Annotated in this window: 53 protein-coding genes, 2 pseudogenes, 1 riboswitch and 1 other annotated feature (1 of these 57 running past the window's edge); of the genes and pseudogenes, 19 read left to right on the forward strand and 36 right to left on the reverse strand. The window is 47.5% G+C overall.

What is annotated here, in order from left to right; genetic code table 11:
* Positions 1 to 284 precede the first annotated feature (284 nt).
* The 5 genes from MZO40_RS14120 to MZO40_RS14140 form a co-directional block, all read right to left on the reverse strand.
* Positions 285 to 800 (reverse strand): ECF transporter S component, encoded by a 516-nt coding sequence (locus MZO40_RS14120; protein ID WP_088770855.1) that lies wholly within the window; start codon positions 798 to 800, stop codon positions 285 to 287.
* A 138-nt stretch (positions 801 to 938) separates the two neighbouring features.
* On the reverse strand, positions 939 to 2,195 hold the full coding sequence (tyrS, locus tag MZO40_RS14125; protein ID WP_088770854.1) for a tyrosine--tRNA ligase: 1,257 nt from the start codon (positions 2,193 to 2,195) through the stop codon (positions 939 to 941).
* A 57-nt stretch (positions 2,196 to 2,252) separates the two neighbouring features.
* Positions 2,253 to 2,447, reverse strand: a binding site (T-box leader).
* 352 nt (positions 2,448 to 2,799) lie between these two features.
* Positions 2,800 to 3,468 carry a hypothetical protein gene (locus MZO40_RS14130; protein WP_101873007.1) on the reverse strand — a complete coding sequence of 223 codons (669 nt, stop codon included), beginning with the start codon at positions 3,466 to 3,468 and terminating at the stop codon, positions 2,800 to 2,802.
* A 97-nt stretch (positions 3,469 to 3,565) separates the two neighbouring features.
* The gene (locus MZO40_RS14135) at positions 3,566 to 4,831 is read right to left on the reverse strand and encodes a GH25 family lysozyme (RefSeq protein ID WP_105961635.1); all 1,266 of its coding nucleotides are present in this window, start codon (positions 4,829 to 4,831) and stop codon (positions 3,566 to 3,568) included.
* Positions 4,832 to 5,364: 533 nt separating this feature from the next.
* Positions 5,365 to 6,138, reverse strand: a complete 774-nt coding sequence (locus MZO40_RS14140) for a C39 family peptidase (RefSeq protein ID WP_050340336.1) — start codon at positions 6,136 to 6,138, stop codon at positions 5,365 to 5,367.
* A 466-nt stretch (positions 6,139 to 6,604) separates the two neighbouring features.
* Here MZO40_RS14140 and MZO40_RS14145 point away from each other — a divergent pair, with 466 nt between their 5' ends.
* Positions 6,605 to 7,108, forward strand: coding sequence for a YueI family protein (locus tag MZO40_RS14145; RefSeq protein WP_050340335.1), 504 nt, complete (start codon positions 6,605 to 6,607; stop codon positions 7,106 to 7,108).
* A gap of 940 nt (positions 7,109 to 8,048) precedes the next feature.
* Here the strand turns inward: MZO40_RS14145 and MZO40_RS14150 are convergent.
* From MZO40_RS14150 to MZO40_RS14160, 3 genes are all read right to left on the reverse strand, one after another.
* Entirely contained in the window at positions 8,049 to 8,729 is a 681-nt protein-coding gene (locus MZO40_RS14150; protein WP_050340334.1) for a DUF554 domain-containing protein, read from the reverse strand.
* A gap of 305 nt (positions 8,730 to 9,034) precedes the next feature.
* The gene (locus tag MZO40_RS14155; protein WP_050340341.1) at positions 9,035 to 10,333 is read right to left on the reverse strand and encodes a cation:dicarboxylate symporter family transporter; all 1,299 of its coding nucleotides are present in this window, start codon (positions 10,331 to 10,333) and stop codon (positions 9,035 to 9,037) included.
* A 565-nt stretch (positions 10,334 to 10,898) separates the two neighbouring features.
* On the reverse strand, positions 10,899 to 11,402 hold the full coding sequence (locus tag MZO40_RS14160) for a DUF1440 domain-containing protein (protein WP_050340333.1): 504 nt from the start codon (positions 11,400 to 11,402) through the stop codon (positions 10,899 to 10,901).
* 171 nt (positions 11,403 to 11,573) lie between these two features.
* Between MZO40_RS14160 and MZO40_RS14165 the strand changes: the two genes are divergently transcribed.
* Together MZO40_RS14165 and MZO40_RS14170 are read left to right on the forward strand one after the other, a co-directional pair.
* Positions 11,574 to 12,641, forward strand: coding sequence for an ABC transporter permease (locus MZO40_RS14165; RefSeq protein ID WP_101873004.1), 1,068 nt, complete (start codon positions 11,574 to 11,576; stop codon positions 12,639 to 12,641).
* A 15-nt stretch (positions 12,642 to 12,656) separates the two neighbouring features.
* The gene (locus MZO40_RS14170) at positions 12,657 to 13,334 is read left to right on the forward strand and encodes an ABC transporter ATP-binding protein (protein ID WP_105961633.1); all 678 of its coding nucleotides are present in this window, start codon (positions 12,657 to 12,659) and stop codon (positions 13,332 to 13,334) included.
* A gap of 1,386 nt (positions 13,335 to 14,720) precedes the next feature.
* Here MZO40_RS14170 and MZO40_RS14175 read toward each other — a convergent pair.
* Together MZO40_RS14175 and MZO40_RS14180 are read right to left on the reverse strand one after the other, a co-directional pair.
* Positions 14,721 to 15,272, reverse strand: coding sequence for an ECF transporter S component (locus MZO40_RS14175; RefSeq protein WP_050340330.1), 552 nt, complete (start codon positions 15,270 to 15,272; stop codon positions 14,721 to 14,723).
* Positions 15,260 to 16,249 (reverse strand): nucleoside hydrolase, encoded by a 990-nt coding sequence (locus MZO40_RS14180; protein WP_101873002.1) that lies wholly within the window; start codon positions 16,247 to 16,249, stop codon positions 15,260 to 15,262. The genes MZO40_RS14175 and MZO40_RS14180 overlap by 13 nt, the downstream gene beginning before the upstream one ends.
* 20 nt (positions 16,250 to 16,269) lie before the next feature.
* A riboswitch (PreQ1 riboswitch) is annotated at positions 16,270 to 16,314 on the reverse strand.
* A gap of 255 nt (positions 16,315 to 16,569) precedes the next feature.
* Here MZO40_RS14180 and MZO40_RS14185 point away from each other — a divergent pair.
* On the forward strand, positions 16,570 to 17,109 hold the full coding sequence (locus MZO40_RS14185) for a dihydrofolate reductase family protein (RefSeq protein ID WP_065674846.1): 540 nt from the start codon (positions 16,570 to 16,572) through the stop codon (positions 17,107 to 17,109).
* A 99-nt stretch (positions 17,110 to 17,208) separates the two neighbouring features.
* Here MZO40_RS14185 and MZO40_RS14190 read toward each other — a convergent pair whose 3' ends face one another.
* Positions 17,209 to 18,375, reverse strand: a complete 1,167-nt coding sequence (locus MZO40_RS14190; protein WP_088770848.1) for a cation:proton antiporter — start codon at positions 18,373 to 18,375, stop codon at positions 17,209 to 17,211.
* A gap of 202 nt (positions 18,376 to 18,577) precedes the next feature.
* Between MZO40_RS14190 and MZO40_RS14195 the strand changes: the two genes are divergently transcribed.
* Together MZO40_RS14195 and MZO40_RS14200 are read left to right on the forward strand one after the other, a co-directional pair.
* Entirely contained in the window at positions 18,578 to 19,255 is a 678-nt protein-coding gene (locus tag MZO40_RS14195) for a YitT family protein (RefSeq protein ID WP_021337755.1), read from the forward strand.
* 68 nt (positions 19,256 to 19,323) lie between these two features.
* Positions 19,324 to 20,250: an AEC family transporter gene (locus MZO40_RS14200; protein ID WP_105961632.1), complete on the forward strand. Its 927-nt coding sequence runs from the start codon at positions 19,324 to 19,326 to the stop codon at positions 20,248 to 20,250.
* Between the two features lie 165 nt (positions 20,251 to 20,415).
* Here MZO40_RS14200 and MZO40_RS14205 read toward each other — a convergent pair.
* Positions 20,416 to 21,817, reverse strand: a pseudogene (locus tag MZO40_RS14205) (aspartate ammonia-lyase).
* Positions 21,818 to 23,244: 1,427 nt separating this feature from the next.
* Positions 23,245 to 24,432 (reverse strand): MFS transporter, encoded by a 1,188-nt coding sequence (locus MZO40_RS14210; protein WP_101873000.1) that lies wholly within the window; start codon positions 24,430 to 24,432, stop codon positions 23,245 to 23,247.
* 283 nt (positions 24,433 to 24,715) lie between these two features.
* On the opposite strand from MZO40_RS14210, the pseudogene MZO40_RS14215 reads away from it, so the two are divergent.
* Together MZO40_RS14215 and MZO40_RS14220 are read left to right on the forward strand one after the other, a co-directional pair.
* Positions 24,716 to 26,200: pseudogene (locus tag MZO40_RS14215) on the forward strand (MDR family MFS transporter).
* Complete coding sequence (locus tag MZO40_RS14220) at positions 26,197 to 26,682, forward strand: DUF4811 domain-containing protein (protein WP_252133362.1); 486 nt, start codon at positions 26,197 to 26,199, stop codon at positions 26,680 to 26,682. Before MZO40_RS14215 ends, MZO40_RS14220 begins: the two are co-directional and overlap by 4 nt.
* Before the next feature lie 1,029 nt (positions 26,683 to 27,711).
* Here MZO40_RS14220 and MZO40_RS14225 read toward each other — a convergent pair.
* Together MZO40_RS14225 and MZO40_RS14230 are read right to left on the reverse strand one after the other, a co-directional pair.
* Positions 27,712 to 28,275 (reverse strand): GNAT family N-acetyltransferase, encoded by a 564-nt coding sequence (locus MZO40_RS14225; protein ID WP_309487047.1) that lies wholly within the window; start codon positions 28,273 to 28,275, stop codon positions 27,712 to 27,714.
* Between the two features lie 80 nt (positions 28,276 to 28,355).
* Positions 28,356 to 29,366, reverse strand: coding sequence for a YeiH family protein (locus tag MZO40_RS14230; protein WP_101872997.1), 1,011 nt, complete (start codon positions 29,364 to 29,366; stop codon positions 28,356 to 28,358).
* Between the two features lie 116 nt (positions 29,367 to 29,482).
* Here MZO40_RS14230 and MZO40_RS14235 point away from each other — a divergent pair, with 116 nt between their 5' ends.
* The gene (locus MZO40_RS14235; RefSeq protein WP_105961628.1) at positions 29,483 to 30,313 is read left to right on the forward strand and encodes a LysR family transcriptional regulator; all 831 of its coding nucleotides are present in this window, start codon (positions 29,483 to 29,485) and stop codon (positions 30,311 to 30,313) included.
* 150 nt (positions 30,314 to 30,463) lie between these two features.
* Here the strand turns inward: MZO40_RS14235 and MZO40_RS14240 are convergent, their stop codons facing one another.
* From MZO40_RS14240 to MZO40_RS14250, 3 genes are all read right to left on the reverse strand, one after another.
* The gene (locus MZO40_RS14240; RefSeq protein ID WP_105961627.1) at positions 30,464 to 31,081 is read right to left on the reverse strand and encodes a hypothetical protein; all 618 of its coding nucleotides are present in this window, start codon (positions 31,079 to 31,081) and stop codon (positions 30,464 to 30,466) included.
* 309 nt (positions 31,082 to 31,390) lie between these two features.
* Positions 31,391 to 32,899 carry an accessory Sec system glycosyltransferase Asp1 gene (gene asp1, locus MZO40_RS14245; protein ID WP_105961626.1) on the reverse strand — a complete coding sequence of 503 codons (1,509 nt, stop codon included), beginning with the start codon at positions 32,897 to 32,899 and terminating at the stop codon, positions 31,391 to 31,393.
* Positions 32,896 to 34,440, reverse strand: coding sequence for a glycosyltransferase (locus MZO40_RS14250; RefSeq protein WP_252133364.1), 1,545 nt, complete (start codon positions 34,438 to 34,440; stop codon positions 32,896 to 32,898). Before MZO40_RS14250 ends, asp1 begins: the two co-directional genes overlap by 4 nt.
* 306 nt (positions 34,441 to 34,746) lie before the next feature.
* Here MZO40_RS14250 and MZO40_RS14255 point away from each other — a divergent pair, with 306 nt between their 5' ends.
* The 5 genes from MZO40_RS14255 (at position 34,747) to MZO40_RS14275 (ending at position 39,860) form a co-directional block, all read left to right on the forward strand.
* Entirely contained in the window at positions 34,747 to 35,541 is a 795-nt protein-coding gene (locus tag MZO40_RS14255; RefSeq protein ID WP_252133365.1) for a LysM domain-containing protein, read from the forward strand.
* A 363-nt stretch (positions 35,542 to 35,904) separates the two neighbouring features.
* Positions 35,905 to 36,945, forward strand: coding sequence for a LysM domain-containing protein (locus MZO40_RS14260; protein ID WP_122217807.1), 1,041 nt, complete (start codon positions 35,905 to 35,907; stop codon positions 36,943 to 36,945).
* A gap of 249 nt (positions 36,946 to 37,194) precedes the next feature.
* Complete coding sequence (locus MZO40_RS14265) at positions 37,195 to 37,701, forward strand: methylated-DNA--[protein]-cysteine S-methyltransferase (RefSeq protein WP_122217808.1); 507 nt, start codon at positions 37,195 to 37,197, stop codon at positions 37,699 to 37,701.
* A 49-nt stretch (positions 37,702 to 37,750) separates the two neighbouring features.
* Complete coding sequence (locus tag MZO40_RS14270) at positions 37,751 to 38,650, forward strand: ABC transporter ATP-binding protein (protein WP_105961622.1); 900 nt, start codon at positions 37,751 to 37,753, stop codon at positions 38,648 to 38,650.
* Positions 38,643 to 39,860 carry an ABC transporter permease gene (locus MZO40_RS14275; RefSeq protein ID WP_105961621.1) on the forward strand — a complete coding sequence of 406 codons (1,218 nt, stop codon included), beginning with the start codon at positions 38,643 to 38,645 and terminating at the stop codon, positions 39,858 to 39,860. The genes MZO40_RS14270 and MZO40_RS14275 overlap by 8 nt, the downstream gene beginning before the upstream one ends.
* 260 nt (positions 39,861 to 40,120) lie before the next feature.
* Here the strand turns inward: MZO40_RS14275 and MZO40_RS14280 are convergent, their stop codons facing one another.
* The 3 genes from MZO40_RS14280 to MZO40_RS14290 form a co-directional block, all read right to left on the reverse strand.
* Positions 40,121 to 40,864 carry an SDR family oxidoreductase gene (locus MZO40_RS14280; protein ID WP_050340307.1) on the reverse strand — a complete coding sequence of 248 codons (744 nt, stop codon included), beginning with the start codon at positions 40,862 to 40,864 and terminating at the stop codon, positions 40,121 to 40,123.
* Between the two features lie 12 nt (positions 40,865 to 40,876).
* Positions 40,877 to 41,197, reverse strand: a complete 321-nt coding sequence (locus tag MZO40_RS14285; protein ID WP_003639547.1) for a carboxymuconolactone decarboxylase family protein — start codon at positions 41,195 to 41,197, stop codon at positions 40,877 to 40,879.
* 64 nt (positions 41,198 to 41,261) lie between these two features.
* Positions 41,262 to 41,663: a cupin domain-containing protein gene (locus tag MZO40_RS14290; RefSeq protein WP_088770830.1), complete on the reverse strand. Its 402-nt coding sequence runs from the start codon at positions 41,661 to 41,663 to the stop codon at positions 41,262 to 41,264.
* Between the two features lie 181 nt (positions 41,664 to 41,844).
* On the opposite strand from MZO40_RS14290, the gene MZO40_RS14295 reads away from it, so the two are divergent.
* Positions 41,845 to 42,279, forward strand: coding sequence for a MerR family transcriptional regulator (locus tag MZO40_RS14295; protein WP_021337521.1), 435 nt, complete (start codon positions 41,845 to 41,847; stop codon positions 42,277 to 42,279).
* A 232-nt stretch (positions 42,280 to 42,511) separates the two neighbouring features.
* Here MZO40_RS14295 and MZO40_RS14300 read toward each other — a convergent pair whose 3' ends face one another.
* From MZO40_RS14300 to MZO40_RS14315, 4 genes are all read right to left on the reverse strand, one after another.
* Positions 42,512 to 42,700 carry a hypothetical protein gene (locus tag MZO40_RS14300; RefSeq protein ID WP_105961619.1) on the reverse strand — a complete coding sequence of 63 codons (189 nt, stop codon included), beginning with the start codon at positions 42,698 to 42,700 and terminating at the stop codon, positions 42,512 to 42,514.
* Positions 42,701 to 42,899: 199 nt separating this feature from the next.
* The gene (locus MZO40_RS14305) at positions 42,900 to 44,162 is read right to left on the reverse strand and encodes an ArgE/DapE family deacylase (protein WP_105921813.1); all 1,263 of its coding nucleotides are present in this window, start codon (positions 44,160 to 44,162) and stop codon (positions 42,900 to 42,902) included.
* A gap of 81 nt (positions 44,163 to 44,243) precedes the next feature.
* On the reverse strand, positions 44,244 to 46,820 hold the full coding sequence (locus MZO40_RS14310; RefSeq protein WP_105961618.1) for an ABC transporter permease: 2,577 nt from the start codon (positions 46,818 to 46,820) through the stop codon (positions 44,244 to 44,246).
* A 9-nt stretch (positions 46,821 to 46,829) separates the two neighbouring features.
* Positions 46,830 to 47,531, reverse strand: coding sequence for an ABC transporter ATP-binding protein (locus MZO40_RS14315; RefSeq protein ID WP_105921811.1), 702 nt, complete (start codon positions 47,529 to 47,531; stop codon positions 46,830 to 46,832).
* Between the two features lie 365 nt (positions 47,532 to 47,896).
* Here MZO40_RS14315 and MZO40_RS14320 point away from each other — a divergent pair, with 365 nt between their 5' ends.
* A complete protein-coding gene (locus MZO40_RS14320; protein WP_162937037.1) occupies positions 47,897 to 48,037 on the forward strand; it encodes a hypothetical protein in 141 nt (46 codons plus the stop codon).
* Positions 48,038 to 48,310: 273 nt separating this feature from the next.
* Here the strand turns inward: MZO40_RS14320 and nth are convergent, their stop codons facing one another.
* Positions 48,311 to 48,961, reverse strand: a complete 651-nt coding sequence (gene nth, locus MZO40_RS14325) for an endonuclease III (protein WP_050340301.1) — start codon at positions 48,959 to 48,961, stop codon at positions 48,311 to 48,313.
* Positions 48,962 to 49,277: 316 nt separating this feature from the next.
* Here nth and MZO40_RS14330 point away from each other — a divergent pair, with 316 nt between their 5' ends.
* Complete coding sequence (locus tag MZO40_RS14330; protein ID WP_105961617.1) at positions 49,278 to 49,571, forward strand: type II toxin-antitoxin system Phd/YefM family antitoxin; 294 nt, start codon at positions 49,278 to 49,280, stop codon at positions 49,569 to 49,571.
* 92 nt (positions 49,572 to 49,663) lie between these two features.
* On the opposite strand, the gene MZO40_RS14335 is transcribed toward MZO40_RS14330, so the two are convergent.
* Positions 49,664 to 50,287: a sugar O-acetyltransferase gene (locus MZO40_RS14335; protein WP_252133366.1), complete on the reverse strand. Its 624-nt coding sequence runs from the start codon at positions 50,285 to 50,287 to the stop codon at positions 49,664 to 49,666.
* Positions 50,288 to 50,486: 199 nt separating this feature from the next.
* Here MZO40_RS14335 and lepB (MZO40_RS14340) point away from each other — a divergent pair, with 199 nt between their 5' ends.
* Together lepB (MZO40_RS14340) and lepB (MZO40_RS14345) are read left to right on the forward strand one after the other, a co-directional pair.
* Positions 50,487 to 51,104 carry a signal peptidase I gene (gene lepB, locus MZO40_RS14340; RefSeq protein ID WP_003639557.1) on the forward strand — a complete coding sequence of 206 codons (618 nt, stop codon included), beginning with the start codon at positions 50,487 to 50,489 and terminating at the stop codon, positions 51,102 to 51,104.
* Between the two features lie 84 nt (positions 51,105 to 51,188).
* A complete protein-coding gene (gene lepB / locus MZO40_RS14345; RefSeq protein ID WP_105961616.1) occupies positions 51,189 to 51,812 on the forward strand; it encodes a signal peptidase I in 624 nt (207 codons plus the stop codon).
* Positions 51,813 to 52,040: 228 nt separating this feature from the next.
* On the opposite strand, the gene MZO40_RS14350 is transcribed toward lepB (MZO40_RS14345), so the two are convergent.
* The 9 genes from MZO40_RS14350 to MZO40_RS14390 form a co-directional block, all read right to left on the reverse strand.
* Positions 52,041 to 52,511, reverse strand: a complete 471-nt coding sequence (locus MZO40_RS14350; RefSeq protein ID WP_105961615.1) for a hypothetical protein — start codon at positions 52,509 to 52,511, stop codon at positions 52,041 to 52,043.
* Positions 52,495 to 52,980: a GNAT family N-acetyltransferase gene (locus tag MZO40_RS14355; RefSeq protein WP_105961614.1), complete on the reverse strand. Its 486-nt coding sequence runs from the start codon at positions 52,978 to 52,980 to the stop codon at positions 52,495 to 52,497. Before MZO40_RS14355 ends, MZO40_RS14350 begins: the two co-directional genes overlap by 17 nt.
* On the reverse strand, positions 52,977 to 53,231 hold the full coding sequence (locus MZO40_RS14360) for a hypothetical protein (protein ID WP_088770823.1): 255 nt from the start codon (positions 53,229 to 53,231) through the stop codon (positions 52,977 to 52,979). Before MZO40_RS14360 ends, MZO40_RS14355 begins: the two co-directional genes overlap by 4 nt.
* Before the next feature lie 22 nt (positions 53,232 to 53,253).
* Positions 53,254 to 53,562, reverse strand: a complete 309-nt coding sequence (locus tag MZO40_RS14365) for a hypothetical protein (protein ID WP_252133367.1) — start codon at positions 53,560 to 53,562, stop codon at positions 53,254 to 53,256.
* A 94-nt stretch (positions 53,563 to 53,656) separates the two neighbouring features.
* Positions 53,657 to 54,295 (reverse strand): histidine phosphatase family protein, encoded by a 639-nt coding sequence (locus MZO40_RS14370; protein WP_105961613.1) that lies wholly within the window; start codon positions 54,293 to 54,295, stop codon positions 53,657 to 53,659.
* A gap of 436 nt (positions 54,296 to 54,731) precedes the next feature.
* Entirely contained in the window at positions 54,732 to 55,583 is an 852-nt protein-coding gene (locus MZO40_RS14375) for an aldo/keto reductase (RefSeq protein WP_122217810.1), read from the reverse strand.
* Positions 55,584 to 55,701: 118 nt separating this feature from the next.
* Complete coding sequence (locus MZO40_RS14380; protein ID WP_122217811.1) at positions 55,702 to 56,487, reverse strand: glucose-1-dehydrogenase; 786 nt, start codon at positions 56,485 to 56,487, stop codon at positions 55,702 to 55,704.
* A gap of 209 nt (positions 56,488 to 56,696) precedes the next feature.
* Positions 56,697 to 57,551 (reverse strand): GRP family sugar transporter, encoded by an 855-nt coding sequence (locus MZO40_RS14385; RefSeq protein ID WP_252133368.1) that lies wholly within the window; start codon positions 57,549 to 57,551, stop codon positions 56,697 to 56,699.
* A gap of 61 nt (positions 57,552 to 57,612) precedes the next feature.
* On the reverse strand, positions 57,613 to 57,671 hold the 3' end of the coding sequence (locus tag MZO40_RS14390) for an aldo/keto reductase (protein ID WP_105961609.1). It continues 811 nt past the right edge of the window; the window shows 59 of its 870 coding nt (coding positions 812-870); its start codon lies off the right edge, out of view; the stop codon is at positions 57,613 to 57,615.

Genomic DNA, 57,671 nt, shown 5'->3' on the forward strand with positions numbered 1-57,671 from the left:
CGACAACAGAAACTATCTTACCAATTACCGAAGAAGTTGTCAACAACTAATTTCAATAATTATTTGGTGGTGATTAGCGCCTGCCGTAGCAGCAACGTTTACTAATATACCAACTGGCATTGAAACTGTCAACAATAAATCGAATCTTTTTTCAAAAAGTTGAAAATATCGCCTAACAAACGCCCCCACTTTCAATAATAGACCGCATCAAAAAAGTGTCGTCACCACCGATATGATGGGAACGACACTTCACGATTGCTCATTCAGACGAGCTATCCTTAAATCTACATTTTTAACCGTGCTTTGACGAATGGACTGATTCCAGCAACGATTGGGAATGCTAAGACCGCACCAGCAGCCCCCTGAATCAAATTAGTTGGGACGCCGACTAGGCCAGTTGCTAACGTATATAGTAGTGAATCGGTAATAAAGTAACCGAGTACCATCACCACTGCCCCAGTTGCCAAAGCAGCAATCTGGCGACCACGTGATTTGCCTGCACCTAAGTAACCAGCTAACCAGCCTTCTAAGCCATGCGCAATCAATGAGAAAAACATATATTGCGGATAACCTAATAAGAGGTCCAGTAATAGCCCACTGGCGCCACCAACAATGACGCCGCCACGACGCCCAAAGATCAATGCTGCAATAAAGATGCCCGCATCGCACAAATTAATATAGCCGTGCGTCATCGGAATCGGAATATGAAAGAAAATTGAAATAACGACGTTGAGGGCGATCAACATTCCTAGTGTTGCGACCGTCCGCGTATTGAATTTAGTCTCTACCAAATGACTCATCCTCCCAAATTATTATGCCTATACTTCGACTCCCCGCCAATCACAGATTAGACTTATAATTAGTGTACACCAATTGCAACTTACGATAATAAGAAAAAGACCAGGCCCAACTAGGTCTGGTCAGTCAACTAACTTAAATTACTTAACACGCGCCAAGAAATAACGCTTTTTCCCGCGACGAACAATCACAAACTTACCATTAAAGGCAGCCGATGGATCGATTTCGGCATCCACATCCGTCACTTTTTCACCGTTAATCCGAATTGCGCCATTCTTCACGTCTTCACGAGCTTGCCGGCGTGATGGTTCGAACTTTGTTGCGTCCACTAACCACAAGATGATGTTTTGCTTTTCAGCCGTCACATCCGCAGAAGGCACACCTTTGAAACCTTGTTCGATTTCGTCAGCGGTCAAGTTCTGAACGTCACCCGTAAATAAAGCTTTGGTGATGTTTTCAGCTTCAACGACCGCTTCCTTGCCATGGACGAATTCCGTGACTTCTTCTGCTAAGCGACGTTGGGCTTCCCGCTTTTCAGGTGCAGTCTTAACGGTCTCAGCTAAACGGTCGATTTCTTCATGGCTCAAGAATGTGAAGTACTTAAGATACTTGACCACATCTCGGTCGTCCTGATTGATCCAGAATTGGTAGAACTCGTATGGAGAGGTCCGTTCAGGGTTCAACCAGACAGCACCACCCGCGGTTTTACCAAACTTGGTCCCGTCAGCCTTCAATAGTAACGGAATCGTCAGTCCATAAGCCTTCGCGTCGTTACCTTCCAAACGATGAATCAAATCAGTTCCGGCAGTAATATTGCCCCACTGGTCAGCACCCCCAATTTGTAATTGGACGTGTTCTGCACGGTATAGGTGCAAGAAGTCGATTGATTGCAAGATTTGGTACGTAAATTCCGTGTATGAAATCCCGACTTCCAACCGACTCGCCACGACTTCCTTGTTCAGCATGGTGTTCACACTGAACAACTTCCCGTAATCACGTAAAAAGTCTAATAATGAAATCTTCGATAACCAATCATAGTTATTGACGATCGAAAAGTTTTCATCGGAACCGAACAGCTTATGCATCTGTGCGTTCAAGCCATCCTGATTATGCTTAACTTGGTCCATCGTCTGTAATTTACGTTCCGAATTTTTACCTGATGGGTCCCCGATAGCACCAGTCCCACCACCAACGACGACGTATGGGTGATGTCCAGCTAACTGGAATCGTTTTAAAATCATGAACGGAATCAAGTGCCCGATGTGCATACTATCACCAGTCGGGTCGATCCCACAGTATAACGAAACGGATTGGTTCTCAGTGAGTTCCTTCAAACCAGCTTCATCAGTCTGTTGGTTAATGGCGCCGCGCCATTTTAAATCATCAATAATATTCATGCTGTTCCTCCTTAGTCGTTGTCCCGGATAAAAAGAAAAAACTCGTCCCTGTCTAAAAACAGGGACGAGTTTTCCGCGTTACCACCCAAGTTATCACCAAATGTGATCGCTCATTGATTCGTAACGGAAATCATCCGGCCAATGGCAGTTCACGTTATGTAATTCATCCTCGACCACAGCTCGGTTCACACCAACCACCGAGTCGCTTAACTGTTGGGTCGACGACTACTAATTAACGATCACTACTTTTTAATTATTACCTGTCATCATAAGCCCTCGCTTGCCAAATGTCAATCACGTTTTGTCAGGTCCGTTCATTCAAGGCTTAACTGAACAGCACGGCTGTAATTAGATGCCAAACTAACAAAACATCACCACGATCCAGCAAGTCAGCAACACTTATCACCAGTATCCCCACAACGGCATCGTCACAACTCAATTTGAACAGACATTATTTCGTATCTTAATCGCTCGGCATTGCCTGACATGCTCGTCGGTCGGCATCAAAATCTTTAGTTCAGCCACTTTGGCTCGTTTTAGACCATCAAAAAACATCAGCTCGTCATCGTTCCCATCCCATGACTGACTGATGTCCATAATTGATTTAGTTGGTTTTAGCTTGTGCGGCAATCTTGATGACCGTGTTGGCCTGTTGTCCTTGAACCTTGGAAACTTGGGCCCCATTTTGCCATTCCACGGAATTAGCTTGCCCATTTTGAGCAGTGTCGTAAACCGTGACCGAACCACTGGTGACGTTTTTCGCCGTTAAGTCTTGCTTCTGTAATTGCGTGTTGACTTGGTTGGCAAACTTAGTCGGGTTCGTTGCAACGTCTTGGGTGTTCGCAATCGTTGTAACGGACCAACTACCCGTATTCCAGTGAACATAGACTTTGCCCATGGTGCCTTGAACCGTAGCTGAAGTGCCCGAGCTTAGCTTGACACTGTCACCCTGCGTATCAGCGACGGCACTGACTTGCTTGCTAGCATCGCTCGAGTTGTTATAGTCAGTTTGACGATAAGTGGCCGTGGTCGAACTCGTGCCGGCCTTGGTGTACTTCACGCTATAATTGCCTTTCGTCCCACTGGCAGCCGTCGCCTTCACCGTTTGATCGGTGCCTTTGACCGTCGTTGGTGCGGCAGTTTGGCTAACTGACGTGACTGTATCTGATGCCGCGTGCAACACATTCGTAACTGAAGGGGCTGCGAACAAGCCGACGACTAATATCCCAGTCGCGCTTGCAATGCCCAATTGAATCTTACGTTTAAAGTTCATACAAAAATACCCTCCTGATTTATCCAACAATTTAAATCTTGACTACTGTTCCACCTAATCTCAGTTCCACGGCCCAGTCAGCTACTTGAAGCAGCATTCAACGACGAGTGTTCCGCATCGGTTTATGTACAGCATGGTTCTGCTTGACAACTCGATGTTGACGATTGGTCCGAGCGCTGCTTGAACGCTTGGCACGGCTAACTCGCTTCAAGCTTACAGTGTGCCGCCGATTTTTAGACTTCGACCTTGAGCGACTTAAACGGGGCGCCCGTTTCGACTTAGCAACGCGGTGCACCCGTTTGGACTTAGTCACAGTTTTACGTTTAGCGACCGGCATCGTCTTATGACGAACCGGCGCCACCGATTTCACCACCGGCTTGGTAGTGGCGCTTTTTACCAATGGCTTCACTGAGTGCTGACTCGTTCGTGACTTGGTCGACCGCTGTTTTGATAACGACTTCAGACTGGTTCCTTTGGTCTGATGCAACCGTTTGATTGCACGTGTCGCCCGTACCACTGGCTTGACCCGCTGCTTGGCTGGCGTTGATTTAGTTGGCGATGACTGATTGCGCGTCGACGTAACTGCCAACTTAATCACGGGATGGCTTGGCCTTGTCGCCGGCCGTGGGTGATACACCGCAACCGCGGGCGTGGTGGCTCGCTGACTGGAAACGTGGTGCACAACTGCTTTAGTGGTTCCCAGCCACCATGAAACGGGGTGAACGCCTGTCATCACGCGACTGTTATCAACTGGTGCCGCTAATCCGGCCAGATGGTAACGGTCGGTATATTGCCACAACGCTGCCGGAACAATCGGTGGATTCCGCGTGATTGCGCCAATCCACTGCGCATCGAAACGCTGCCGCGCTTGATTGGCATACGTTAATGCAAAGGACGCGTACGAGTAAAAAATCAGTTTTTTCTTCGTCAACGACCGCATCTCGTGATACCAAGCGGCAACCGCCGCATTGGTCGATCCCGAACGGACCGTGTCGACCTCAAAATCCAACGCATAAAAACGGGCGGCTTTATTCGAACGCGCATAGAAGGCCTGGGCCTCACGCCGCGCACTCGCTGCATCCGTGAATTGCGAGAAATCATACTCACCAAATGGAATACCATAACGCACATACAGCGCCGTATTATTGACAGCGTCCCGATCCACGTAACCAATCCCATATTGGCGACGATTGATGACAAACAACACTTGCCCCTTCATCGCCTGAACCTGACTGGGCGTCAAACGGCCCTGCCACTCTGAGATATCAACGACGGCTTGCCCCTGCGCTTTTGCAGTGAGTCCCCCACTGAGACTAATTGCAACAGCAACAACAACGACCCAACCTAACTTGCTAATTTTCATGATGCGGCCCCTCTCCCCATGTCTGAATCCGCAATAAAACAATGAAAGTCGTCAACGGCCCACTTCCCCAAGTTCGGTCATTAACCTGCTAGCAACAGTTTATTATAATCAATATTAACATTCTTATCCTACCCAATCATAGGCCAATTTTAACGGAAAAGGACGTCAATTCGGTTTCATTTAAGTTACAGCTTGTTAACAACCGACCGCCCCTATATGGTTAATAATATGAACAAGTCTGGAAACCCGGAGATGCTTGTTACAATCAGGTTACAGCCGCCTATTTCCGTCACATGTCATTGACAATCAGCACCGATTTTGCCTGATTTGTAGTTATGTTTAGCCGCCAATTAATTGTCACTTTTATCCGCTAAGCTGGTGTTGATTTTGGTCCTTAACTTACCGCTTCGTTTGCACGGTGACCGACCATTAAATTCCGTAGTCCCCACCCAATTTTGTCAGGATACCCAAAAAGGCCGCCCCAAGAATTAACACTTCATTCTTGAGACGACCTTAACTGGTCAATGATTATTTTAATGTGGCAAGGTTAACACGATGGCTTGCTTACCCATCTGATTATATGCCGCTTCGAAATTCTTCCAACTGACCGCTTGTTGCTTATGGCCGTATGGATTGTTGATATAAATCACTTTCTTAGCGCGATTGAACCCGACGATCACAACGCTGTGCATATCATATGTAACCTTCACGGACCCTTGTGGCGTTTGCCAAGTCTGCATCGTGCTGACGGGCGCAAATGACGCCGTTGTAATCGTCCAAACTGGGCGACCCAATTCTAATTGCTTCAGAACCGTGCTAAAGCTGGACCCCGTTAAGTCCTTAACGTGACTGGTCTCGGTCTTCGCCAATTGATAGATTGGTTTGTGATAAACACCCAAACCTGGCTGATTACCGGTGATATCACCAACAAAGCCATAATTCGGATTCCCATGTTCCCCATCTGAATAAGTGAGTGGTACACTCGTAATCTTCGCCGCTAACTGATTCTTAGTCACGTTGATATGCGCGTAATTCATCAACATCGTCAGTGATGTGACCTCACAACCATTATATAAACGTGGTGTTGTCATCTGATTGACCAACGGCACATTCAATTTAACTTGATTGACCGTTTTCGGTTCCGATTGTGAACTAGATTCGGCTGCTTGGTTCGCTTGCCGATTCGTGAATGATGCGTCGATCCAGTCGGAAACCTGTGTACTAGTGAATCCAATGACCCCCAAAAGCACCATGGCAATTATGAGTAGCGTCCAATTACGGCGCCGCTTACGTAAATGTCTTGGCATCTGTTACCATCCGTTTCTCTAATTAATTTAATAAGCTCAGCTTACAAACAAGCTATGTAAGTATCATACCATGAAGTATTTCAGAAAACAGCTTTAATAACCGAAAGTTTTTCACGTGGCTATCTTGCCAACGGGGCAGGCTCGGTTAAGATAATATGGTCGTCAGTCATCGAAACCGCGTGGTGGTTCTTGTTAATTGCTGTCAACGCGACCCGATTACCTAGATTCCCGGAAAATTAGAAAAGAACGCAACTACTACTGAAAATTTACATAAACCCGTACTACTTCCAGCGGTTTCAACTGGACTGTCTCTAAATTTTAGCCCTGGCGCGTTTTAGTCATGGTTTATAACAATCGTTGTGAAATTTTAATCAAAGTTACTATTGATTAAAGCGCTTTCTTCATTACAATAGTAGTAAAAGCTAATTAATCATTTTGTTAATGACTGCGAAAGGATTTGACCGAAATGACACGCACTGATGACCAAATCGACAAACATTTACAATCCGCTCTGTTTGGGACCCCCGTCTTGCATCCTGATGAACAACACCGCAACCTCGGCACGTTTCATGAACGCATCGACCTCGGCATCACGTTCACACAGGCGCTGATGCGGGACTATTCTGCCGAACTGCAAACTGAGATGGACGCCCACCCCGACTACCAGTTGTTACTACACGGTCTCCTCGATGAGGACATATTGAATCGGTATATCAAACTCGCCAATCAACAACAAATCCGATTCGCGATTCGCAACGATTTAATGTACCAGCATACCCCGACTAGCCTTGCCGTGGCCCTGGTCGCCAATGACGCCATCAATCCGGCGACAATCGATATTGACGAGCGATTTCCGTTGCCACCCTTGAGCACGACCACCCCGCTGTCCCATGACCTTTTGCTGGACCATATCCATCAACACCTTGAACGCAACCGGCAACTGTTTAACGGCCGGCACCATTTAATTTGAGCGCAGTTGAAAAGTTTCAAAACACCATCCCAACTAAACAACGCACCCCTTGAGCGGTTCAATCAACAACCGCTCAAGGGGTGCGTTGTGCGCTGGCGACAAGTCACGTTACCCATACGCCAAATCATGAAAATACGTATTGTGCTAGTTATTTGTCATGATTCATGGTTAATACGTGCCAAATTGGCGTCCTGTTCGTCAGCCAATGGACGTCTTAGTCCGACTTCCGGGGCCGGCTGACAATTGCTGGAACGTGAGCCGACATCGATTTGAACTCACGCAGAAGACCACTGCGCAATTTTAAATACGAGTCTTATTCTAAGCCGGAAGCAGCCCACTTCCAGCTAAGAATAATTTGGCTACTGAGCATTGTCCGCCGCCCCCTCCAGTCGGGAAGCCGTTCGAATGGCGGATGAACGGCCACCTATCTGGGTGCAATTGACCACTAAATATTAGGAGACAGGTCCTTTGAGCAACCTTTTTTAATCGATATTGATGCTGCTTTATGGCATTTTGGTACTGACAAGATTACTGAATATGATTCGCCGGATATTAGTCTCGAATTTTGTCGATAGAATTACTTCCGTTTAGAATTAACGACATTGCTATCTCAAACGACTAGAGAAAATTCTGACAAGTTCAGTCAAGCTGCTTGTCAGAAGCCTTAAAGCTTAGGTAAAAAAGTTAACTATTGTTAGAACCAGTCCGACAGTTCAATATCAAAATTCCCCTGTACCAAGGAACCAACGATCAATCCATCAAAAATTGAGTCCACAATATTCGCCTTTCGAATACCTGGAAGCCGGTGTAGGACGAACAACACGACAGCTTTACGCTAACTCGCTTTGTTTCCAGCGGTTCTTAGCTGGCAGCACTTGAACCCCAAAAATAGCATGATTTAACCATCTTTAAAGCTAAAGAAAAACTAATGCAACATGTTTTAGAATATCAATTGCATTACACTAATCACAAGCGGTGGAATCAACAACGATGGCAACAAGTTGAGTGTACTAAACTGCTTGATTTTCAGCAGGCCAAGACCGGATGCTAAGATCAGAATCCCACCAACAATCGTGATTTCGTTGAGTATTACCGTACTCAGTGCGCCTTTTAACAGCAACGCCAGCACATAAATACTGCCTTGCCAACAAAATAACACCACGGCGGCCAATGCAATGCCAAAGCCAAAGGTCGACGCTAAAACGATCGACGTGATCCCATCCAGCATCCCATTGGTGAACAAAAAGGTGTAGTCGTGCTTCAAAGCAGCTTCGATGGGGCCTAAAATCGACAATGAACCAATGCAATACAACAAGATGGCCGTGGCCAGTCCTTCAGCTAAATTGCCACCAGCCAGCCGGCCCACCAACCGGTCAAAGCGGCCCTGAATATCTAGTGCTTGCCCAATCAGGCCACCAACTGCCAGGCTGACGATGAATAGCACCGGATACTTGCTTTGCGGCATCCGCTGAACAACCGCATTGATTCCAATCACACAAGCCGCTAATCCCAGCCCCTGAATCAAAATATCGTGATAGGCTGGTTTGATCCCTTTTTTAAAGAAATAGCCAACGATACATCCGGCCAAAATCATGCCAGTATTGAAAAACGTCCCAATCATGTCCTCACTCCTCCGTATCTCAATTATTATCCTCATTTATTTTTTCATAATTGCTAACAAAATTAAATCCAATCTGACAACCAGTAACACTCAATAATTGACCAATATGCGACCAATTAGACGGTCAAACTATTGGCTTGCATGGTGCCGTTGAGCTGATTAGGCTGCAGATCACAATAATCATCGCACTTAAGGTAACCACCGTATTTAAGGGAATCCAGATATTAAATGGCACGACAACGCCCAGTTCACCAGGCAATTGTCGTGCCATTTGAAATTACTGAATCAATCGGTCGCAATCGCCCTTATTTGGCTGTTGTCCGCGCCCGACCAGCTCGAATTTCTGCCAAATAGTGCTCACTTTGCGCACTGTCAAACTCGTTCTCGGACTTTCCGATGATGACCGCGGCCAATGAATTCCCGACCACGTTCACAACCGTCCGCCCCATATCAACAAGTCGGTCGATCCCGGCGATGAAGGCCAGTCCTTGCACGGGAACGCCAATCGTTGAAATCGTCGCCAGCAAAACCACGAACGAAGCGCCGGGCACCCCGGCGATCCCTTTGGACGTAATCATCAAAACGACCAGTAACGTAATTTGTTGACTCAGTGACAGGTGAATACCGTACGCTTGTGCCAAGAAAAGCGCCGCCAATGATTGGTAAATCGCCGAACCATCCAAGTTGAAGGTATAACCCGTTGGAATCACGAACGAGACGATGCCTTCACTAACGCCGTACTTACCCATTTTATCAATAATCCGTGGTAAGGCTGCTTCAGAACTCGCCGTTGAGAAACCGAGTACCATTTCATCGCGAATCACGCGTAATAAATGCCAGATGTTTAACCCGAACAATTTACCGACGATACCCATCACGACCACAATAAAGAGCGCCATCGTGATATAGGCCAGAATGATGAAATAACCCAGTGGTGCCAAGGCTTTTAATCCCATCTCTGCCACTGTGACGCCAATCAACGCACAGACCCCGATTGGCGCCGTGTGCATGACCCAATTAGTGACCTTGAACATCGCTTCTGCCACGGCATTCATGAAGTCCAAAATGATTTTGCCCTGTTCGCCGATCGCCGCGGTTCCTAAACCGAAGAAGACCGCAAAGAAAATGACCGGAATCATGTCACCAGCTGAAAGTGACTTGAACACGTTTGTCGGGATAATGCCCATCACTGTGGACCAGATGCCGTTGTGCGAGACGGTCTTGGCCGTCTGCACATACTGACTGATGCTCGAAGCGTGCAACTGGTGGATATCAATGTAATCGCCGGGATGGAAGACGTTACCCATCAATAACCCTAACGCGATTGCAATCGTGGTCATAACTTCAAAGTAAATAATCGTCTTTCCACCGATTCGACCAAGCTTCTTCAAATCGCCCATGTTCGCGATCCCCGTTATCAGACAGGCCACCACGATTGGTAGCACGATCATCTGGATCAGACTAATAAACATGGTCCCGATATTCTGCATCGCGGTGATGGCCGTCTTATTGCCATAAAAAACGACGCCCAAAATAATACCTAATACGAGTCCAATCAATATTTGCCAGCCCAAACTTAATCGAAACTGACGGTACCGCTTCATCTTTCCCTGCTTAGCCAAGCTATTCCGCCCCATTCTCATTTAGTGGATATTTAATTAATCTTTGACACACAATATTAATATTTTAGCACACCTAATCACAATATGAGAATTAAATTAAAAATTCCCGAAATTTTGTCATGGACGCCTGTCAGCTTGGTAGTTAGTATCCGCCTGGCACCTCATAATTCACCGGTCTGGCGGCTAAAGTGTCATTGGGATTGAGGCAAAAGCCGAACATTATTGATTACTCGAAATCCGAAGCAAGCACACTCCGGTAGTCTGCCGGTTTCAGAAGTTGTCACCCACCTGACCAGCATGCACCATCGACCGCATACTCAGCCGCAGTTCCCCTGACCGACAAGCATAAGCAGTCTGCCTAATCGTTTTTTATGACAGCCGGCCACTCCCTCAGACCAATCTTTTTGGACAATCGACCTCCCACAAATCAAAAAAATTAGCTTGAATCATCACCATCATCAGTGCCAATTCAAGCTAAAGCTTTCGTATTTTAAGTTAACGTTCAGTCACCACGCACGAAACGTCCTGACCTGGTTTGGCAGTGTCGCTATTTTGAGCGCGTCATCCGGTCGTAGACTGCTTCACTGACCCAGTCAGCTGTCCACATCCATAACACATGGCCGATACCTTCTGAGACGTGTTCCGCCATCGGTTGATCCTTGGCAGCCGGGACCGTTCCCAATGCTGGCAATAGGATATGATGGAAGGCCGTCCAGACGCCTAAGCCATAGAGGGCACTACTGCCACCCTTGGCTTGTGGATGCTTGCGAGCCCAGATGCTGTAAGCGACCGCAAAAGTCGTTGAAAAACCAAAGTGCATCACATAGCTGACGCCCGGTAGTTGTTGTCCCGAATAGGTATACGTCGCATGCGTTAAACTGGCAGGGACGCCGATTTGTTGCAATAATTGTTGTGGGGGATTGGTTTGGTCCCGTTCAGGCGTGCGTGGCGGTAACACATTCTCCCACCCTAACTTAACTAGACCAGAGATAATGCCACCAGTAACTCCTGCAATCACGGCGGCCCGGTGGTTAAACTGCTTCTTGACCATTAATAATTACCTGCCTCTCTATTCAATAAGTTAATCATACCAGCCTTTGGAACCATTTCGAAATGATTTATCTTCTGTTTTGAATAAAAAGTTTGCTTTTTAGGGAATCAGCGTGCTAAGATAAAACCATTCATTTATCACTCGATAAACGAAATTAAGGGAGGAATCGCAATGTATTTAGGATTAAAAGAAATGGGGCACGAAAAGCTGCGCTATGGCTTACTCAGTGGCGTTTTGTTACTGATTGCCCTCGTCGTCTTCATGCTGGCGGGACTGGCAAATGGCCTTTCCAACGGTAACCGTCAAGCGGTCGACCAGTGGCATGCTCAGACCGTGTACTTGAATAAAGACGCGAACCAGACCCTCTCTGCGTCCCAGCTTAAGTTGGCGGATCAAAAGCACCTGACCGGCGATGATATCGCGCCACTAGCCAGTTTGTCCGGAACACTTCGGACCACCAACAACCGACTCAAGACAACTGCCAGTGCCTTTGGAACGACCCGCGACAGTTTCCTGATGCCTAAGGTCCTGACCGGTCATAAAATCAATGGTAAAAACCAACTACTGATTTCTGCCGCACTCAAGGATAAGGGCTACCACCTCGGGCAAAAAGTCCGCATTGGGACGACCGACCATTACGTCACAATCGTAGGAACCTTTAAAGCCAGCACTTACAGTATTGCACCAACCGTTTATACCGATGTTGCGACGCTGAACCGGCTCAAAGGCAATCCCGTGATGAGTGGTGACCAACAACCCGTCAATGCGTTCGTCACCAAGAAGAGTCACTTCAAGAACTCAAAACACGGCGACATGCAACGACTGAGCATCGCGACCTTCATTGAAAAACTGCCTGGTTACAGTGCAGAACAACTGACGCTCAACACGATGATCTACTTCTTGTTCGTAATCGCCTTGGCCGTCATCGGGATTTTCATGTTCGTTTTGACCTTGCAAAAACAAGCCTTGTTCGGTGTCTTAAAGGTCCAAGGTATCGGAACCAAGCACATTTTAGCCGCCTTACTCACGCAAAGCGTTGCGATGGCCATCATTGGTATCGGGATTGGCTTATTGATAACGGTTGGTCTCGCCCAAATCATGCCGGCTGGTTTACCGTTCGCCATTGATTGGCCACAATTCGGTATCTACAGCATCGCGCTACTCTTAGCGGCCGTGGTCGGCGCCCTGCTTTCATGGCGGACCGTTGCTAAAATCGACCCAGTCGTCGCCATTGGATAAGGAGGAATCGTTAACATGACACAACCAGTCTTAGCTTTAAAAAATATCAATAAACAATTCGGTCACGGTCATACGGCAGTCAACGCCCTGACTGACGCCAATTTCGAAGTCAGTGCCGGTCAATTTGTGGCCATCATTGGGCCATCCGGTTCTGGTAAATCGACCTTCTTAACGATTGCGGCCGGCTTACAAACGCCAACTAGCGGGCAAGTCGTTTTAAACGGCCAACCATTGACCAATCAGACCGAGAAACAACGACTCGCCTACCGGTTTAACGAAATTGGCTTTATTCTGCAAAGCTCCAACCTGATTCCGTTTCTCACCGTCTGTGAGCAGTTCAAATTAGTCGACAAAATGGCGAAACGGAAGTTCAACCAATCAGGTACGGATGAATTACTAGCTGAATTAGCCTTAACTGAGGTCCGCAATGCTTACCCGAGTGACCTCTCCGGTGGTGAACGTCAACGGGTCGCCATCGCCCGCGCACTCTACAACGACCCCAGCGTTATCCTCGCCGACGAACCCACTGCAAGCTTGGATACCCCGCGTTCAATCGACGTGGTCAAACGCCTCGCCACTGAAGCCCACCAACACAACAAGGCAATCGTCATGGTGACCCATGACCAACGTCTCATTGACGACTGCGATGTGGTGTATCAGATTGAAGACGGTAAAATGAGCCGGCGCGATTAGTTACCTCGCGCTTCTGAAAACTCGCTGTACACTATGAACACCACATCCGATACTAAACGACGTCTCAATCTGAGGCGTCGTTTTTTATATTACGGCATTCCACAATACGAGTATGACCGTTTTTTCCTGCCGTCGTAGTCTCAGTTCATAACAAGTATGTGAGTTGTGCTGATTAATCTGTCATAAATCATGTCATTTTTTAAGTTCAGAGGCTGCCAGCTGAGGCCCGCTGGAAACAGTTGCGAGTTACCGTAAACTTGCTGTGGTGAATGCTTCCTACCCCGGCTTACAGGCATTCTGGGCAATGGCCGGAACGTGGTGGACGCAGATTTAAGCCGACAACCCACGTCTTAAATACTGGTCTTTCACTAACCAAGCAAAGAACGCTTGCTAAGTGAAATTTCACCACTTGGCCTTGCCCAGAATGCCTTCCAGCCGGGACAATATTCGAAAGGCAGACATTTGCGGACCGAACTTTCAATGAACTGTTCGTTGATTCCTGGTAGACAGTGATTTTGACATTCAACGGTCAGACTAGTTTCTAATGATAGCTATGCTTTCTTGCTGGTGCCATCAGACGAGCGACTTTACTGAAGTTGTTAGAATTTTCTCTGGTCGCTTGACGTAGCAAAATCTTGAATTCTAAACGTGATTGCTGAAAGGCTAAATTACTGATTTGTCGTTCACCGCTCCAAAGCAAAATCAGGCTTCAAAATGGAAGTTTATTTCCACTTTGAGGTCTGATTTTGTTTTTGGGGGGATTTCTCCACAGTGATTTGATAATTCGGCAGTTTTTTCAGCAATCTCTTCTAAACATAGGTAATTCTATCAACTGAATTCAAGACCAGTTGCCATTCAAATAATATTCAGGTGGTCTTCTCAATAATTAAACGCTATAAGTCAGTATCAATACTAGTTAAACGTTTCTCTCAAGGACCAGTCTCTCATACTCAATGCTCAATTGTTCCAAGGTAGGCGGTCGTTCATCTTCCATTCGAGCGGGTTCCCGACTGGAGGGGCTGGCTGACAATGCTCAAGGGCGAAATTCTTCTTGTCCGGGCGGGTTTCCCGGGCTAGAAGAAGACTCGTATTTGAAATTGCGCAGTGATCTTCTGCGTGAGTTCAAATCGATGTCCGCCCTGTTCCAGCGTTGTCAGCCAGCCCCGGAGGTCGGAATAGGACGCATCTCTGGCTGACGAACAGTAAGCCAACTAACGGACCAATTTTAATCATATTTAATCCCAATTGATAACAGTCACGCTTTCAATGATGTCGGCACAGATTCCTCACTCGTGATATTACCGTGCAAAAAAGCCAGCTCAAGTGAGGTCACCCGAACTGGCTGAATATCATTTTTAGCGATTAATATTTTTATATCAAACGGCTCTAATTAGCTTGTGGTAATTTGTAGCGTAAGGCGCGATACACCAGCGCGACCACGTATACCGTAATAAAACGGTCGAGGTAATCAGTACCCACCTGAATCAAGAACACTGCCAGTGGTTTTGCCATTCCAGTCCCTAATAACAGTTGGACTAGCATGCTAGAACCTGATGACGTGATGCCTTGGAACAATATCACGGTGATTGCCGTCGACAACAGTGTGCCGGGTAACGAGATGACCGCCGCTAACCACCAGTTGGACCGCCATGTTCCAGGTTTGACCCGCCGGTAGAGCAAACCAGCGACTAGCCCCGTCACCAATTGAACTGGCATGAAAAATAGTGAGTATAAATCAGTTGTGGCACCGACGATCACACCCGTCGCACCACCAGCCAGCATCCCACCGAGGGGCCCAAAGACCGCCGCAGCGAGGACCGTGCCAATCGAATCAAGGTAAATCGGTAATTTTAGCATCAGCGCAATGTTACTCCCGACGAAGTTCAAAGCGATGCACAGCGCTAGTAAGGTAATCGTCCGCGTCTTTATTTTTCGCATGGCGTCACCAATTGGTTCAGGACTTGGGTCAAATCAGGCTCGGTCGCCCCGAATACAGTCGTCAAGAATAGCCGCCAGAACGCTGGGACATCAACATCCGTCATAATTTCACTATTAGCCGGCGTGTGCCAGAAGTCATGGTCATCGACAATCGACTGACCGCGGGCAACCCCCGTCGTCGCCACCGTCGTATAACTTTCGAAGCCCGCTAAAATGGCCGGGTCAATCATCGCAGCCACGGCCAACGGATCATTGATGACACAGCCAATCACCCGTTCGTACTGCCAATGGAAATCAAAATAGAACTTGGTGATTTTTTCGACAAAGGATCCTAGCTCAGGATTGATGTCTTTAATATACGTCAACAAACTCGGCGTTAAGACGATTTTTCGCGTGACATCTAAGCCGACCATTTGAATCGGGACCGGCATTAAATCAAAGACGACTTTGGCCGCATCCGGATCACACCAGAAATTATATTCTGCCACTGGTGAACAATTGCCATGACTGCGATAACTGCCGCCCATCAAGGTAAACTGTTCGACTTGTTCAAATAGTTGCGGGTCACGCTGTAGTACCGTGGCAATATTGGTCAGTGGTCCCAATGCCAGAATTGACGTGGTCGGTGCTTCGGTCAGTGTATCCACAATAAAGGAAACGGCATCCTGAATCGGCCGAACCGCTGTGACTTCCGGAATCTGGCTATTCCCGAGGCCATCATCACCGTGCGTGTCTTGTGCACTGGTGTACGGCACTTCCAGTGGACGGTTGGCGCCTAAGTAGACCGGAATATCCAATCGATCTGCCAAATCTAAAATTTTGAGGGCATTTTCTGCCCCGATGTGGGTGGGCACGTTCCCACAAACGATCGTAATCCCAATCACATTAAGTGCCGGTGATTTTAATGCCAGTAATAAAGCTAAACTGTCATCGATTCCGGGATCGCAATCAATAATAACGTTACGGGTTGCATTCATTCTCCTACCTCCGATTACTGAAGTTCTTGGTTTTTTATTCTGGGCAGTTTACGAACCAGACCAGCAGATTGCAACCAATCATACTGAATTGTATGAAATGCTAGTCCAATTATAGCGGAGACGACCGTAATTGAAAACCACCAAAACGGTACTGTTAACGACATTCAAGTGGTTAGAACGTTTCGCCGGTGCTTGCGCCATTTTCCACGCCACCCATTCGTCCATTAATTATGTAACTGAACTTTTACCGGAGTTCAGTAAGTGTAGCGCTGGAAAACATGGTACAATGTGACTACTAAAGATAAAGTAGGTGTCGAATCATGCGTAAAGTTCAGTTTTATGGGGCCATTTCAATTGACGGTTACCTTGCGACTAAAGATAATCGTCTCGACTGGTTATTCCAGACGCCCGGCGCTAACGATGCCCCTACCGAAGCGTTCATGCAGCAAGTTGATACGGCCATTATGGGTCGCCATACTTACGAGTACACGATGGAACAAACGACCGATCAGCTCATCAATCCTTACAATCCAGCGACTCGCAACATTGTGATGACGAGCCAGCCGCAACCAGGTGACGAGCGCACGCAATTCACCAACAGCCCGGTTGCAGACATTGTTCAAGACCTCCGACTAGCGCCCGGTCGTAACATCTGGATCGTTGGTGGCGCCGGCGTCTTAATGCCACTACTCGCCGCGGACCTGATTGACGACCTCTACATTCAAATCGCACCGATCATCCTCGGCACTGGCATTCCACTGTTCACTGCCGTGGCGCATCAGCAACGCTTTGAACTGGTCGCAACCAACCACTATGACCAACTCGCTGAAGTCCATTTTCAACGACTGCCAACTGAATAGCATGCAAAAGACCGATTTGGCAATCATCGCCAAACCGGTCTTTTCTTCAAATCCATTTGTATCAATTAACGGCTAATCGGGTAACGACTGACCACAGACTCAAGCTGCGGCCTGCCGTTTCACTGCCCCACGCAGGAGTAACGGGGCAATCAAGGTTGTCAGAATAATTGCCGTGATAACTGCCGAATACCGGTCAGCTGACAACAATTTCCCTTGATACCCAATCTGCGCAATAATCAGCGCCATTTCACCCCGCGAGACCATCCCGGCCCCGATTTCATACCCACTCAACCAGTTGAAGCCGGCTAAACGTGCACCAATTCCGGCCCCGAGTAATTTCGTGATGATTGCCGCAATCGTAATCACGACAATGAACCAGAAATCGCTCAAGAAGCCTTTAAATGACATGTTCAAGCCGATGCTGACGAAGAAGACGGGGATGAAGACCGCATTCCCAATCGGCTGGATATGGTCATCAATGACCTCGTGATAATCGGTCTGACCAACTGCAATACCAGCGAAAAATGCCCCAATCACGGCACTCAGGCCAATCATATCGGCTAAATAAGAGAGGCCAAAACAAATCACCAGCGACATCAGCGTAATCGACGTCGGCACTAATAGTGCATTCCCGACCGCCATCAAGTGTGGCACGACCCATTTGACCACGAAGAACAAGGCAATGAAGAACGCCAGCTGAATCGCTAACGACAACCCCAGATTCGTCGAGGCGTGACTCCCTCCACCGCTGACTTCACTACCGAATAGGCTAATCATCAGACTTAAAATCAGCACGGCCAGTACGTCATCCACGACGGCCGCACCCAAAATCGTGGTGCCTTCCTTACCATCGAGTGCGCCAAGTTCTTTCAACACGGCCACAGAAATGGAAACCGACGTCGCCGCAAAGGTCACGCCCAAAAACAAACTTTCAGTAGCATTCAAATGAAACATCTGACTGCACCAATCAATGACGCCGACGGGCAAAATCACACCCAGCACGGCGACTAACAGACTGGGACGCCAATATTTTTTTAATAACTGTAAATTACTTTCCAACCCGGCCATGAACATCAAGATGATAACGCCCAGTTCGGCGAAGTCCTTGATGAAACTCGTGGCTGAGACCCAGCCGAGCACAGCGGGACCCAAGACGATACCACTCAACAACTGACCAATCACGGCCGGTAAGCCCATGCGGACACTCAAATGGCCAGCGACCGCGGTCACGATTAAAATTAATGCTAAACTACCAACGTAATCCATTAAATCCTCCTAATTCCAAAAAAAGACACGTCAAGAAGCGACTACCCAACCCAAAAGTAGTCCGCATTCTTGAAGTGTCCTTCAACCGTAAAAACTATTCGTGGAACTAGTATAGCATATTTTCATGAGTCTGGCCGTGACAACTGCTCGTGAAAGCGGTTATAATAAGTTTACATTCTGTTAATCGAAAGGTCGCTTCGTCGTGTTGAATATTCCAGATTTTCGTCAACGTTTTGGTTTCTTAATTTTTTCCATCTTACTTAATTCTGCCGCTAATGCTCTGACGATTTCAACTAGTCTCGGGAGTGCGGTCTGGACTGGCTCCAGCGTTAACCTCTCCGACTGGACGCATATCTCACTCGGAACGACACTCCTCTTATACGGCGTGGTCGTCACCATCCTCAATCAACTGTTATTGGGGCATTTTGACCGGCGCCGCTTTATTTCTAATCTCCTATACATCGTGCCGTTTAGCTACCTCGTGCAGTTTATCGGCTATTTCTGGGATTGGCTGAGAATTCCGGCACTCCCACTGATTCCGCGCCTGATTCTCAACGTCTTAGGCTTGTTAGGGGTGGCCGCGGCCGTGTCCATTTATCAACGGTGTAATTTAATTCAACATCCCAACGATGACTTATCGTACATTTTACGGTTCCGGTTCCTCCACGGCTCAGCCATCATCGCGCAATGGACCAGTTATCTGCCACCTCTCGCGATCATCGTCATCTCATTTTTCGCCACTGGACACCTGCGTGCGATCGGGTTCGGTACCGCCTTTGCCTTAATTGCCCAAGGCGCCATCATGGGCTGGTCGGATCACCACGTCTTTCCACGCCTCAAGCACCACGTCGACGTTGCTCAGGCCCATCACTCCGCTTAAACGCGTATTGACAAACGCCCGCGCCAACCCCAATAATGGGACTATTCTAATTTATTGGGGTCATGCACATGAATCTTACGCAACTTACGAGTCAAATTGTTTTGATGTTCATTCTGATGTTGGTCGGACTACTGGTGAATAAGCTCGGCTTTATGCATGCCCAGACTTCGACTGACTTAACGAACATTCTATTGTACATCGTTTCACCCTGCCTGATTATTCAGGCGTTTGAGCAATCGTTCTCGGCGGATCGATTGCAGTTACTGGCACGCGTGATTGTCGGTATTATCATCATTTACATTATTATGATTATTGTGACTCAGCTATTATTCAAACCAGTGGCGGATCCAAATTTGCGGCGAATTATGCGCTACGGTTCGGTTTATTCGAACGCTGGCTTTATGGGCATTCCACTGACCAGCTCACTATTCGGTGCGACCGGTGTCTTCTTCGCGGTCGCATCGCTGGCAGCCTTTAATATTTTCAGTTGGACGCACGGCATTAGCCTGTTTACTGGCCGACAAGGGAACCGCCGTGAAAACTTCAAGCAAATCGTGTTGAATCCCAATATCATTGCCATCGTGGTCGGTTTAATTCTGTTCGTGACGTCATTTCGGTTACCAACCATCGCGAATAGTGCGATTAAATACGTGAGCTCGGTCAACACGCCACTATCGATGATCGTCATCGGTAATAGCCTGGCGGATGTCAAACTAAATCGCGCCACACTTGATAAGCGCCTCTGGTGGGTGCTGTTGCTTCGTAATTTACTGTTCCCGTACCTAGCGATCGTCGTCCTGCAGCTGATGGAAATCACTGGTGTGCCGCTGTACACGACCGTGTTGATGGCCGCCTGTCCAGTTGCCGGCATCGTCGTCTTATTTTCGCTGAAAGTCCACGGCAACCCCGGTCCCGCGGTCGCACTCATGAGTATTTCAACGATTCTAAGCGTCGTCACGATTCCAATCGTCTTTGCACTTGTGAACTTACATTAGCGCTAGCAACAAGCTAGGCCTAGCGGGTACATGGCATTCAAACCAGCGCTACTACCCAAATAAATCTAAAATAGACGTATCAGAATTATTGAAAATCCTGACACGTCTATTTTTTGACAATCGATTGCCTTGCGCTGATTCATATCACCTAGTTAATCCTCAGCGTTATTTTGCGGCCACGTTTAACGGTGGTGTCTGAGCCATCCGGGGCTGCATTAGTCCGGTTGGTGAGAATAATTGGTCAGTGAGGGCTTCTGGTAATAATTCGCGCTGGCGTAATAATGCCGGGATAGCTTGATGGGCAGCCAATGCTTCCTTGATCAGGGTCGTCGTCATTTCATAACCTAGATACGGTGCTAGGACCGTTGCGGTGATTGCGGAGTGTGCGACTTGGTCTGCACACCGTTCCCGATTGACCGTCAATTGCCGAACACAGTGATCGACCAGCGTTTCAATAGCGTGTTGTAAATGGGCTTCGCTGGCCAACAAGACGCGTAACATGATTGGTTCAAAGGCATTGAGTTCCAGTTGCCCCGCCTCCGCCGCCATAGTGACCGTTGTATCGTTGCCCATCACTTCAAACGCGACTTGGTTGACCACTTCTGGAATAACCGGGTTGATTTTTCCAGGCATGATTGAGGAACCAGCTTGTTGAGCAGGTAAATTCAACTCACCAAATCCGGCTTGGGGACCACTCGCCAACAATCGTAAGTCATTGCTGAATTTCGATAGGTCGACAGCTAGGGTCTTCATCGCGGCCGAAAAGGCGACAAACAAATCACAATTTTGCGTCGCGTCGATCAAATCATCCGCAGCGACCAAAGTTAACCCCGTATTCCGTTGTAGCTGTTGCAGAATCTGCTGCTGATAGGTCGCAGTGGCGTTGATGCCAGTCCCAATTGCCGTCCCACCTAAATTGACCAACTGTAACTGTTCCCCCGCCTGCCGAATCCGGCTCAAATCGCGTTTGAACAACTGGTAATAGGCATGAAAGGTCCGTCCATAGGTGGTAGGAACCGCATCTTCAAGCTGGGTTCGCCCAACTTTGATGGCGTCCTGATAACGCTGAGACTTGACTAACAGCGTCTGGACCAGTCGACTGAGGGCCGTCAATAAACCTGGCAATTGAATTTGAAGCGCCATTTTACCAGCCGTTGGAAACGTGTCATTAGTCGATTGTGATTGGTTGACGTCATCGTTGGGATGCACGGTCACCGCTGGCACTAATTGGTGCGCCAGATTAGCAACGACTTCATTGACGTTCATGTTCGCCGAAGTGCCGGCGCCACCTTGAATCGCTGGGACAATGAAGTTATCCGCGTAACGTCCGAGCAGCAACTGATTGCATGCCGCAATAATGGCTTGCGCCTTAGCACTCGTTAAGGTTCCAGCAGCCGCATTGACACTGGCAGCGGCCTTCTTGATTTGAACGAGGCTTTGAATAATCAGCGGATGCATCAATTCCGTAGAAATCGGAAAATTATGGACCGCACGCAAGGTATGAATCCCATATAGGGCATCGTCTGGAAACCGCTAACTCACCAATACAATCTGCTTCAATTCGCATAGCAAAACCCTCTTATTTAGATTTCATGTAACATCTTCTAACATGAATAACTAGAGTTTAGACCATTTTTATTGAAATACAATCCTTTTAATCGAGTTGTGTGTAAACTAAAGTTCAACCTCGATTCAGATTAAGATACATCGGATTCATCATCGTCAGACTTCACATTGATTAGTCGTCATCCGCAAGCAACGACTATACCAATTATTAAGTTATTACACAAACGTTAATAATCTGCGAGTAATCTGTAACCGTTCGTTTATAAATACTTGTCCTCTAATGCGTTGTGCTAGTTATGATTTAGCTTTAAAGATGGTTAAATCATGACAATTTCTAAGTTCAAGTGCTGCCAGCTGAGACCCGCTGGAAACAAAGCGAGTTAGCGTAAAGCTGTCGTGTTGTTCGTCCTACACCGGCTTCCAGGTATTTCTGACAACGCTGGAACGCGATGGACACAGATTTAAGCCGACAACCCACGTCTTAAATACTGGTCTTTCACGTTAGCTGCAATGTGGATGAAACGTGTTCGGGTCAGACTGGGACTTCCGGTTAGCTAAGCTTCCTAACCCATGTTTTAACTTTTCGAATCGCGGTTTCACTGAATTTGTCAGAACTTTCTCTAGTCGTTGGAGATAGCAAAGTCTCGAATTCCAAACGACGGCAATTTAATCAACTCATTTCAAGGCCACTGTCCGTTGAATCTTGCGAATAAAATTCAACTGATTTTTTCAGTGATTAAGTGTGATAAAGCATTATTGACTCCGATTAAAAGTTTGTTTGAAGGACCAGTCACTTAATACTCAGTGGTCAATTGTACCCAGATAGGTGGTCGTTCATCCGCCATTCGAACGGCTTCCCGACTGGAGGGGCTGGCTGACAATGCTCAAGGGCGAAATTCTTCTTGTCCGGGTGAATTTCCCGGGCTAGAAGAAGACTCGTATTTGAAATTACTCAGTGTTTTTCTGCGTGAGTTCAAATCGATGTCCGCCCTGTTCCAGCGTTGTCAGCCAGCTCCGGAGGTCGGACTAAGACGCGCATCGGCTGACGAACAGGACGCCAACTTGTCATGATTTAGCCATGAATCATGACAAATTAACTAGCACAATGCGTGTCCTCTAGTAATTTTTCAAGCCGAATATAGGTCAATCCAAAAGAAGCTGCTTCCACCAAATAAGAAGACTAATCTGACTCAAATCGAAGACGTCTGAAAATAGTCCACTATGCCGCCACAAACGCCACGCCACACACAATCTTTCATTGATTCCTTTAATGCCAGTTGAATCTTTAATTTCGTTCAATTGCTTTAGATAAATCTGATACCAAGTTTTTGAAACCTTTCGCGCGACTTGCACGTTTAGTCAATCAATCCTGACAACATTCACAACAATCATTGCGACTTATCTCTATGTCTAGTTCTCGTTGTGGCACTAATTCTGAGCCTGGCGTGCTACCACGCGTGGATAATGAATGAAGTGCGCGTAAAAGCCCATCACCAGTACCACGACGGCTAATCCACAAACGCCGTTCCAACCAGCTAGGTTCCACAAGACGTTACCGCAAAACGAACCGAGTGCCCCGCCCATGAAGTAACCGAACATGAAGACGGAATTGAACCGGCTGCTAGCATGGACATCGATGCTCTGGATGCGCGCCTGATTGGCGACCTGTCCGAATTGGGTCCCCAAATCAAGAATCACGATGCCAACAATTAGTCCAGCGATGTGGGTTCCACTTAACCAGAAGACGACGTAGGCCAGTGTAGACAACACCAACCCCAGTCCAATAATCGTTCGTGGATGAAAACGGTCCGCCAGCCGACCAATCAATGGGGCTGCAAGAACCCCCGTTACACCTAATAAGGCCAGCAAACCGGCTTCACGACTGCCCCAGCCATATTGATGTTGCAAATAGAAGACCAAGGTCGCCCAGAAGATATTGGAAACACCAAACAGCACAAACCCGTTGACCGCAGACGCACGCAAAACTGGATAGCGACGCAACAACTTTGGGACCGTTTTAATCATTTCCCGATAAGTGGTGGCATGTGCAGTGACTGGATCATGGGGCAATTTTTGCCATAAAATCACCCACAGGCCCGCAATCAAAATGGCAGCAATCAGATAAACCATCTGCCATGGCAGGTAGCTGGCCAACACACCGCTCACCGTCCGTGACAGCAAGACCCCGACTAACAGTCCGCTCAAAACATTCCCCAATACTTGACCACGTTGCTGCCGAGGGGCTAAGAAGCCCGCGTATGGAATAATCACTTGTGGTGCGACTGAGGTGACCCCAATCAACACACTGGCGATGGCGTACACCCAGATATTGGGCGCAACAAATGCCAGCAATGCTGAAACAATGGCGAGTACGAGTAACCGCATAATGAGCGTGCGCCGATTCATGATATCACCCATCGGTACGATCAATAGCAGGCCAAATGCATAGCCTAATTGCGTCAGCATCGCCACCGCTCCGACGACGGCGTTAGCAAGATTGAACTGCTGAGCAATATCCGCTTCGATTGGTTGGATGTAATTGATGTTGGCGACCACGATTGCCGCGGAAATCGCCATTAATAAGACGGTACTTTTGTTTAAAGATTTTGAATTCACGTTAATTTCCTTCCTAATTTACAAGATTGACTGTATCTTCAAATTAGAAGGCTTGTTCGACCCGTATAATCAACCAGTGTTTTAATTGCCGGTCGACGGGCCGTTCCATTGAATTATTCATCGTTCATCATAAACTCCTTTATTGCAATAATCCTTATTTTACCACGCAAATCCGCCCTTTCGCACGTCTGCTTGGGACCAATCAATAGGCTTGACCCGCGCATCGTGCTATACTTATTGATTGTTCATTATTACAGAATCTATAAAAAGAAAGGACGGTACTATGCCAACTCAGAATTCAACGTTACCGCTCGATGCAAACGGCAAACCTTACCACCGGACTTGGTTAGTGTTGACTTTGCTCGTCGGAACGTTTACGACTTTTATCACTCAAACGTTGTTGACCACGGCTTTTCCAACGTTAATGACTGATTTTCACATTTCCGCAACTGCTGTTCAGTGGTTGACCACTGGCTTCATGCTGATTATGGGTATTATGATTCCGGTCAGTGCTTGGTTACTCACCCGAATCAATTCCAAATATTTATACCTAACTGCCATGGTCATCTTTGGCCTGGGAACGACGCTGGCGTACTTCGCCGTTAACTTTCAGATGTTACTGATTGCCCGAATGATTCAGGCAATGGGGGTCGGAATTTCCGCACCCGTCTTTCAGACCATCATGTCATCGGTCTACCCGCCAGAAAAACGGGGCTCAGCGATGGGAACGGCCGGAATCGTTATTGGTCTAGCACCAGCCATCGGTCCGACCCTGTCCGGATGGATTATTGATAACTATTCTTGGCGGGCGCTCTTCCTATTCATCTTGCCAATCAATATTCTCGTGATTATCGTGTCACTATTCACCTTACGAAAGGTATTACCGACATCCAAACAACCGATTGATTAGTGGTCCGTGTTAATCTCCACGATTGGTTTTGGTAGCATGTTGTACGGTTTCTCATCCGTCGGCAATTCCGGCTGGGGCGACCCAATCGTACTCACAACCTTAGTCATCGGTCTGATTTTCATCGGTCTCTTCGTCTGGCGGCAACTTCATATGGATCAGCCATTATTGGAATTACGCGTCTTTAAAATTCCAGCGTTTACCCTATCCGCCATTTTGACTGCCCTCGCCTACATGGCCATGATGGGGGTCGAAATGATTTTACCGATGTACATTCAAACGGTACTGGGCCGTTCAGCCATGGACTCCGGGCTGATTTTATTGCCTGGTGCCATTATGATGGGGATCATGAGCCCGATTACTGGTCGTATCTTCGACCATATTGGCGCTCGCCGACTTGCGATGACCGGGATGTTATTATTAACACTCGGAACCGCCTTCTTCCTGTCGATTAGCGCAACGACTCCTATCTTGTGGATCATTGTCGTTTACGCGATTCGGATGTTTGGCCTAACGATGGTAACAATGCCCGTCACGACCACTGGTATCAACGCGTTACCGTTCCGGTTGATCTCTCACGGGACTGCCGCTAATAATACGCTACGGCAAGTTGCCGCTTCAATGGGGACCGCCGTCCTCATCAGTGTCTACTCGAGTGTGGCCAAGTGGCAAATGCCAGCCCACCACCTCTTGACCCAAGCGCCGCTGAAATACAAGCAAGCTGGTATCACGGCAACTTTAACGGGTTATCACATGGCGTTCGTCGTTTCTCTGATTTTCTGTGCAATTGGCTTTGGTTTGACCTACTTCTTGAAGGCCAACCATTCGACCACACTCAGTCAGGAGGATGATGCCGCATGATTATCGTGTTATTGATTCTCGCCACTTTTGTCTTTGCCGGTGCGATGATTTTTGCCCGAGCGGGTCGCACGCGTGTCCTCACGACGCTCATTAGCGGTCTAATCATCGCTGGTGGACTCGGTGCCCTCATCCTGAACGATAATTATCATTGGGGTATGCATCAAGTGACACAGACGCAAATCCAAGATTTGGCTCCCTTGCAGTCGAAACGCACCGCATTACGCGTTCAACAACTAGGAACTGGTTCGGAGCGCGTCAAGGGTGCCACAAAAGCCAGTCGCACGGTCGCCGCAACCACGACCACAACTAAGCTCACGACTGGAGTGCCTGCTCAAGTTCAGATCAGAACGACCACTTGGCAGTTCAAAAACCACTGGGCGCGCGTCCTCTTCAGCCTTGGCAATACCAAGACTAAGGTCGTCGCACGTCAGTATTTATTTACAATTCCCAAAACTTGGCAAGTGATTACGGTTAAAAGTTAATCATTAGGTTACTTAGCAAACAACTATTAGTTATAAAAAGGAACGCTCAACTGAAAAAATCAGTTGGGCGTTCCTTTTTTGAATGTGTTGTTAGAATGATGGATTCACTATCTGTGCGTCGTGCTAGTTGTTGTTAGCATTATAACTGATTGAACCCTGCTAATTGTTTAGCTTACTGTTCGTCTGCCGGTGATCTTCCTACTCCGACTTCCGGGGCCGGCTGACAATTGCTGGAACGTAAGCCGACATCGATTTGAACTCACGCAGAAACCCACTGCGCAATTTCAAATACGAGTCTTATTCTAAGCCGGAAGAAGACCACTTCCAGCTAAGAATAATTTGGCTACTGAGCATTGTCAGCCGGCCCTACAGTCGGGAAGCCGCTCGAATGGCGGATAAACGGCCACTTAATTTGGCGCAATTGGCTACTGAATGTTGGGAGACTGGCTCTTCAGGCAAACTTTTATGAATCGTTATCGATGGTGAGTTATAACATTTATATGTTAATGCGCTTGTCTAAGCATTATTCGCTAATTTCCAGTCGTTGAGCATTCAGGAATTTTTCAGCCCAGGCGACTAGAGTTTATGCGACCCATGTTCGGTAATGTTTCTGGCTTCCGAAAGCAAAACACGAGTACGCTAATTTAGCGATTATCAGAAACAAGTCTTACAGTTAAATATCAAAATAACTAGTTTCTAAGAATCAACGACCAATTCATCAAAAAGTTGAGTTTGCACATGTCTGCCTTTCGAATACTGTCCCGGCTGGAAGGTATTCTGGGCAAAGCCAAGTGGTGAAATTTCACTTAGCAAGCGTTTTGTGCTTGGTTAGTGAAAGACCAGTATTTAAGACGTGGGTTGTCGGCTTAAATCTGTGTCCACCACGTTACGGCCATTGCCCAGAATGCCTGGAAGCCAGCCTAGGACGCAGCTATCAAATCAGGTTTACGCTAACTCGCCTTGTTTCCAGCGGGCCTCAGCTGGCTGCTTTTGAACTTAAGAATGGTAAGCCCTACTTTCAGTAACACCTTATTCCCGCAAGCCTTGATAATACATCGTTGCGCTTAATTCATACACGTTCTCATCGTGGTCACCATCTAATAAGTGTTGCCCGCGCGGTTCGGTTTTGAGAAATTTAAATTCTGACCGTTGTGCGACGGCATTGCTAGCTTGATTGTCGACGGCTGCACGAATTCGTAACCGTTGGCGGTGATAGTGGTCAAAGCCCAAATGACAAATACCGCGGACTGCCATTGTCATTACGCCCCTCCCTTGAAATTGCCGTCCCAACCAATAACCAACGTTGGCACTATCATCACTGTCTCCAAAATGGTCACAACTGATCATCCCGGCCACTTGTTGGTTAACGACAATGACTAGGTTGAGTGCCTGGCTCCGGGCCAATTGCGCTTCAGCCGTCATCAAAAACTGCTGCTCATCATCAAGCGTCTGAAGTGTTGCGACCCACGGTAAATAATATTGATACTGATCCCGATTGGCCTTTAATAATGCCAATAACATCGGTGCGTCCTGTTGTGGCAGTGGTGCCCGGAGTTCAATCGTTGGTGTGACGTGATAACTTAACATCTGCATCCCTGCTTTCTCGACAAAAAATCGCAGTCATGATTAATTAAATTATTAACCATTATTGCGATTTAAGTGATAAAAATCAACTAATGTCGGAGCAAAGCCGTAATCAAAATCAACGCACTTACGACCTGCAGCGTCCCCACGCCCAGTCCGTATAACGCTAAGCGCTTCCCGGCTTTCAAGAAATTAACTAAGTTCAGCCGTAAGCCAATCGCTGCTAGTGCGATGATTTCAAACCAACTACTGATTGTATGCGCGGTCGTGCCAACGATTGCTGGCAACGAAACCAAGCTGTTCAGTGCACATAAAATCAGAAATCCCGCGACATACCATGGGAGCCAGTGACCATTTCCGTTGCCACTGACGACCGCATCTTCAGCCAATTCGTTTTCTAGTGTCCGTTGATGTAAGCGACCAAAAATCAGCACGACGACCACTAACATCATAATCCGCATAATTTTAAAAATCGTGGCAAATTGCACGGTCGTCTGATTCACCATACTTGCTGCGGCTACCACTTGACCGACGGATTGCAAAGTCCCACCAATCAAAGCCCCTTTGAGGATCACACTGCCGCCAAATACGGCCATCCCCAGTACGGGCAGCGTTAGCATCAGCACGGTTCCCATCAAATTGACCAGCGTAATCACAGTCCCCTTATCATCTTCATCGGCATCAATCACTGGTGCAATCGACGCAATCGCAGAAGAACCACAAACCGCGTTTCCCCCAGCCATCAACATCCGTACCGATTGACTGAAGCCTAGTTTGTTGCCTAACCACAAGGCGCCAACGATTGTGATCGTCATCTGGCACAGAATGAATACCACGCCTAGACCGCCGATTTTGCCAATCGTTTGGACCGTCATCGTCGCACCCAGTAACATGACTGAATACTCCAACAACTTACTTTCCGCAAACTTCGTCCCCCGACCAAGTTGCGGTTGTTTCAAAACGGTGTTTCCACCCACAATTCCTAACAGAATTGCAATGGTTGCTGCCCCCAGCGCAGGGACTAACTGTGCCAGCCATTGACTAATAATGGCGATGGCAAGACTCGTCAGTAACCCTGGTAAAATCCCTTTGACCTTCATTCGCTTTCTCCCATCTCTATCCCGATGAGTTTAAGTATACGAAAGTTATTTACATTTGAGAAATAAATTATTATGATAGTTATTATTAAAAATCATAATAGTTTGGAGGGAGACGTATGTTCAAACAATTGGAAACCTTCTGTGCCGTTTATGAAACGCGAAATTTTTCCCATGCGGCCGAACAACTTTTCATTTCACAGCCCACCGTTTCAACTCAAATTAAACAATTAGAGGCGGATTTACAAACAACCCTGTTCACCCGTAATGGCCGTCAAGAAATCGTACCGACTGCTAGTGGCCAGCTACTTTATCAACAAGCGCAGAAGTTATTAACGACCTGGGCCGCGACTAAAACGGCTGTCCGTTCACCACGTCAACTGGTCAAGGTGCCTTGCCGCATTGGCGCGTCACATACGACTGGGAGCTTGATTTTACCAGCACTCTTGGCCGAACTGAGCACTGCCAGTGACCGCTTCGATTTTCAAGTCACACTCGCTAATTCTGCAGAAATTCTGACTGCTATGTCGCAGCACAAACTCGACTTTGGCCTAGTGGAAAAGCCGCTGGTCACAGACCACTTGAACCGTTTGGCATTTGGTCATGACGAACTAGTCCACGCCGGTGATTTTAACAGTCCGCTCTGGCTTTTGCGTGAGCCGAATTCCGGCGTTCGCCACTATACCAACGCTTTTTTGAAAGCACGCAACATTCAGCCCGAGCAAGTCATGGTCATTCACAGTAATCAAATGATTGCCGATCTACTCGCCCGGGGCACGGGGCAAACGATTATTTCACGCCACGTACTCGCATCCACGATTCCAGTCGAAGCACTTAGCAGCCACTATCAGCGCCAATTCTTCTTACTCACCAATCACCATCCAGCCGCCGCGCTACGACCGGTACAAGCCACCATCACGCAGTATTTGACGACCTGGTCAAACGGGTGAGCTGCATTGGTGATTGCAAAAAATATATCGTTCACTCGCAAAAAGGCCGGCGTGCTAATACGCCGGCCTACTTTAATGGCTCACTGATTGACAGAATACGATCAAACCGAGATGAACAAGCCGCTTCTCAGATATGACAAACTAAACATCTTAGAACTTTTTCAGAACATACTTCAACGTCGTTTTGTGATAAGCGTGATGGAAGACTAATCCAATCGACCTGATGCCGCGTTGTTGTGGCACAAAGATTGACGACATCGGAGCGAGGTCAACCGTTCGATACTTGCCGTAGCCGCGATAATTAAATTGGACACGGCCAAGGTCGCGATGTGATGCAATCTCCTCCACCGGAATAGTGTACACCTGTTCACTGCCCGTCAAGGCATTCCGGAGCACGGTACTTTTATGAGCACGAATCGTTACAAGCCGATTTTTTCCGCGCAAGTTTACGCCACCCACTGTGAAGCGGTTAAGGTTAAAAGTGACTGTCTTTGAAGAGCGGTTGTTGATTTTCACATCCGTTCCAATCAAATAATTCCAGTGCCGGTCTCGCCTGATATGGTCGTTATTCACTTGAAAGGTAAAATGAACCTGCCGTTGCACATTCTTGGATAACCGACTGAAATTACCAGTATTTTGGGTTAACGACGTCGTTACTGGTCGATGGCGCACACTTCGATGACTCGCGCTTACCGACAGTGGCGTCGCCAGTGACAAACATAAGCTACTACTTAATAAAAAGCCGACAATTTTCTCCTTTTTTCGCATCTATGTCACTTTCCTTCCAATCACTAGGCTATGAAACTCGATACCCAGTCAAGTTTCATGCGTGAATAATAGCGCCTGTCCGCTCTGACCTCAAGTCCTATCTCAGATAAATTTTTTAGCTAGCTTCAATCATCAAACAACAGTTAAAGTCAGCGCGTCACAAATGCCACTGTAACAGCATTTAAGCCGTCTGCTATGCCTGTCGATCCATCTAAAATATCACCATTGTGAACTTACCAAACCATCGCCACGATGCCCATTTACCCACAAAAAAATAGCCTGACTAATGACAGCCAGACCATTTTAGTCTTACTGAACAACCGCCTGCCATTGTTGCCAGACTTGATCGTCAGCATATTGTTCACTACTTTGATAGGCCCCCTTGCTCAAACGTTGTTGCCGCTGTGGGCTTTCTAATGTCCGGGTCAGTGCTCGAACGAGTTGATTGATGGCACCATCCTTGACCAGATAGCCGTTCTTACCATCTTTTAGAATATCCTTTGGTCCATAATTAATATCATAAGCAATCGCCGGTACCCCGTGACTCAGCGCTTCAATTAACGAGAGCGGCTGCGCATCACTTTCACCGGTATAAACGTAGGCGCCGGCTTGGTCGTATGCGCTGGTTAAGTCGGGTTGGTAGCCGGCAAAGGTAACCGCTGCACCTAAGTGAGCCTGTTCCGCTTGTTGCTTTAACTGTTCCAGCATCCCCCCGTAGCCATAAATGACCAGGGTGGCATCCTTGATTTTCCGCTGAACTTGTTCAAAAGCGGTGATCAGTTGGTCGACACGCCGTTCAGCATCCAGCCGCCCCGTATAAATAATCTGATGCGCATGGCGGTCACTGACGGCGATTGGTGTGCGGTCAGCTTGTTGTTTAGTCACTACCGCGGCCGAAATAGCCAAAATTGGCACACTCGGATGCCCACCAAGCCACTGGGTTAAGTCCTGCTTTTGTTGTTCAGTACTCGTGATCACGCCATCCCAGGCACTTAAGAACTCATGGAGCCCGTAAACGTAGGCATTGTTCAGATTCGAATAGACCTGATCTCGTGGATCAACCGCGTGCGGCGTCGGCAGCCACAGATATTTTTTAGCCGCTGTTCGCATGTTGACGACTGGCCACTGGGCGGCTAACGGCCGGTCTGCAATAAAGACATTATCTTCATCGTACTGTTTGTTCAGTTCATCGAGGAAGAACCGGTACCATTCCTGTTCACCATTGAAATAGTAGTCGCGGCCCTGATAATCCATCAAATGACACAACGAGACGTAGTTGGCCCCATTACTATCATGGGCATAATACTGCTCAGCCATCCGCCGCCCATCCGGCCGATAAAAGATGTCCGTCACGGGTTCGCCCGCCGACGAGAAGAACTCATCACGTGCTTTGAAGCCCCGTTCATCATAATCAGTTCGCTGAACAAGGTTGTCAAAACGGTCAAAGATTTCGATGAAGTAGACGTGGCCCACGGTACTTGGCACAAAGTGGACCTTGGCAATCAAACGGTCCCCAGCGCGGACTTCACTCACGTTTGGGTCGGGTTTGATATCATACGCTGCCGGCCAGTTCAAATCAGTCATCTTAACGACTTGACTCGGATAACTGGTCGTTTCACGGAAGAAATCAAACATATTGGCCATTTGATCGTCACCAATATTGAAGCGGCGCATGTTCTGATGCAATAAACCATCAAATTGGCGAGTCACCAGTTTAGCCGGCGCCTGATGCGCTTGAAATAGCTGAAGCCGTTTGAATTCAGCGTGCTCGACGCCCGAGTTGAGTGCCATTAAATACTGATTGACAAAAAAATTCATCGCTGCGTTGCCCCCTCACCTTGATAAAAAGCCGTTGCCGCTTGCATTAACGGCTGCCATTGTTGCCACACCGCAGCCGTACTGAAGCGCTGTGCATCTTGATAGGCTTGCTGGCTATAAGCGGCCAGTTGCTTCGGATACGTCAACAAATCAATCATCGCCGCGGCTAGCGCATCCTCATCATTGACCGGTACCAAGCGGCCATCTTGCCCGTCGCGAATAATATCACGCGGACCATACTTCACGTCATAGGCAATTTGCGGGACGCCATGAGCTTGGCCTTCCAGCAGTGCGAGCGCAAAACCTTCCGCACGCGACGTCAACATCGCCAGCTGAGCGTCGTTATAGACCGCGGTCAAATCAGTCGTGTAATCATTAAAGGACACGGCTGACTGCAGACCCAACTTCTCGACTAACGCGCGCAACTTTTTACCCGTATCGCCGTTTGCATAGCCCCAAAAATCAAGGGTCGCATTTGGCACCTGTTGGCGGACTTGTTTGAACGCCCGAATCACTTGATCCTGCTGCTTCTCTTCGGCGAGGCGAGCAACAAAAATAATCTTACCAGCCGTGCGCGTCTCCCAGGCAGGTTTAGGTGCAGCTAACGTGGCATCATCGACGATGCCCACCGGAATGGTGTATACGGCCGGTTGATTGCCAAACCGGTCCTGAAAATCCGCGGTCTGTTGCGCCGTTGAAGCGATAACGCCATTCCATTGGTCGAGGTTGTTCAGTGCATAGGCATAGTTAAAATTCAGCCCAGCGGTCTTAGGATGCGCTGGATCATTGACGTGATTACTGTGTAAGTGCATGACCTTAAAGGCTTTCGTCCGCATATGAAGTGCGGCATACGCTAACTCATAGGTGCGATCGACAACAAAGACGGCATTCTTAGACGTCCGGTTCAACTCATCCAGAAAGAACGTCGTCATCGCCGTCTCACCAGTAAACGACCAGTCTTGACCACCATAATTGATAAACCGGTAAAGTGAATTTTGCACTTGATTTTGCCGGTCTGCCATATGAAAGGTTTGATAAACCACTTCACCAGCAGGATTAAAGACTTGTTCACTCGCGACTTGCCCATCAGCAGCATAAAACTGCTCAAGCCCCTTGAAACCACGAGTATCGTACCAATCAGTCTTGACTAACTTACCATTTTGGTCGTAATACTGAACATTGTTCAGCTGCTTTTGCGTATTGGCAAACGTGTTGACCTTCATTAATAATTGATTATCTTGATAAACTTCGTAATTTCTCCCCACTGCTTCAACCCGTAAATCGGCAGCCAAATGCAAGTCATCAATGGTCATTGCAGTCGTGGGTTGCTGGCTACTGTGTTGAATAAAATCAAATAAGTTGATTTGATTTTCAGCCGCAATTCCCGCTGACTTCAAGGTTTGATGTAATGACAATGAAAAGAATCTGGTCACCATCTTAGCAGGAACGTGATGCTGGTTAAAAAGCGCCAGCCGTTTCATTTCAGCATGTTCGATGCCCGACTTTTTCGGGTTAATGCTGGTATTCACAAAATAATACATCCTTCTCGCTCCCTTACACGACGTTCTGCTTAACGGTTTCGATTATAACAAATTTCATGGTATTAATAAGAATTTCGCTCATCGCTTTAAGCCATTTTTTAAGTTACCTTCTGAATTTTACCGCGAGTATGACGATAATGTGGCGAAAAGATGATGAAAGTGTTAACTTGTTACACTGTGTTACTTTATTACAAAATTGGCGCAAACCGTAATCTGTTGTTTATTGCTTTGCAATCTGGAGACAGTATACTAATCACCATTCAATGAAACGTCAGACAGCAATTTTATAGGAGTGACTTTATTATCATGAAAATGAAAAATGCGCTATTAACTTCATTAGCAGCGACTGGCCTCTTAGCCCTCGGGACGACCGTCGCTAACGCTGATACAGTCGTCGTCAAAGCTGGCGATACCGTCAGTGCGTTGGCCTTGACGCATCATACGACCATCAAGGCGATTCAAAAAGCGAACCATCTAAAAGACGTCAACTTAATCTACATTGGCGACAAACTAGAAATCAACGGCAAACATCAGACCGCAACTGCAAAATTACCAAGCAGCGCTGCTAGTTCAGCGGCAACCAGCACCACGAGTACCGCTTCGAGTGCTAGTTCTGCCGCCCAATCCAGCACCGCACAGTCTTCATCAAGTGCCGCTAGTGAATCTAGTTCCACAGCAACTTCCGCTTCAATGACGAAGTTGAGCAACACCACCGCAACTAGTTCGTCAGCAACGAGTACGGCCAGCGCCGCATCAAGTAGCGCGACTTCCTCAAGCACGACGGCATCCAGCGCAGCCACGAGTAGCAGTACAACTGCGACCAGCAGTTCATCGACGACAACCTCATCTTCTTCATCGTCAACGAGCACTTCAAGTAGTGCTGAAGCAGCCGCGAAAGCTTGGATCGCGAATAAAGAATCTGGCGGTTCATACACGGCCTCAAATGGGAATTACTATGGTAAGTATCAACTTTCCAAGTCCCTACTAAACGGTGATTACTCTGCATCCAACCAAGAAAAGGTCGCTGACGAATATGTCGCTTCCCGTTATGGTTCATGGGTTGCTGCCAAGGCATTCTGGGAAGCCAACGGTTATTACTAAACAAAATCTTGCACAACTGAACATACAATCAGCGCGACACCTCTTTGGGGGTGGCGCGTTTTTTGTATGTTCAGCTGTGCGTGTTCAATTTGGACCGACACCGGGCTTAGTTTTTAAAAAATGATGAACCACACTTGAGTCCCTCGTTTCAACAATTCTAGCGCCCGACGATTGCAAATCAGCGGCATTGTAAGTGTTAATCTGTTACACTATATACTAATCACGTTTTCGGTTCCTTTTGTTATGGCAATCGTTCAAGTCTGAAAATTAATTATTAAAGGGGTAAATCGCCCTTAACGAACCGCTTACATGATGGTACACTTTAAAAGAAGTCTATTCTAAGTTTGGGAGTGAACAAAGTCTATGAAAATCAAACACCTCTTATTATCCTCATTAGCAACAACTGGGGCGATCGCGCTAGGCGCCACTGCTGCCAAAGCGGACACGGTGACTGTCAAAGCCGGTGATACGGTCAGTGAGATTGCTGATACCCACAAAACCACGGTTGCAGCTGTCCAAAAGTTGAACCACTTGAAGAACGTCAACTTAATTTACGTTGGCGACAAACTCAAAGTAAACAAGCACCAATCCGTCAAAGTCGTTCGTCCAACGACCACGACTGCAACTCAGGCAACCACAACGAACACCAGTAACGCAACTTCTGCCTCTGCCGCAAGCTCGACGACCACTGCCAGTCAGGCTAGTGTCAGTTCAGTAAGCAATGCAGCCAGCCAAAGCAGTACCAGCCAAGTTAGCGCTAGTTCAGTAAGCAATGCAACTAGCCAAAGCAGTACCAGCCAAGCCAGTGCTAGTTCTGTAAGCGATGCAACCAGTCAAAGCAGTGCCAGCCAAGCTAGTGCTAGTTCGGTTACCAGCGCAACTAGCCAAAGCAGTACCAGTCAAGCTAGTGCTAGTTCTGTAAGCAATGCAACTAGCCAAAGCAGTACCAGCCAAGCTAGCGCTAGTTCCGTAAGCAATGCAACTAGCCAAAGTTCAACGACGACGACGCATGCCGTTGCAACCAGTGCGGCTACTAGCCAATCAGCTACATCTAGTGCAGCTAGTTCAAGCGCAGCTAGTTCTAGTGCGGCTAGTTCCAGCAGCAGTGCCGCAACGACGGCCAGCTCAAGTAGTACCGCTACAACCAGCAGTACATCGACCAGTACTTCAACCAGTAGCACCGCGGAAGCCGCAGCGAAAGCTTGGATTGCTGCTCGCGAATCTGGCGGCTCATACACCGCAACGAACGGTATTTACTATGGTAAGTATCAATTAGGCAAATCAATGTTGAACGGTGATTACTCCGCTGCGAATCAGGAAGCCACTGCAGATGCTTACGTTGCCGCCCGTTATGGATCATGGGTCGCTGCCAAAGCATTCTGGCAAGCTAACGGTTGGTACTAATCCTTATTTGAATTTGAATATTGCCATCATTAATGATGCGCCAACCGATTTTTTAACCGCCACTATCGTCATTCATCTGAATGTCAGTAGTGGCGGTTTTGCTTAGTGAAGCTTACCTGTTCGTCATATTTAAGCGTACTAGCGAACTTGCTCCTATTATCCAGGATTCAGCTAAAATTCAATTGCCCTCACCCTTTACCAAATTCTGTTATACTAGCGCTATCAACTATGAAAACGAGGTTTATGCTCATGCAATTAATTTTGACAAACACCACTATTGACCAGCATACCTATTGGCTAGGTTCGACTGACCTGGGGCTCGCATTTGTCGGTAGTCGTGACGGTTCGCGTGACGAATGGCAGTCGTTTTTCCCAACCGCCGAAATCGTCTATCGTCCTGATGCCAATCAGTCAGCCGCCCAGGAATTGGCCGCTTATCTCAGCGGTAACCGGCAACGATTTGATGTTCCGCTCGATCAAAGTACCGGAACAGCCCTGCAGCAAGCTGTCTGGCAAGCACTGACTACGATTCCATACGGTCACACGACGACTTATACGCAGCTGGCCGGCATGATTGACCGCCCCACTGCCATCCGGGCCGTCGCATCGGCGGTGGGCCGCAACCCACTATTAATCGTCGTTCCTTGCCATCGCGTTTGTCGCAAGGATGGCCAGCTGGGCGGCTATCGTGGCGGCTTGCCAATGAAACGCGCGCTGCTGGAACTTGAGACACAGGTTAGTGCTTGCAACAACTAGTTAACTATGACATGATTGAATCAATCTAATGATTTAGGGGGGGCAACACATGTTATCCATCACACATATCCATAAACGCTTTGGCGATGTTCAAGCGTTAAACGACGTGACGTTCGATGTCCATGACGGGAAAATCGTGGGTCTGATTGGTCAAAACGGGGCTGGAAAATCCACCACTTTTCATAGTATTTTGAATTTTCTATCTTTCGAGGGGCAAATCACTTGGAATGGTCAGCCACTGACGGCCGCCGATTATGATCAAATCGGGTACTTGCCTGAGGAACGTAGTCTGATGTCCAAACTAACCATCACGCAACAAATCGTCTACCTGGCACGACTGAAAAATCAGCCCGCCAAGGTAATCAAGCCTAAGATTGCCTCATGGATGGCACGGTTTGCGGTCAAGGGCCAACCAACGGATAAAATCGATAAGTTGTCAAAGGGGAACCAGCAGAAGGTCCAATTGATTTGTACCCTGATCCACGAGCCCAAACTCATTATTTTGGATGAACCGTTCAGTGGTTTGGATCCCGTAAACGCCGATTTACTCAAACAGGCGATTCTGGATGCGAAGCAACGGGGCGCGGCCATCATCTTTTCGAGCCATGATATGAGCAACGTGGAAGCGATTTGTGACTCCTTAGTCATGTTACGGAATGGGGAAACTGTGCTGAAAGGGACGATTGACGATGTCCGCGCACAATTCGGACGGACCCGCCTCTTCCTGACAACTGACTGGTCGGCGGACCAACTGGCTGCTCTCCCTGGGGTCACCGGCGTTTCTAAACAAGGTGCGCGGCGCTACCGACTCGAACTCGCATCCGCCGATGTTGGTCCGAGCCTCTTCGACCAAGTCACCGGTGGCCATTATATTGAGGAATTCAGTCAACAACCACCGACACTAGATGAGATTTTCCGCACGGAAGCTGGAGGTGGCCAACATGAATAAGACGTGGATCGTCACCTTCGAAACCTACTTACGTCAAATCAAATCTTGGAGCTTTATTTCACTGGTCTTTATGCCATTTGTCTTCTTTGGCTTCGTCTTCGCCTTCTCATACTTTGCAGCTCCAAGTGCCAGCAAAAGCGACATTGCCGTCATTAGCACCGATAAGGCCCTGCGCACAAGCTTCATCAAACAGAGTCAGATTGCGACGACTAAAAAATATCAAACGTTAGCGAGTGCTAAGGCGGCCACCAAGCGCAACGACATTGCCGGCTACCTCGTGCTCTCAACGGATAAGCAGCAATTACGAGCCAAGTTTACTGGACCGAATGCAGTCAGCAGTGGCGATAAAGCCAAAATTCAGCAATTTTTAGCCACGATTCAGGGGCAGCGTAACCTGCAACAAGCTAAGCTGACGTCGAGCCAAGTCAAGGCGCTGGCGGTACAACCCAAGTTCACACAGGAATTGCAACGCCACGCCGCATCCGATAAAACGGCAAAAACGGTCTCCTTCTACATCGTGGTCTTCTTCGTCTACTTGATTTTGACCACCTACTCCGCCATTACGGCCCAAGAAATTGCCGCGGATAAGGGAACTAAAATTATGGAAGTCATCTTCTCAAGTACCACGCCACGTAAATACTTTAATGGTAAGATTTATGGTGTTTTGCTCGTCATCGTCACCCAGTTGCTCGTCTATCTAATTGGAGGCTTTGCCGTCATTCAGTTTGCCCAACGCAGTGCGCTGACCGCGGATTTCTGGGAACAGAATACCGACTTGATCAATCAGGTCATCCATAACCTGGTGTCAATCAACCTCCTATTTGCCTTACTGGCGGTCCTCCTATATACGATTGCTTCCGCCTTCTGTGGTGCCTTGATGACGCGGGTCGCGGATGCCAGTAAAGCTGCGCAGCCGGTTATCTATCTCAGTATGTTGGCCTTCTTCATGGCACTCGCTTTTCAGAATACGCCGGATAATCTCTTCGTTAAGATTTTCTCGTATATTCCGTTCTTCTCGTCATACTTCATGCCGTTGCGGCTGATCAACGGGATGGCAACCATGCCTGCCGCAGTGATTTCACTCTTGATTCTGATTGCCACGATTGTCGGTAGTATGCTGTATATCGGCCGGATCTATGGCGGTTTAATGCTACAGACCGACGAACTCGGCTTCTGGGGCAATCTAAAACGCGGATTGAGTTTGAAGTAGTTGTCATCATTCCGTTACTGATAACCCGGTTATTTTAATATGAACCTGTTAATACACGTATTGCGCTAGTTAATTTGGGCGCGAATTCTTAACTTTCCCCATATTGATATTTGACCTTATCCAGCCCAAAAACGACCAAGTGATCGCTGCGCAAAATAACTTGTGTAGCGGTCACTTGATCGTTTTTTTGTCGGGCTAAATGGTAGTTTATCCCCAACAATTCATAATGATAAAATTTTAATTATCAGCCAACGCTGCAATTACGCCTGCTTGGTTGGGTAGATTGTAAACTCATTGACATTGACATCTTCTGGCTGATCAATGGCAAAGTTAACGACGTTCGCGACTGCTTCCGGGCTGATGCCAACTTGTTGATAGAAAGCGGTCATGTTCTGCTTAGCCGTCTTATCCGTAATCGTGTGCAAGAGTTCCGTATTGATTGCGGCTGGATACAAACTGACCGTTCGAATATTAGTTCCTTCCTGGGCACTTTCCATTCGGATGACTTCCATCAAATTACGAACTGCAAACTTCGTGGCACCGTATACGCCGGCCCCCGTGAAGGATTTAATTCCGGCAACCGAAGACGTCGTAATGATTTGACCAGACTTCTGAGCGGTAAAAATCGGCATGACCGCTGCTACGCCATTCAAAACGCCCTTGATATTAATATCGATCATCTGATCCCATTCATCCGTGTGTAGCGCGCTGATGGGCGACGTCGGCATGATACCGGCATTGTTGAAAATGACATCCAGGCCACCAAATTTGGTTTGAGCCAAGTCAACTAGTGTTTCGACTTCAGCGGCCTTCGTCACGTCGGTCACTTGGTAGGCCGCTTGACCCCCGGCAGCTTTGATTTCATCAACCAAGGCTGCCAACCGGTCTTCGCGCCGAGCCCCTAGCACGACTTTGGCACCATGACTGGCTAACTGTTTGGCAGTCGCCGCCCCAATTCCGGACGACGCTCCCGTAATAACGACAACTTTATCTTTAACTGTCATTCAATCTTGCTCCTATTCACCATAAACTTCTTTAATCAGTGCCATTGCAGACCAGGCTTTAGGCCAGCCAGCATAGAAGGCCAAGTGAGTCACGATTTCAACGGCTTCGTCCTTTGAGATGCCGTGATCCTTGCCCATCTTGAAATGCGCCTTTAATTGTGGAAAATCGCCACTGGTCATGAGGCACGCAATCGTAATCATGCTCCGATCATGTAAACTAAGGGCACTTTCCCGTGACCAGACTTCACCAAATAAGACATCATCATTTAATGCCGCAAATTGTGGGGCTAATTGACCCAAGTTATCGCGACCTGCAGTTTGTTTTTCTGCCATATTGACTTCCTCCTCGTTTTAACTATTGATTGATATAGCCGTTAACTTTGTCTCGAAGATACTGCTAGTCTGCTAGTTTGGCATAAGCAGCATCATCGACGGGTTCGAGCCATTCACTCGTCCCTTTTGTAATCGCGATGTGTGCGAACCAACTATTCTTAGTGGCACCATGCCAATGTTTGACACCGGGATGGATCGTAACGACATCCCCTGGATGCAGCAATTGTGCCGGCTTACCGTCTTCTTGGTACCAGCCTTCGCCGCTCGTCACTAATAGAATTTGGTAACCATTGTGGTGGATATGCCAGTTATTACGGCATCCGGGTTCGAAAGTCACGTTTGAGACGTTGACGTCGACCTGGTCATCTCCTGCCAACGCATTGAGATAACTTTGCCCAATAAAATATTGTTGGTAGGCGACGTTCTTTTCGCCTAAACCAAATAAACCACTGTTGTTTGTTGTCATATTAGAACACTCCTTGTCTTAACTTGCTTAATACCTCATCGATGAACCTAGCTTACAACTTAAAGTACGCTTTAAGTCAACTGCAAAGTTTAAACTTGCTAAAATAAGTTTTCGTGGTATGGTTAGTGCTAAAGTTACTTTAAATAATAACGATCTCAAATCAATCAAAGGAGTCGATTCTATGACCACCACTACCCCTGAACGCTATGCCATCGGTGATTTTGCCAAGGCAGTTGGACTCACCGCACCCACCTTACGCTATTACGAAAAAGCTGGGCTAATTGAACCTCATCGGCTAGAAAACGGCCGCCGCTATTACGAAGCTGCGGATATTAACTGGGTCAAATTCTTGTTACACCTAAAAGGCACCGGAATGAGTATTAGTGAATTGCAGCAGTACGTTGCCTGGCGAGCGGCCGGCGACGAGACGATTCCACAACGCCTCGCGTTACTCAAACACGTTAAGGAAGATTTCTTAGTTCAGTTCAACGAAGTGCAACACCATCTCCAAATTCTGAATGACAAAATCAATTGGTATGAGGAAAAAGAAGCCGGCATTACGCAGGATCATGAAGATTTCAGTAGTTACTTACAACGCTTTGGGCATCATGAATAATTGCTAGCCCAATGATCACTGAACGCAAATAGCCCCGCCGTCGTTATCGAAAATTCGAAACGACGGCGGGGCTATTTTAATGTCTGGTTTTCAATTAAGTCCAGTTGGGTCGGACCTGATCGCGATACCGATACTCACATGGCCACGTCCACGAACACTCAGCAGTCCATCTATCATTGCAAAGCATCGATAAACGGACTGGTATATACTGCGCGATTACTTTGGTGGTGCCTTAGCGATGCCGGTCTTGCCGCAACAACCCCAGATACCACTTTGAAATCTTCGGTTGCAATAGCAGGCCAATCACGATAGCGAGACCACAACCAACGTAGCCAGCAGTCGTCGTTCGGGTATATAGCAGGCCAATACCAATAATGACTAAAAACGTGGCCAGGAATTCTCGAAAACTTTTAACAAACATTGTCACCACACCTTTCTAAATCTGTGAGTCAGGTGCTAAATCAGTTGTATGATGTCTGGCTATGGCTGATTTCTGAGTCCACAAACGCTGCCACCCAACTAACTTAGCCCCCACTATCAATCGTATGTATAACGAAAGGGGCCACCAATTTGGCGCCCCCCTTCGTAATCATGTTGCATCGTTTACCGCCAACGAATACCTAGGCGAGTAAACGGGTAATCATTTGTTGATAAATTTCAATAAACCGGCCGTACATATCCAAATCAACGTATTCGTCGACTTGGTGTGCGGTAATGTTACCTGGGCCAAAGACGATCACTTGCATATCCGGACTCTTAACAATGTACGATGATGCATCTGTCCCACCGGGTGCCCCAAAGTATGGGAGCCGTTGTTGCAAGACTTGTTCCCCGACCTGCTTGGCTAACTGAACGAGCTGGCTGTCTTCCGGCGTATGAACGGGATAAAAGGAACTGGCGATGTCCATCGTCAAGTTCGCACCAGCAGCGTTGCATTCCGCGATGATGGCTTCCAAATCCTTGATCAGCTTATCGTTACGTAATTCCGGAATCGTCCGAATTTTGACCGACATTTCAGCGCTAGCGGGTACCGTGTTGACTTGTTCCCCACCACTGATCAGCGTCACAACTGGAACTGTCGGACCCAAGACGGGATTGACCACATCCTTGAAGCTGTCAAAGTACGCCGTCTGTTTCTGATAATAAGTCATCAACATGTCGATTGCATTTTGACCAATCGTTGGCATTGAACTGTGCGCAGCGACCCCGTGTGCCTTGATGGTATAGGTCAATGATCCCTTGTGGGCAAGTTCAATAAAATGTTGTTCGGTCGTTGGATTAGCATCAGCCATCCGTTGCGCAGTCGTCCCGTCGACACCTAACATCGCTTGGATCGACTTGGTCAACAACAATTGTTTGTCAGCGCCACTCGGTTCTGCACAAATCAAGGTTTGTAAGTCATCGGCATAGCCTAGTTCAGTCAGTTGTTCCGCGCCTAAGTGGTCGACTTCTTCACCGACCGTAGCTAATAAGCGCACCGTCCCGTGAAGCGGTACTTGTTGGTCATGCAGGCTAATCATGGCAAAGACTTCTGCCATCAGACCGGCCTTCATGTCCGTCACCCCACGGCCATACAACCGGTTATCCTTAATGGTTGCGGCCAAGGGATCGGTATGCCACTTGTCAGCGTCACCTAACGCCACCGTATCTTCGTGGCCATCCAAACCAATCACCGGCCCGTTGCCATCCCCGATTTCGGCAACCAAGTTGACCCGCCCCGGTGCGTACGTGATGGTCTTGGCTTCGATGCCATGTTGCTTGAGTAACGCCACCAAATAATCGGCAACTAATTGCTCATGGTCATTCACCGTATTCATTTTAACAATATCGCTTAATGCCTTTACAGCCGCTTCTAACTGCGCTGTTTCCGCCATGCCGTTCATCCCCTAATCATAGATAAATTAAACTGTTCCAATCAATTTAATTATACCACTTCCATTCAGGACGACCGTCATCAGGAACACCTAATCAACCGATTTTAGCGCATCCAGCATATTGACCCGTTTGAGCTTCCAATGCATCATGGCCATGACGAGTAGACTGAAGGCCAGCGTCAACAGTGCCGAATAGATGTAGCTGAGCGGATGAATCGTCGGTGAGAACATCAGCGCGTTGGTTTCGGCCGTCTGCAGGATATAAGCATGTAACCAATTGCCCAAGAAGCAGCCGACTAACATTCCCAGTACCGTTAGAATCAGGTTCTCGCGGAAAATATACATCGTGACTTCACCGTCATAGAATCCAAGCACTTTGATCGTCGACAATTCCCGAATACGTTCAGAAACGTTGATGTTCGTCAAATTATACAAGACGACTAGCGCTAAGGCCCCAGCAGAAACGACGAAAATCAAGACGACTAAGTTCATGCTATCGAGCATCTTAAAGTTCGTGGCTTTCTCAGTGCTCATCAACGTCACATTTTGAATGCCCGTTTGCTTCAACAAGCGGTCAGCGTAGGCGTTCTGTTGCTTGGTCGACGCGTTCTTGAACTGCACGTAATTCGTGTTATACACTGGTGTCTGCTTGAAGACCTGCCGATAATACGTCGGACTCATGTAGATAAAATGATTGACATAATTTTCAGCGATTGCACTGACGCGAATCTTTTTCGCCGGTTGCCCCGCGACTTTGATCGTCAACTGGTCGCCAGCTTGAACGCCATACAACTTGGCCAGTTTTTCATCAATCACCGCACCGTGAGTCCCCAGCTGAATTGCTTGCTGACTCTGACGATGCCGTAAAACGACAAACTTGGACAAGTGCTGTTGCGCTGCTGGAATACCAAGGGTCGCCGTCTGTTCCGCGACGCCCGCTTGTTTGACCGTCACCTGCTTGGCCTGCAGCTTCATGCTGGCACGATACGTGGATCCTTTGCTAATAGCGCGTCGTTGCTGCGCGGTTTCTTGCCCACTGCGCGTCACGATCGCATCATAGTGCCACAACTGATTGAATTGCTTGACACTAATATCGCCAATCGAGTCTTTTAACCCAAACCCGGTAATCATCATCGCCATACAGCCGGCAATGCCGAGAACGGTCATCAGTAGTCGCTGTTTGTAACGGAACAGGTTTCGAATCGTAATTTTATGATTAAAACTCAACCGGCGCCATAACCACCGCCAACGTTCTAGTAGCAATGTTTTACCCGCTTTGGGTGCTCGTGGTTGCAACAAGCTTGCCGGTAATGCCCGCAAATCGACTCGCAAGACGACTAGGGCCGTTCCGAGCGTGCATAGCAGCGCAATCAAGAGTGCAATCACAATATCCAGCCAGATATACTGAACGTGGATGGCTGGCAAGTTATACATACTACCATACGCTTGGGCGATAAACCGGGGGAAGAAGTTGACCCCAAAGGCAACGCCTAGCGCGGTCCCAATCAGTGCGGCTAAGCCCCCGTAGACCATGAACTCGCTCCCAACGGCGGTGTTTGAGTAACCTAACGCCTTCAACGTTCCCATCTGCAAACGGAGCTCCTCGACCATCCGCGTCATCGTCGTCAAACAAATCAGCGCCGCAATGGCGATAAAGAAGAGTGGGAAAACGGTCGATAGGGCCACGACACGCTGCGTATTTTCATGATATTCCGTATAGCCGGGATTATCCGAGCGATCCGTGTACAGATAGGTCGGTGCTTTGATGGCCGCAACCTTGGCCTGCGCCTGCTTCAGCTGAGTCTGGAGCTTGACCAGTTGCGCGGTTCCAGCCGGCACCTGACTTTCTAACTGCTTCGTCGCTTGTTGTAACGGTTTAATTTTAGCAGTTGCTTGCGCTTGCAGTTGTTGTTGCCGCTTATTGGCTTGCGGCTTGAGCCAGCGTTTGAGCGCCGCCGTATTCTTCCGATTCAAGCGCCGATATTTTGCGGTATACGGCGTCACACCGCGTAAGTTTTTAAACTGGACATCAATTCTCGTAATCACACTAGACTTCAACACTTGTGGCCGAACGTAGACTAAGTAGTCCAACGTCCCCTTCCCCACATTTGTCACGCCCCGGTCGGTATTCTCGACATAGGTCGGTGAGTTCACAAAGCCGACCACTTTGAACGTCCGGCGGGTGAATTGTTGGTTCCGTTTCGTGGTCGAACTGATCCGATACGTCGACCCGATCTTCAACTTAGGCTGTAATCGTTTGGCCTGTGCGTCCAAGACGATTTCGTTGGCATGCCGCGGTAAACGGCCACTGACAACCCGCAACTGATTCAAACGTTGGGTCTTCGGTAACGCCATGACACGGATGACCTGACTGTTGGTCAACTGATTCACATCGACATATTTAGCGGCTTGATAAGTCAACTGCGAGCGATGTTTGGCCAACACTTGCGTATCTGATTTCGTCAGCCCCAGCGTCGACTGCACGCTATTCGTCGCAAGCTTTTGTTGCTTATAGTAGTCATTAGCGGCCTGCGACATATCGGGACCCGTCGCTCGAATCCCGGTATAAAAGGCCACCCCGAGGAAGATAATGAGTAGAATCGACGCAAACCGGGCCTTGGAGGACCAGATTTCACGCATGATCGTTTTAAAGTAAGCTGCTGTCATCACCCTCACCTACCATTCAATCTCGGCAAGCGGTGTCGGGTGCGCGTTATGCTCAATTGATTGGACGTGCGCATCATTAATTCGAATCACTTGGTCACCCATCTTAGCAATGGCGCTGTTATGCGTGACGATAATAACCGTCGTTTCCGTCTCCTTGGCTGCATTTTGGATGACTTGCAAGACTTGCTTCCCGGTCTTATAGTCCAAGGCCCCCGTGGGTTCATCACAGAGTAGTAACTTTGGATTTTTTGCGACAGCCCGCGCAATCGCGACTCGCTGCTGTTCCCCACCTGATAATTGTGCGGGGAAGTTGTCCGCCCGCTTCGTCAGGCCAACCAGTGCCAACGTTTCATCCACATCGCGCGCATTCTTCGTAATTTGTGACGCCAATTCGACATTTTCGCGAGCCGTCAGATTAGGGACTAAGTTGTAGAATTGAAAGACGAACCCGACTGACTGCCGGCGATAAGTCGTCAACTGACGAGCATTCATTTTTGCAATATCCACACCATCAATCAATACCTCGCCTTCCGACGGACTATCCATCCCACCTAAAATATTCAGCAGGGTCGATTTACCAGCCCCACTTGGGCCAAGAATAACGACCACTGAACCCTGTTCCACTTTAAACGAAATGTCAGTATTCGCGTGGGTCTCCTGCGTGCCAGTCAAAAACATCCGGCTCATCTGTCGTACATCAATATATGCCATTAAAATTCCTCCATCTATATGTAATTGCTTGCCACTATCCTATTGATTGACCTGCAATGCTGGTTAGGTCAAGGTTGTTTGACGTTGCTGGACGTACCGATTAGATTGCATTCGTTGCTAGTCTTCGCATTTTTCCTAGATTGGTCACGCGCTTCTGGGGACGCTTTCAATTCAGCTCTCGACTGCCGCCCGTTTAGCTTATCCAAATCAACGTAACCTTTACGTTTTATGATACCGTACTTTTGCGATTTCCGCGCAAGTTTTCAACCGTAACTTGCATCACCCCGCGGTTACCCGTACAATAACAACAACGATTCCAATCACCGACACGAGCCCATACCGGGCCACGACAAAGGAGGCATTTCATGATTGCAGAAGCCGTTGCGACGGTCCTAATGTTGATCATCTTCATGGCAGGCTTTACCTATTTTCTCAATAGCCTATTTTTCCGGCGGATTGAAAAACATGATGCCGACCGGAAACGTGAACAGCGCAAACACCGTTGACTTAGCGTTTACTGGGATAGTGTTAAAGGCAACAATCGCCAGAAACAAGACGAATTAGTGTCAGCCCGCAGTTGTAGGTCCGTTCTACACCGACTCCCACTACCACGGACAACACCTGTCCCTCTCCCAAAACGGATATTGATTCAAAATAAAGCCAACCAAGTCTGACAAGCAAGGGTTAATGCTCATCTGACTTGGTTGGCTTATGTCATTTTCACTAAACTGCCGCAACGCTTGCTATGAAGCTCAGCGAACTTGGCAGCTATCCGGTGATTAAACGATGGCCTCATTTTCCTCATTCAACTGGTCACAGTCGATAATCAACTGACAAACTTCTTTATCCGGCGTCAACTTCATCGAATATTTACGTCCAAACTCAATCATGGTGTGGTGCGCTTGATGTAATTCTTCCGGTGCCATGACGCTGACGATTTTTTGCTCAACCTGCAATGGCGTGGCGGCTTGGTCCACAAAGTGTAGGCGCTTGGAGATTGCTGAAACGTGCGTGTCGACGGCAAAGGTTGGCTGCTCAAAGACGTCGCTGAGGACCACGTTGGCGGTTTTACGTCCAGCCCCCGGGAGCGCCATGATCCCTTTCCGGTCAGTCGGCACGACGTCATTCAAGTCTTCATGCACGATCCGGGCCGTTTTAATAATATTGCGGGCCTTATTGTGGAACAACCCAACCGATTTAATGATGGCCTCAACATCAGCGAGGTCCGCCATCATCAAGTCTTTTGGCTCCGGATACTTCTCGAATAGCACCGGCGTCACCTTATTTACGGAAACATCAGTCGCCTGTGCGCTCAAAATCACTGAAATCAAATACTGAAATGGCGTCCTTGAATCCAGCGACCGGCCCACTGGTCCAATTTCGTCTTCCATCTGATGAATCGCCCACACAATTTGGTCATCCTTTAGCATTGGTCTTGCCGCCTCTTTCTGATTGATTGATTAAGTTATATTTTACGGCTGTTGCGGGGTTCTGTCTATTGGTTTAGCGGGAGTGAGGTAACCGGGTGTTATCATTTCACACATTCGGACATTAGGGCTAGAATTCAACGTAACTACTAGAATTGGGCCCGAGACGTGCAACCAGTTTAGGTTCACCGGGACATAATTCAGATTAGCCAAATCTCGATGTCTACTCAAAGACATCAAACCAGCGACGTCGTACCGATTTACATTCAATATTCGACAACAGCGATACTAACCAATGATTAATAAGGAGGCGTGCACCATGCCAATTACCACGACACAAACTGACTTTCGCAGCCATTTGAAAGCCTATCTTGACCAAGTGACCGATAAAAATCACACTGTGTTAGTTACCCGCTCAAATCAGCGTACAGTGGCCGTTATCTCTCAGGAGCAACTCACCACGCTGCTCACCGCGGTCAGTGCTAATAAAGATTCACTTGCATATGCCGTTGCCCGTGATAAATTGATTGACATGCAGCTTTTAGCCAACGATCCGGCAATTGATAATCCGCAAGCTTATTGGGAGCGTTTAAACCCTACCAATAAACAATAATGGTCATCATTTTTCGACCACTTCAAGCATTAAAAACGGGCTAATCCAGTCGTCTTTCGCCCTGAATTAGCCCGTTTAACTTTACCTATCGACTAGTTTTCATCGTCACGGTCCGCAAAGTAAGCCGCGCGCTGTTTGGCCCAATAGTCGTGGTCAGCGGCGGTAATTTCGCGTAAAACGTGGCACGGATTGCCGACTGCCACCACGTTATCTGGAATATCATGTGTGACCACCGAACCGGAACCAATCACGACGTTACTTCCAATAGTGACGCCCGGATTGATGACCACGTTACCCCCAATCCAAACGTCATTACCGATTGTAATCGGCCAGCCGTATTCCAATTCTTCCGCACGAATCGCCGCATCGATCGGATGACCGGCCGTATACAGCCCAACGCGTGGCCCCATAAAGACGTTGTCCCCAATCGTGATGCGATTAACATCAACGAAAATCGCGTCATAATTGGCGTAAAAATGCTGACCAATCGTTGTATTCGTGCCGTAATCGGTATGAAACGGCGGTTCAATGTAGCCGCCAGCCCCGATTTTGTGAAACATGGCCGTCAATAATCGTTGCCGTTCTTCCGGCTGTTCTTCCGTGGTTTGGTTGAATTCCCGCACCAGTCGTTTGGCCCGATGATTCTCACGGCTCAATTCAGCATCGTTAGCAACATAGAATTCGCCCGCCAACATCCGTTCTTTTTGTGATTTCACTTGTCCCGCTCCCTTATCGCTTCAGTATGATTATCCACAGCCTATCATAGCACGAGTCATCACCCCTGATTGTCCAATTTTGAAAGCAGCAGCGCCCATTTTAAGCAGTTGAGATAACTTTTAAAGCTTTTTTATACTGCTAAATTTTCAATATCGTTTATAATAAAGGGTATACACACCATTAAGGGAGTTTTAATCATTGAAAACATTTAAAAATATCATGAGTTGGGTGGTGCCGATTGCCATTGGGCTGATCATCGCCCTACTGATTCGTCAGTTCTGGTTCACGATGGTCAAAGTCGATGGGACTTCGATGCAGCCTAACTTGCAAAATAACGAACGCGTTGTTGCCTTTAAGACGAGTAAGATTAAGGCTGGTTCCGTCGTGGTCTTTGATGCTTATGGACTCGACCCGAACCAGACTGATAAGAAAGCCGTCTACGTCAAGCGGGTGATTGGGATGCCCGGCGACACAGTGCGCTATACCAGTTCTGGTAAGTTATACGTCAACAACAAACTCGTCAAGCAGACTTATTTAAAGAACAATTATCAACAGACGACCGGTTCGTTCATGTCGAATAGTCACAGTCAATTCACTGGCTGGACGCTCAACAGTCTGAGCCATGACCAAGGGTGGGCTAAATCGATCACCAACAACAAGGTTCCTAAGGGTTACTACTTTGTCATGGGTGACCACCGTAGCGTCTCCAACGATAGTCGTTACTGGGGGCTCGTGCCTAAGAGCAAGATGATTGGGGTCGTCAAAGCCTGGCCTTGGCAAAACCGCAAGCAGTATATTAATAATTATCAACCTTAGTTTCAAGGATATGACAAACAAGTCGCCAATTGCGGCTTGTTTTTTGTTATATTAGAAGTATCTTAGAATGTTAGGAAGTTATTTATGATAACCAAAGTAACCCGCTACTTAAGCTGGTTGATTCCAATCATCATCGGGCTGGTCATCGCATTACTGATTCGTCAATTCTGGTTCACAATGGTCAAGGTCGACGGCGATTCAATGCAGCCTAACCTGCAGAATAATGAACACGTGGTCGCTGTCAAGACAAGCAAGGTCAAGCGTGGCAGTGTCATCGTCTTTCATGCATACGGCGTTGACGCCACCGAAAAGGACCGGAATGCCGTGTATGTCAAGCGCGTCGTCGCAGTTGGCGGTGACACCGTCCGTTATACACATGCTGGTAAGCTTTACGTGAATAACAAGCTGGTCAAACAATCCTATCAGCCAAGCCGGTATCAATTAACGACCGGCTCATACATGGCAAATTCTCACAGCCAATTCACCGGCTGGACATTAAACAGCCTGAGTCACGATCAACCCGCTTGGCAGGTCAAGGTGACTAATAATCGCGTGCCTAAGGGTTCTTATTTCGTGCTAGGTGATCACCGCAGCGTCTCTAATGACGGTCGTAGTTGGGGCTTCGTGCCGCAATCAAAAGTGATTGGGATCGTCAAAGCCTGGCCTTGGCAAAACCGCAAGCAATACATCAATAATTATCAACCTTAGTTTCAAGGATATGACAAACAAGTCGCCAATTGCGGCTTGTTTTTTGTTCTCGATTATTTCCAAACACACATCATTCATGTATCGCCACAAAATTATCATGGCACCAAAAAAGCCGTAAGCGTTATACACATACTTACGACCACCATTAGTTTTAATTTGTCCACAGGGGATAACTTTCGAATTGTTTTCCGACTTATCCCCCACTTGTTCATAACCGAAGCAGTCTGCCTAAGATTGATTCTTAGCACGCCGGTCGTGCAACCAAAAATACCCACAAATAAAAGGGCTCAACGGCACTAAAATCAGCGCCATCACGATATTTTTGAAGAAGTTGATGAACCCATCCATAAAGTCACTCTTCGCCTCAACTTGCGGCGTTAGTGCAGTCGGTACCGGTTTCGGCTTAGTGCGCTTGGCGGCAACTGACCATGGCCGGCCAGAATCCTGTATGATCTGGTCATCGTCCGGGCGCGTCGATTCAGGTTCTTTGGGCGTTTTGCGCCAGACTTGAAACACACGCGGCCAGCGATATTTCACGATTGGAAATAGGACCAACGCGCAAATAATGCTATAAATCACCAACGGATTGAATTCCAACACGATGTGATTGACTTCTTGGCGCGCGGTGAAAAACATCAACATAAAGACGGCAATTGCACCGTAAAACCAGCTAATTAACAAATTACTCGCTTTCCACATGGGTTGTCACCTCCTCAATCATTGATTGGCACAAACGCACCATACTTTTGCACTGGATACCATTCTCATAGATTGGTGCTGGATAGTTATCCACAAAGTAGTCGACCCAAATATCGACTAGTTCAAAGCCGGCACGTTGATAAATCGCTAGCTGCCGTAGTGACGAATTACCGGTGCCAATTTGCAGTTCACGACAAGTCGGATCTTGTCGACAAACAGCGATTGCCGCGTTTAACAGTGCCTTAGCGATCCCCTGATGTTGATAGGTTGGGGCGACCGCTATCGATTTGATTTCACGAATTCCTGGCCGCTCGTCTGTTAACAGAATGGCGCCAATAATCTGGCCATCCTGTTGATAGCCATAACAAGTTGCTGTCGATAAGTACGTCCTAATCTGGTCCCATGAGGGGTCTGCCGCCAATAATAGCGCCCTTGGAACCTGTGAGGCAGCAATCGGCCGAATGCTCATGAGCGGCGGCGTTGTTGATGCCGCTGATAGCCATTACCCCAGCAGACATACGGAATAATGACCGCAATGATTGCCAGTGCATACTCGCGCACCGTCAAGTCCATCGCGTTGACCAACACCAAATAAGCCAGCAAAATAGTCCACAAAACTGGCGCAATCCCGCCGACCCAAAAATGGCGACTGGCTGTAAAGACATATTCTTCTAAGATAAATACGACAATCGCCACGACCCCTAAAATCAATAGTTGCATCGTGCCACTTCCTCACTTGTGATTAAGCTTGCTTGTTAAGTTGCTGCAACATATCCACAAAACGTCCCGTGTTTAAGTTATCCACATCCTCGTCAGAATAGAAGATGATCATTTGTGAACGTTGTTCTGGGGATAAGTTGGCTTGCGACCCAAAATAGACTAAGTAGACGTCCGCACGATGGTCCGTCAAGCTCTGACCATAATCCGTGTCGAGCGTTACCGTGAAGTCCTTCCCTAATTGTTCTGACAATGCATCCATGAACGCCTGAACGTTCGCCGCTTTGGCTGTTTCCTGTCCTGCAACCAAACTTGTAATAATATTAACTTGCATCCGAAAAACTCCTAGTTAATTATTTTAAACTCAATTTTCACCCTAGCGCATTTTCCCGTAAATCGCAAGTCACGCGTTATCCACAGTGGACAACTTAGTGGCTGGCTTGCAATGTAAACTTATCCCCTGTATAAGTCACCACGGCAACTGCACTCGGCGCAATTTCTTCACGGGTCGCCATATTGCCCGTTGCGAGGTAGCGAATCATCCGCATCGTTGCGGAATCCACGACCAGTAGCGCTGTCCCCTGGTCACGCGTCGCTGCCACGACTTCTTGTAAGCCCCCTTGATAGCGGGTCCAAAATTCAGTCCCACTTTCTGCCAAACCATCCGCATCATGATCGTGCAGCAGTGTCTGCAATTCACTCGGCGTTTGGTCGGCGGCAAAGTCCGGCACACTCGGATAGCCTAGTTTGGTCGCAAAACCAGACCACACAGCTGCCCGTTCTGTGCCTTCAAATCCACCATAAAATGGCGCACGTAATGTCGACAATGTCTGTAACTTAACCGCTTGCGGCTGCGCATTTAAAATCAGTTGCGCCGTCTGAACAGCCCGACTGGTATCACTCGCAAAGGCCGCCTCAAATGGTGTATCGGCGAGCTGCTGTCCAACGGCCGCACTCGCTTGGACGCCAGCGACAGTTAGCGGTGTGCCACTCCAACCCTGGAACCGGTCAAGTTGATTAAAGTACGTTGCCCCCGCAACGACTAAGTATAAGGTGATAGATTTCATGGTGAATTCTCCGTTAGTTTTTTAGATTATTCAACTATTTTAGCATAAAAGCGGGGGCGGACAAACGGGTCTTTGTGACTAGTTTGGTGTGAATTTGAGTAGAAAGTCGTGCTGGCTGGCGCATAGCTGCTATACACAACACATAAAGGACACGACGGAGGTGGTCGTGTCCTCATGTGCAACTATTAAAACTGGTATTCACTAGTCCGGTTGGTCTTCTTATCATCCACTAACAAATCTCGCTAGCATCAGCGTGTTAAAAAACGAGTTATTCAGCATTTCTCCTGAATAACTCGTTTTTTATAAGGCTATTTTAGTTACACCGTGACATTGCTGTGCACTTAACACACGCAAGTCAACTCACCAATCAGCGCCGCCGTTACTGGCTTGGTATGTTGTATCGATTTGTTTTAACTCTCAATCCGTTGATTAAGCCCTATACTTCCAAACGGCGGCCAGCCATCCATTTAATCATTTTAGGGTCCGCATGTGAGAAGAATTGGCTTTCACCGTCATTCAGGGTCGCAATCTGCGCTTTGTCGTCGTCTGACAATTCAAAATCAAAGATGTCTAAATTTTGACGCATTCGTTCCGGCTTGACTGACTTAGCTAAGACAACAATATCTTGTTCAACCAGCCACCGTAAAATAACCTGTGCGACTGATTTGCCGTACTTATCCCCAATCTTGGTTAATACTGGATTACTGAAAATATCATGCTTACCTTCTGCGAATGGGGCCCAAGCTTCTAAAGAAATACCTTCATCACGTAAAGCCTGGATGTTTTCAGTTTGTTGTTGGAATGGATTGATTTCGATTTGATTAACTTGTGGTGTGACATCATTAAATTCAGCTAGGTTCACCGCCTGTTCAACACTAAAGTTGGACACGCCAATCGCACGAACTTTACCTTGCTTTTGCAATTCTTCTAATGCACGCCAAGCCCCAAAGGTGTCATTATATGGTTGATGCAACAACAATAGATCCATGTAGTCTAACCCTAACCGATCAAGTGAACGTTGAAACGAGCTCATGACACCTTTATAACTCGTGTTTTCGACCCAAATCTTAGTCGTCACAAATAGTTCCTTGCGGTCGACACCTGAAGTGGCAATACCACGACCCACGGCTCCTTCATTTCCATAACTTTGTGCCGTATCAATATGCCGATAACCAGCTTGAATCGCATTGCGCACTGCATCTTCAGCTTCTTCAGGATCAGTGATTTGGAATGTTCCAAATCCTAGTACCGGCACTTCAACACCATTGTTTAGTTTAATTGTTTTCATTGATAAATTCTCCTTAAGTTAAGATAACTTAGTAACTAGTCCCGTTATCTAAATACGATTGGTAAGCTGTGTTTAAATTGCATAGTTCAAAATTATTGACGGTTGGACTCACTATTGATTACCCTTGACCATCCTTAAATGCAGGATAAAGTGTCATACCACCATCAATAAATAAAGTAATCCCCGTAACGTAGCTTGATTCATTGGAAGCCAACCAAGCCGCACCGGCCGCAACCTCTTCTGGTGTCCCAATTCGGTTCATCGGTACCATGTTAACGGTTTGGTCATACTGCTCTGGATCGGCGAACTTTTCGGCATTAATTGGTGTATTGATTGCACCTGGGCCGATGGCATTTACTCGAATATTGTCCTGTGCATATTCCATTGCAATGGTTTGCGTAAAGAGTTTAACACTCCCTTTAGCTGCTGCATAACTGGCGAAAGTTGGCCAAGGAATCCGTTCGTGCACAGATGACATATTGATAATATTGCCTGGTTTATGATGCGCTTTAAAGTACGCAAGTGCCGTTCGTGAGCCGAGGAACACACCCGTTTGATCAATGGCTGTAACTTTGTTCCAATCATCCAATGAGACTTCATGAGTTGGTGACTTAATTTCCATACCAGCATTGTTGACCCAAACATCCAAGTCACCAAAATTATCAATAGCCGCGGCCAGTAATGCATCCACACCAGCTTCACTCGCAATATTAGCTTGGACGATTACAGCGTCTCCACCGGCTGTTTTCACAGCATCAGCTGCTTTTTGTGCACCGGCTGGGTCACTGTTATAATTGATGACTACTTTCATTTTTTCTTCACCAAATCTTTTGGCGATAGCCGAACCAATCCCTTTAGAACCACCCGTAATAACTGCCACTTTACCGTTTAAATCTTCATACATATTTACTTCACTCCTTAACAATCACTGTTTGTTTTCGAAGCACTACTGAGGAGCGCTCCCGATTGAATGTCTATATACTAATGCCAAAAAGTCACTTTGAAAATTACTTGATAAACATGCTAGCATTCGTTTAACGTATAGCACGCGATATCCACCTTCTGCCTGATTCATCCCACACTCACCTGAGCCTGTTGTATTGCAGCAAGTGCTTAAATTAAAGTCGTAACCACCGCACCAATCACGATCAAGACTAATCCACTCAAAGTTAATGCGAGCTCTCGTCTGGATTTATGTTCGTGTAAAAATGCCATGCCACCTAGTGTTGACAACACAACGGACAACTGCGAAACAACAAAGGCCGTATTGACCCCATTCTGGCTAACTGAAACAATGTACGTCAGTGAAGCTACTGAGAAAACTAGTCCACCAATAATGTTCAACCAACTGGCCCGTTCTGCCACAATTCGACCTTGACTACTTACTAACATATAAACGACAACAGCCATCATCATTCCCACTGATTCTGGTAAAAAGATTGCAATGCCAGATGCAGATAACGCCTTCGGAATCGCATTAAAAACAATAAATCCGATGGTCGTCACAATCAGCATCACAATTGTCCGGCGCTGATTACCACCAGCCGCTTCTTGGCGATCTTGAATTGACGTCATGATGACCCCAACTACCAGTAATAAAACGCCTAAGCCACCAACAAGCTTGGCGAATGTTGTTCCCCATTCACCAAATAAGAAGACCCCGACTAGCGATGTCCCAACTAACTGCAACCCAGTCGAGATTGGCATCGTCTTAGAAACTCCCACATTGGCGTAACCCGTATATTGTCCCAACTGACCAATAATCCAAAAGGCACCTGCAATCATTGCCATAATAAATGAGGTCACGTTGATGGCTGGGTGAACGATTAATTGTACGACGATACTAGCAATTAATGTCCCAGTGGCCGTACCAAAAATTTGATTAATCGGTCGCCCGCCTAATTGACTCACAATGAGCGGTAACACCCCCCACGCAATCGCGGGCAATAACATCCAAACAATATTCATTAGCAATTCCTCCATTAATTTCACTTTATCAATTTATTTTGTTAACTATTCGTCCTTAACCTTACGAGCGACTTTTCTGAATACTAGTCCCAAAAATTTGGTCAATTGTTAGCGGATCAC

Source organism: Lactiplantibacillus sp. B652, from assembly GCF_023806745.1.
GTDB classification, from domain to species: domain Bacteria; phylum Bacillota; class Bacilli; order Lactobacillales; family Lactobacillaceae; genus Lactiplantibacillus; species Lactiplantibacillus pentosus.

Coding starts and splice junctions, on each gene's coding strand:
- MZO40_RS14120 (WP_088770855.1), bottom strand. CDS start 800: ATGAGTCATTTGGTAGAGACTAAATTCAATACGCGGACGGTCGCAACA.
- tyrS (WP_088770854.1), bottom strand. CDS start 2,195: ATGAATATTATTGATGATTTAAAATGGCGCGGCGCCATTAACCAACAG.
- MZO40_RS14130 (WP_101873007.1), bottom strand. CDS start 3,468: ATGAACTTTAAACGTAAGATTCAATTGGGCATTGCAAGCGCGACTGGG.
- MZO40_RS14135 (WP_105961635.1), bottom strand. CDS start 4,831: ATGAAAATTAGCAAGTTAGGTTGGGTCGTTGTTGTTGCTGTTGCAATT.
- MZO40_RS14140 (WP_050340336.1), bottom strand. CDS start 6,138: ATGCCAAGACATTTACGTAAGCGGCGCCGTAATTGGACGCTACTCATA.
- MZO40_RS14145 (WP_050340335.1), top strand. CDS start 6,605: ATGACACGCACTGATGACCAAATCGACAAACATTTACAATCCGCTCTG.
- MZO40_RS14150 (WP_050340334.1), bottom strand. CDS start 8,729: ATGATTGGGACGTTTTTCAATACTGGCATGATTTTGGCCGGATGTATC.
- MZO40_RS14155 (WP_050340341.1), bottom strand. CDS start 10,333: ATGAAGCGGTACCGTCAGTTTCGATTAAGTTTGGGCTGGCAAATATTG.
- MZO40_RS14160 (WP_050340333.1), bottom strand. CDS start 11,402: ATGGTCAAGAAGCAGTTTAACCACCGGGCCGCCGTGATTGCAGGAGTT.
- MZO40_RS14165 (WP_101873004.1), top strand. CDS start 11,574: ATGTATTTAGGATTAAAAGAAATGGGGCACGAAAAGCTGCGCTATGGC.
- MZO40_RS14170 (WP_105961633.1), top strand. CDS start 12,657: ATGACACAACCAGTCTTAGCTTTAAAAAATATCAATAAACAATTCGGT.
- MZO40_RS14175 (WP_050340330.1), bottom strand. CDS start 15,272: ATGCGAAAAATAAAGACGCGGACGATTACCTTACTAGCGCTGTGCATC.
- MZO40_RS14180 (WP_101873002.1), bottom strand. CDS start 16,249: ATGAATGCAACCCGTAACGTTATTATTGATTGCGATCCCGGAATCGAT.
- MZO40_RS14185 (WP_065674846.1), top strand. CDS start 16,570: ATGCGTAAAGTTCAGTTTTATGGGGCCATTTCAATTGACGGTTACCTT.
- MZO40_RS14190 (WP_088770848.1), bottom strand. CDS start 18,375: ATGGATTACGTTGGTAGTTTAGCATTAATTTTAATCGTGACCGCGGTC.
- MZO40_RS14200 (WP_105961632.1), top strand. CDS start 19,324: ATGAATCTTACGCAACTTACGAGTCAAATTGTTTTGATGTTCATTCTG.
- MZO40_RS14220 (WP_252133362.1), top strand. CDS start 26,197: ATGATTATCGTGTTATTGATTCTCGCCACTTTTGTCTTTGCCGGTGCG.
- MZO40_RS14225 (WP_309487047.1), bottom strand. CDS start 28,275: ATGCAGATGTTAAGTTATCACGTCACACCAACGATTGAACTCCGGGCA.
- MZO40_RS14230 (WP_101872997.1), bottom strand. CDS start 29,366: ATGAAGGTCAAAGGGATTTTACCAGGGTTACTGACGAGTCTTGCCATC.
- MZO40_RS14235 (WP_105961628.1), top strand. CDS start 29,483: ATGTTCAAACAATTGGAAACCTTCTGTGCCGTTTATGAAACGCGAAAT.
- MZO40_RS14240 (WP_105961627.1), bottom strand. CDS start 31,081: ATGCGAAAAAAGGAGAAAATTGTCGGCTTTTTATTAAGTAGTAGCTTA.
- asp1 (WP_105961626.1), bottom strand. CDS start 32,899: ATGAATTTTTTTGTCAATCAGTATTTAATGGCACTCAACTCGGGCGTC.
- MZO40_RS14250 (WP_252133364.1), bottom strand. CDS start 34,440: ATGTATTATTTTGTGAATACCAGCATTAACCCGAAAAAGTCGGGCATC.
- MZO40_RS14255 (WP_252133365.1), top strand. CDS start 34,747: ATGAAAATGAAAAATGCGCTATTAACTTCATTAGCAGCGACTGGCCTC.
- MZO40_RS14260 (WP_122217807.1), top strand. CDS start 35,905: ATGAAAATCAAACACCTCTTATTATCCTCATTAGCAACAACTGGGGCG.
- MZO40_RS14265 (WP_122217808.1), top strand. CDS start 37,195: ATGCAATTAATTTTGACAAACACCACTATTGACCAGCATACCTATTGG.
- MZO40_RS14270 (WP_105961622.1), top strand. CDS start 37,751: ATGTTATCCATCACACATATCCATAAACGCTTTGGCGATGTTCAAGCG.
- MZO40_RS14275 (WP_105961621.1), top strand. CDS start 38,643: ATGAATAAGACGTGGATCGTCACCTTCGAAACCTACTTACGTCAAATC.
- MZO40_RS14280 (WP_050340307.1), bottom strand. CDS start 40,864: ATGACAGTTAAAGATAAAGTTGTCGTTATTACGGGAGCGTCGTCCGGA.
- MZO40_RS14285 (WP_003639547.1), bottom strand. CDS start 41,197: ATGGCAGAAAAACAAACTGCAGGTCGCGATAACTTGGGTCAATTAGCC.
- MZO40_RS14290 (WP_088770830.1), bottom strand. CDS start 41,663: ATGACAACAAACAACAGTGGTTTATTTGGTTTAGGCGAAAAGAACGTC.
- MZO40_RS14295 (WP_021337521.1), top strand. CDS start 41,845: ATGACCACCACTACCCCTGAACGCTATGCCATCGGTGATTTTGCCAAG.
- MZO40_RS14300 (WP_105961619.1), bottom strand. CDS start 42,700: ATGTTTGTTAAAAGTTTTCGAGAATTCCTGGCCACGTTTTTAGTCATT.
- MZO40_RS14305 (WP_105921813.1), bottom strand. CDS start 44,162: ATGAACGGCATGGCGGAAACAGCGCAGTTAGAAGCGGCTGTAAAGGCA.
- MZO40_RS14310 (WP_105961618.1), bottom strand. CDS start 46,820: ATGACAGCAGCTTACTTTAAAACGATCATGCGTGAAATCTGGTCCTCC.
- MZO40_RS14315 (WP_105921811.1), bottom strand. CDS start 47,531: ATGGCATATATTGATGTACGACAGATGAGCCGGATGTTTTTGACTGGC.
- MZO40_RS14320 (WP_162937037.1), top strand. CDS start 47,897: ATGATTGCAGAAGCCGTTGCGACGGTCCTAATGTTGATCATCTTCATG.
- nth (WP_050340301.1), bottom strand. CDS start 48,961: ATGCTAAAGGATGACCAAATTGTGTGGGCGATTCATCAGATGGAAGAC.
- MZO40_RS14330 (WP_105961617.1), top strand. CDS start 49,278: ATGCCAATTACCACGACACAAACTGACTTTCGCAGCCATTTGAAAGCC.
- lepB (WP_105961616.1), top strand. CDS start 51,189: ATGATAACCAAAGTAACCCGCTACTTAAGCTGGTTGATTCCAATCATC.
- MZO40_RS14350 (WP_105961615.1), bottom strand. CDS start 52,511: ATGTGGAAAGCGAGTAATTTGTTAATTAGCTGGTTTTACGGTGCAATT.
- MZO40_RS14355 (WP_105961614.1), bottom strand. CDS start 52,980: ATGAGCATTCGGCCGATTGCTGCCTCACAGGTTCCAAGGGCGCTATTA.
- MZO40_RS14360 (WP_088770823.1), bottom strand. CDS start 53,231: ATGCAACTATTGATTTTAGGGGTCGTGGCGATTGTCGTATTTATCTTA.
- MZO40_RS14365 (WP_252133367.1), bottom strand. CDS start 53,562: ATGCAAGTTAATATTATTACAAGTTTGGTTGCAGGACAGGAAACAGCC.
- MZO40_RS14370 (WP_105961613.1), bottom strand. CDS start 54,295: ATGAAATCTATCACCTTATACTTAGTCGTTGCGGGGGCAACGTACTTT.
- MZO40_RS14375 (WP_122217810.1), bottom strand. CDS start 55,583: ATGAAAACAATTAAACTAAACAATGGTGTTGAAGTGCCGGTACTAGGA.
- MZO40_RS14380 (WP_122217811.1), bottom strand. CDS start 56,487: ATGTATGAAGATTTAAACGGTAAAGTGGCAGTTATTACGGGTGGTTCT.
- MZO40_RS14385 (WP_252133368.1), bottom strand. CDS start 57,551: ATGAATATTGTTTGGATGTTATTGCCCGCGATTGCGTGGGGGGTGTTA.